The sequence below is a fragment of the Variovorax sp. RA8 genome (assembly GCF_901827175.1).
In the GTDB taxonomy this organism is placed as follows: domain Bacteria; phylum Pseudomonadota; class Gammaproteobacteria; order Burkholderiales; family Burkholderiaceae_C; genus Variovorax.
Genome location: NZ_LR594664.1, coordinates 1 through 56,751, shown reverse-complemented (window position 1 = coordinate 56,751; position 56,751 = coordinate 1). Strand labels below are relative to the sequence as shown.

The following is a 56,751-nucleotide window of genomic DNA, read 5'->3' as shown; positions in this document are numbered from 1 at the left end:
CTTTCCTTGTGATGGAGGAATGCGACTCGGCCGGCCACGTCTTTGTGGGCGAGCCGCAGCTGCGCAACCGCCTGGCCAAGACCGAACCGATGATCTCGTTGGAGACGCTGATCGAGTACGCCACCGATAGCGGTGACCTGCGCATCGAGGAAGACGAGCAAGGCAACCGCCGGATCTACCCGGCCAAACTCTACGAGGCCGAGGTCCGCCTGGCCGAAGATCTGCACGGCATGCTCGTGTCGGCCAAGCCCTTGCTGCGCCGGCGAACCTACGAGCAGTTCCGCACCAAGGCCATCGAGGTGAGCCAGCGCCTGCTGGGCTACGAGCTCGACGAGGACCAGATGAAGGCCCTCTACGGCATCGCGACCAGCGAATCACGCCTGCACGTCGTGACGGCAGGTCCAGGCTGCGGCAAGACCGCCATCATGGAGGTCTTCAGCGCCATGATGTCCCACAAGGACTGGGCGTTCGCCGCCCCGACCGGCAAGGCCGCCAAGGTCCTGTCGGCGCGCGTCGAGCGCAACGGCTACTCGGCTTCCACCCTGCACTCGCTGCTCAAGGGTAGCCCCGAAGGCGGCTTCATGGTCAACCGGAATAGCCCCCTCGGCTGCCAGATCCTCGTTGTCGACGAAGGCACGATGCCGACGCTGTCCCTCTTCGAGGCCGCCACCGCTGCTCTGCGGCCGGATGCGCACCTGATCATCCTGGGCGACCCCGGTGTCGACGGCTTGGCCGGCCAGCTGCCTTCCATCGGCGCGGGCCGCGTGCTCAGCGACATCATCCGCCTGCCTGGCGTGGACCACCACCACCTCACCGCTACGAAGCGCAACTCCGGCGCGATCCTGGAGACTGTGAACCAGATCCGCCAGTATTCGCTCGGGTGCGAGGACGGCCCCGGGGTCACCTTCTCCCACGGCCTGCCGCCGGCGGCTCGCTACTTCGAGACCGTGGCCGCCAAGTACGTCGAGCGTGCGCAGGCCAATGGCATCGAAAACGTGGTGCTGCTCATGTCGCGCCGCAGCGGCTCCGCCGACGAGCCCACCTGGTGCACTGACTACGCCAACGCCCGCCTGCGCGACCTGCTGAACCCGCACGCCGTCAAGATCCCCGGCACCGCCTCCCTGCACGTGAACGACCGGATCGTGATCCGCGACAACATGACGCTCGGCGAGGACGAGGACGGCAACGACATCCGCGTGGTCAACGGCGACACCGGGACGATCACACGCTTCCAGCCCCACAACGATCCGAAGCGCCGCGGCCCGCAGTACGTGGTCATCAAGCTCGACGACGGACGCTTCATCCAGTTCCCGGGCGACTCGCTCAAGGACCTGCAGCACAGCTACGCCGCGACGGTGCACATGGCACAAGGCAGCGAATACAAGGACGTGATGCTCGTCATGACCCCCGGACAAGCGTCCTTCATGAACGCGAACATGTTCCTGACGGGCGCGAGCCGCGCGCGAGAGGGCCTGTGGATCTACGGCGACGACGCTGAGCTGCGCCGGATCGCCGCCACGAAGCTGCCCGCCCGGAACACGACGCTGGTGGAGCGCGTCAACGAGAAGCTCGCCCAGACGCTCAGCAACATCGACGACGCCGGCGCGGAAGGGGATCGGCCCAAGGGCTGAGCAGACCATGGCCGCCCATGCCCAGATTGCAGTCCGGACGGCCTATGATCCGGCCGCCACGAACGGCTTCGCGGTCCTTGGCGCCAGCATCTCCGAGGGGCGCCTGGCCGCGCTCATCGCCCGCGACCGGTTCGTCGAAGTCGTCAACCAGGACGGAGTGCGGCTCCAGCTGAGCTTCGACCTAAACCGGGAGACGCTCGTGTGCGAGCGGTTGGCGCCCGATGCAGCACCCTTGGTCGACCGCGTGACCGGCATGAGTGTCTCGCTCGCTCGGTACCCCACCTTCGATATCACCTTCGCGCAGCAGGAGAGCGGTGCGAGCCGTGCCGCCTACGACGACCTGATCGGCCCCAACATCGCGGCGGTCATGGCGCGCGTGGGGTGGCGCTACGACGGGTCGATGCTGCGCGTGAACGCCATGTCGGTGACCGCACTCCCGGCAACCTTAGCCCCCCGGGTCGTGGCCTCCGGCTGGGCCGGCACGATCAGGTCGCGCGACGGGGCCCGCGGAATCAACGTCAGCTACGGGGTCGCGCAGAGTCATCGCGGCGCCGGGCTGAGCCGCCTGCTCGCCTACTGCGCGGTGGCGGAATGCATGGCCCACCAGGTGCTCGAGGGCGCGCCGCTCCCGACGTTCGTGAACATCCAGGCGCGCACGACGAACGCTGCGTCCCTGGCCGTCGCCCGCTCACTGGGTGTACCGGCATGCCTGGACGCGGGCTTCCTCGTGCCCCAGGGTGGCCGCCGGTTGGCGTACGTCGGCTTCCGAGAGCCCATTGAGCACTTCCTGGCCAGAGGCCTGGAGCACACCAGGGACCGCTTACCCGGATACGACCCCGGCTCGATGGCGGCCGCCCGCATCGGGATCGTTGCCGATGATGATGAGGACCTGGATCTACTGGGGTTGTTGGAAGCGTCAGCGCGCAGCGCGGACATGGAAGAGGACCAGGTGAGCAGGCCGGGTTGCTGAACTCGACGATGCGACTGCGTTCGCACCGTCCCCGACCGCACCCAGAGTTTCCTTCGCTATGCTCGTTAGCTCCGGCTGAAAGGCATCCATGTCACGAGTTCCTTTGAAGGTTGACCTGCCTACGGGCAAGCGCGCGCCCCGCGCCTACCTCTGTGTGTATCGCCAAGTCATCCCTTCTCGGGAGTCGCTCCTGGTCGACGCGATGATGTCGGCCGCCAAGCACGAGGACTTGTCTCATCTGCTCCCCCTCTACGAAACAGGATCGGCATACGACTGGGGTGACGACCCTTCGTTCTTCAGCGCCGAGTTCACTCAAGGGAGCGCGTCGCATGCGGGCTGGGGGATCTGCCGACCCAACGTTCGAGCAAGGCTCGGCAAGGACGATCTGGTAGTCTTTTTCTGCGCTCGACGCGCGGCTAGGGATGAGGTCACCGAGTACCTGTTCGTCGGCTACGGCACGATCGGGGAGAGGATAGATGACCGCCGGCGAATCTGGACCGAAAGTCGCCTCGCGTCCTATCGCAAACATCTCAACGTCCTCGTTCGCTTCGACGCAGCTGGGGCTATGGAGCGATACGAGCGTTTCGAGCCCGGCCACCCACACCCACTTGACTGGACGCGACGCGCAAAGAGCCCCTACCTGATCTTCAATCCCTCCCTCTCTCAGTTCAAGGCCGCGGAGCCGCTATTGGTTGCCGTAGCCGCTCCTGGTGAGAAGCGTGAGACATGGCTGCTTGATCGCAGGCCGAAGGCTCGGCGTCTGCACAAACTACTCTTCGAGGATCTGGGTCTTACTCGCGGCCTGCGCACTTCGGTCTCCGGTTTTTCCCATCCGCCGGTGAATCTGGGGCGCGAGATGGCAAGGAAGGGGACGACGGCAGACCAACTGCGAGAGCGGCTGGCCAGGTTCCTGTAGTTCACGGTGCCCTTAGCGCGGCGCCGTGAACGATTCCGCCGCCATCCCAGACAGCTACTCGATTGTGTTCGTTCTAGGCAGCGTTCACTGCATCCTTGAGCGCCTTGCCCGCGGTGAACTTCACTGCCTTGGTGGCTTTGATGGTGATGGCCTCGCCGGTCGACGGATTGCGACCCGCGCGCTCGGCGCGGTCGGAGATCGAGAAGTTGCCGAAGCCGAGCAGCTGCACGGTGTCGCCTTTGGTCAGCGCACTGGCCAGGTGCTCGAGCGTGGAATCGAGAGCGCGGCCGGCGACGGCCTTCGAGAGGTTGGTGTCGGCAGCGATGGCGGCGACGAGTTCGGCTTTGTTCATTGAGGCTCCTTTTTTTGAGGCGTGGAAAGTTGGCGCCGACGGGACGGCGCATCGATGCGCGGAAGCTGCTGACATGCTGTCTGTCCGGCCGGGCCCTCCATGTGGCCGATGGCCCTTGATGACACGCAATCGCGGGCCCAAAGTGACCTGTTTCTCGCATCTGCCCTAGCGCAAACACGATCCGCGTCAGTAGACTCGTGCGCAAGAAAGAATCCGCTTCATGCAAATGACCACCACCTCCATCGATTCCCTCCGCCAGCTGATCGCAACGCGCCTGGCCTCGATCGACGAAAGCTTCGCAACAGGCGAGGACGGCTCACCTCGCTACGCCGACGGCGAGTCCGATGACGCCCGCGTGCTCTTGCGCCAACACTCGATGCTGACCGACCTGCAGGAAGCAGCGGCGATCGGTGTGACCGAGCTGGACCTCGCCTTCGAGGGTGAGTTCGATCCGTTGGAGCACTCGCTCGTGCCCGAGGGCGAGACCGCCTTCGAGAAGCACAAGGCGCTGCACGAGATCGCCCTCGCCGGCATCGAGCCCATCATTGCCGCGGCGCGCGCTGCCGGCATCGCGATCCACGCGCCAGAACTTGAGCAAGAGCTCGTCGCGACCGAGGATGACACCGAACAGCGCCCCGAGGCACAGCACCGTGGCTGACATGAACGAGCGGCTTCGCTCGGCAGCGAGCGTGTTCGCCCAGCTGCGCACGCGGCGCGCCGGCCCGCGCATCGGCACCCTTTCCAACCGCCCGATCCATGATTTCATCGAAAGCGACGGCGCCCGATGGAACTTCGACGGAAAGAACTTCGCTGGTCGCGTGCTCGCTCCCACTGACATCGTCCACCACCAGGCGGTCTACACCCAGGTGACGGGCTGAGGGCGCCGGGATGCTGAGTAACGACGTGCCCGAGCGGCCACTGGCCACCGGGTTTGCGGGCACAGGCGCGGGAGGAGCAGGTGGCGGCAGCCGCAACATAGACGGGTCCGTGATCGACCAGATCAAGCAGCGACTCGACATCGTCGAGGTCGTGGGCCGCCACGTTGAACTCAAACGCGCCGGCGGGGCCCTCTTCAAGGGCCTTTGCCCCTTCCACACCGAGCGCTCGCCCTCGTTCACCGTCACTCCTTCCCGCCAGAGCTACCACTGCTTCGGCTGCGGCGCGCACGGCGATGCGGTCCAGTTCCTGATGGAAATGGAGGGCATGTCCTTCCGCGAGACGATCGAGGACCTGGCCCAGGCCGCCGGTGTCGCGATCCCCGCCCCGGACTCGCATGCGCCGGTGGTGCGCCGCCCGCCGGCCGATGTGAAGAAGGCGATGCACCTGGCGATGGACGTCGCGGCGAATCGCTACTCCAGCGAACTCGCCGAGGCGCTTGACCTGATCCGGGCCCGGCCCGACGCTACCGGCTTCCTGGCGGATGCCGCCCGCTACGTGCACGCGAAGCGCGGAATCCACAAGACCACCATCGACCGGTTTCGAATCGGGCTCGCGCCTGAGGGCTGGGACACGCTCAAGGAGCTGGACTGGCCGCGCGAGACGTTCGCGCCAGGCCAGCACGACGCGGCCACGACGCTCGCGGCGGTCGACCTGATCCGTGCGCGCGAGGAACGCGAGGGCGGTGCAGCCCCGGCCGCAGCCCTGGCACAAGCGATACCCGCCGCACCGGCTCGCAAGCCCTTCGGGTTCCCGAGCGCCACGCGCCCGGCCAGCCCCGCACCTGCTCCCATGTCCGGTACCGCAGCTCCGGCGGCACCCGTCTCCTACTACGACACCTTCCGCGCCCGACTGATCTTCCCGGTCAGGGACACCGCCGGCAAGATCGTCGCGTTCGGCGGGCGCAGGCTCATCGAGGAAAGCTCGGGCGCCAAGTACCTGAACAGCGCCGAGACGCCGATCTTCCACAAGAGCAACGTCCTGTACGGTCTGTTCGAGGCGCGAGAAGCGATTCGCAAGGTCAAGCGCGTGCACGTGGTCGAGGGCTACATGGACGTCGTAATGCTGGCGCAGTACGGCGTGGAGAACGCCGTCGCTTCCATGGGCACAGCCATGACGGAGAGCCAGCTGCAGACGCTCATGCGCTTCACCGAATCCGTGATCTTCGTTTTCGACGGCGACGCTGCTGGCCAGAAGGCCGCCCGCAAGGCAGCCGAGACGGTGCTGCCGCTCGTGCGCGCGACCCATGACATCCGCATCCTGACTCTTCCTGACGGCCAGGACCCGGACGACTACGTCCGCACCCATGGCCGTGACGCCTTCGACCAGCTCGTGGAGGCCTCGGCCAAGTCGCTCTCGTTCTTCCTGCGCGACCAGCTGCTCGAAGAGTGCGGCGGCGCGAGATCGCCTGAGCAGCGCGCCCGCTTCCAGCAGCGCTTCCAGCAGATCCTGAAGCTGATGACGGCCGACCAGACGCTGGCGAAGGAGTACTGGAAGATGTTCCAGCAGGCGCTCTCCAGTGGCGAGCCCCGCCCTGCGCAGCCTGGCGCCGCGGGCAACCAGTCGTACCAGTCCTTCGGCTACCGCCGGCCCGCCGTCACCACCCCGACCCGGGCGCCGGTGCTCACCGCTGCGGAAAGCTCGATCGTGGCCAAGCTTCGCGATGCCGCGCACGTGGCCCCCGAGGTGGCGTTCCAGGTTCGCGACGAGATCGTCGCGCTGCTCGACCTGGACGATCCCGCCGAGATGCGTCTGCAGAAGGAGCTGGACGGGCTGGATGTGGCCATGCCGCCGCAGCGCGCCGCCGAGGGCACGCCGGAATGGCTGCTGGCGCGCGACGCTCTCCTATCCCATGCGGAACTGCTCGAGATCCACCGCCGCCAGCAGGTGCGCGCCGAACTGCAGGCCCAGCGCGCGAGCGGTGAGATCTCGACGGCGGACTACATTCGGGAACTTCGCGAACTGGGGTGACGCAGCGTGGGCGAAAATCTCGGCAATGGAAAAGCCGAGCATCTCCCCACCCACCCCGCACAGGTTCTTTCACGCCTGTTGTTTCGGAAGGATGACCGCGAATCAGGAGATCCTCCCAGTTCCGGGCATGAACGGTTTATCTCGCTTTGGGGCGTACTATGCTCCCAAAGTTTTCTCTCTTCCGCGGGAGTCTCTCCAGGCAAACTACCGTCGCGAGTACGACCTGGAGCGAATTCGCCAAACAATGTTTCCACTAAGAGCCAGCAGGTTCTGCAGCTTCTTCGCGGCCAAAACAGTTGAGGACGCGATCCTCCATGTAAAGCGAATCAAGTCGCCGGATCTAGCGAGCACGATCAACGTGTTCGAGGTGTTCGCAGAAACCTTTCACGACTTGGATGTGATGTGGCTTGAACATCGCCGGAATACCAGAGGCATCCATGCGGCGGCGATACGAGGCCTATTGGGCGGGGCATGATTCCAACGATCCAGCCCTGAATCGCTCGCCGCTCCGCGAGATACTGATCCCACTTCCGACGCGCGTGGGCTCCCTCGTCAAGACGCTGCCACGGTCTGACCTCTAGCAGATTCGGCGAAGTAGGTCGGACACGCCGAGGCCCCTGAGGCGCCGCGGCGAATCCCCGCGACTATCCTCGCGGGGTATCCGCTTCAGGCTCGGGCGCCCTACCCGCCATCAGCACATCCCGCAAGGACGGCTTGATCTGCACCGGCGAGATCACTTGGCCCAGCGCCTTCTGCCAGGTCATGTCCGTGCCATGAAACTCCGCGGCCTCCGGAGCGTCGAGCAGCAGTTCGAGCGCGATGCGTTCCTGGTCGGTGAAGCGATGTGCGGTCGGGGTCATAGGGGTCACTTTACCGGAATAGGCGTGATCGTCGCGGGATTTCTGCTCAGGACGGACCGATTCCGCTTCGAGCTCGCTCATCTCGAACGCTTTCCACAGCGGCTTCAGGAATGCGGCGACCCTTTGCGCATCAAATCCCGGCCCGCCCGGCGCGCGCATGGCGGCCAGCGCCGAAGGTCTGGCCACGATCGACTCCTTCAGGTGCCGCAGGAAGCTGCTCGTGTCATGTCCGTCCTTTGATGTAGCAGCCTCACGCCAGGCCGCGATGCCATCGATCTGCCGCGGCGTGATCGCACCGCGCGCCAGCATCGTCAGCACAGCGAAGCCGTCGGCATAGCGCTCCGAAGATCGGGTCCGCTCGGCGCTCTTCGCGAGCAGCTCCCCCGACGGCGCGCCGACCATGAGCATGCGCTCGAAGCGCACGTCGAGCAGGTTGGACGCCACCCGTTCTGGTCGCACCTTCCCGTTGAGCGCGATATCTCGCAGCGCGGCAAGCCCTTCGCTGTACTGGGCGCAATGGGCCGCCTCGTGCGCGAGCACAAAGGCCGCAGCCGTGTCGCGATCGACACCGGCGATGCGCATCAGATCGCCGAACTCGGGGACCGCGCGATCCGGCACCAGGATCACGCAGCCCGCCTGGCCTGGCGTCTTGCTCGCGTAGGCCCAGGCGTGCGGGTGATCGATCTGCGGGGCGATGCTTTCGATGTAGGCGCCGGTTCGCTCCACGCCGCCATTCACCGGGGGAAGCAGGCCCGGATTCGCGCTGACGTAGGCGCCGACCCGGCCGCGCAGCTCGGTACCCGCCAGCGTCGCGCTATACGGGAAGGGGAACATGACCACCTGCGTGCTCCGCGTCGCGGTCGCGATCTCCTGGGCGCCGGCCCGCTGCATCGCCGCGGCCACCAAGGACTGCTGGGCGCCAGGTGCCGTCGCCTGGGCTCCCGGCACGAACGAGGGTGCTGGCTCAGGGGCAGCAGCCTGGACCGGCCCGAAGCTCATCGCGGCCGTGGCCATGATGGCGCCGAGCAGATGTGCGCGCCATTTACGGTCCGAACCGTGGATCTCGACGCGCTCCGGAGCGGCGAGAAGCAGTTCAAGGTCTTCGTACTTCATCCTGGGCGATCAGCGGGGGCGCGGAGCGCCGCCGCGCAGCGTTTCCATGTCCTCGTCGGTGTACCCACGCGGATCGCTGCGCTGCGGAATCGCGCTCGCCTCACCGGCCGGCCGGATACCAAACTGGGCAGCCAGGCTCACTCGCTCGGCAGACGCCTGACCCACACGCTCGGCGGGGCGGGTTGACTGGTTCGCGCGCTCGTAGTTCTGCTCAAGTTCCATCTCGCGGGCCTCGAATGCCTTCCAGACCGGCTTCAGGAAGCTGGCCACGGCCTGGGCGTTGTAGCCAGCGCCTTCGGCCGATCGCATGGCCTGCTGCGCCTTGGGGTCGCGCTGGACTTGGTCCTGCACCCACCTGACGAAGTTCGAGGTGTCGTGGCCGCCCGCGTTGACGCGCCAGGAGGCGATGCCATTCCACTGCTGGCCGTTGAGCGGCCGCTGGGCGTTCATCGCCAGTGCGGCGAAGGCGGCGGCATAGCGCTCCGACGAACGGATTGTCTTGTCGCCCGTCTCGGGACTGCTCAACCGCCCGAAGTCGCCAGACTTGATCGCCTTCTCGGTGTGCACGTCGACCAGGCCGGAAACCGAGATGCGCTGCCGAGCCGGCGCTAACCGCCCGCCCTGGGCTTCCAGTGCCGCGGCAATGGCCTCGCCCTGCTGCGCGCAGTGAGCGGCCTCGTGCAGCACTGCGAAATCCATCGCCTCCTTCGGCGAGAGACCTGTCATCTGCGACATCCTCTGCGCGAAATCTGTCTGGTTGGAGTGCACCACCACCAGGCAGCCCGAAGTGTTCGGCTGGGCGCCCATGTACATCATGGCGGTCGGTCCTTCGACCTTCGACTGCATCAGGCTGTCGCGCAGCAGACCCGAGCCAACGATGCCCGCCGGCGGAACAACCGCCACCGCGCGCTTGGCAACGTCGTCGAACTGGCTGTATGCATCGCCCGAGGAGATAACCACGGGGAACATCACAGGGCGCAGCCTCGAGGTCGCTGCGATAGCACCCACGTCGTTGCGCACCATCACTTCGGCCAGATCGGTCGTCGACTGGGGCACCTCGGTGCGTGCAAGACCGAGCGACTGCGCCAGCGAGGGCTTCGCCTGCGTGGAGGTGCGCGCAATTCGGCTCGGATCCACCGGACTGGTGTTGAACAGCGTTCGGTTGACCACCGTCCCTTGCGGCTGGGCCTGGCTCAACGAGGGCGTTCCCTGGACGAGATCCCGCGCGCCCTGCGTGACCGCGGCGACTCCCCCATTCATGACATTGCGCACCCCGGTTGCCACCGCGTTGGTCGCGACACTGGACGCCACGTTCGAGATCGTGCGCTCGAAGAAGCTCGGGTTGTCGGCATGCGCAGTTGGTGCGAAGCTCATCGCGGCCGTGGCCATGATGGCGCCGATCACCCCGTTCTTCCAGGCGGCGTCGGTGCCGTGCACCTCGATGACTTCGGGCTCAGCGAGCATCGCCTCGAGCTGGGCTCGCTCTGCGGCAGAAAAGCGGTTCTGTGTTGCCATCTCGGGATTTCTAGTTGGAGAAAACGGAGCGGCCGTGAGTGGCCGATGAAGGGGAAACAGGGGGAGCGGAGGCGGCAAGACGGGACTTCATCCCAGCGGCGAGCACTTCCTTGAGTCCCTCGCTGCTCTCGCGGCGCGCGGTGATCTCCGCCTTCTCGAAGGCGTTCCACTGGGGGCGCAGGAATGCGGCAATCGCCTGCGCGTCGAAGCCCGGCCCCGATGGAGCCTGCATCACAGCGAACGAGGAATGATCCCGGCGCACTTGATCGCGCACGAACGCGAGGAAGCTGGCCGTGTTGTGGGTGGGGGCGTCGGCCAGCCGCCAGGCGATCAGGCCCTCGATCTGCTGCCCGTTGATCCGGTTCTGGGCCATCAACGCCAGCATCGCGAAAGCGTCGGCGAAGCGCTCGGCGCTCAGCTTGTTCGAGCGGCCTGAGAGGAAGCCGCTCAGGAAGACCTCCGCTTCCTTGCCGCCGGCGATCGCCTCCTCGGCCGGCGCCCCGAGCATGCCCGAGGCGACCCGCTCGGGCAGCACGCGCCCGCTGTTCATCACGTCGTAAGCCGCCGTGACCGCCTCGGCCTGCTGCGCGCAGTGCGCGCTCTCGTGCATCACCGCGAAGTCGAGGGCGGCTTCGGTGCTCAGGCCAGTTGCCCGCGCGAGAGACGCGATGGCTGGCGCGTGCTGGTCGCTGATGAGGAAGGTGCAGCCAGTGCGGCCCTTCTCCTTCGCGACATAGCTCCACGACATGGGCGTGGCGGTTTTCGGAACGTCGGCCACCAGGTTGTTCTGCAGCCGGATGGGGCCGCCCAGCGCCGGCTCCATCACCCGGCCGCTGAAGACAAATTGAACGACCCTGTCGTGCACCTGGTCCTCGTCCATGCCCGCACGGAACGCAAAGGGGTAAACGGTCGGCTTCACGCTCACGGCAGTGGATGCGATCTCCTGCGCGCCGGCGCGGTGCAGAAGCTCCCGAGCGGCCGCGTCCGTGTTCGGAACGACCGCCTTCTTCGCGAAGAAGGAAACCGGTGGCGCGTCGATGTGGGACAGATGGGCGGTGTCCGTGTCCGCCCGAGCAAGGCCGAAGCTCATACCCGCGGTCGCCATGACTGCCGCGAGCACGCCCGCGCGCCAGTCACGATCCGAACCGTGGATCTCGACGCGCTCGGGTGCATCGAGCATGCCCTGCAACAAGGCACGCTCGCTCGCGCTGAGACATTTGGACGATAAGACTCGCATGTTTCAAATCATCCGGGCAGACTCGAATTCTTGCGGAAATGTTTTGGCGCAGAGCTATTTTTCACGGCGGCAAATCTCCGACGTTGGCGCGATAGCGCCACGGCCGCCGCAGCGCCATGGCGTTCGGATGCGCACTCCAGAAACGATTGCAGGCGTGTCCAAACAGCGCTGCGCCCGCCGTGAAACGCGGCGGCGCCGGACGCTCACAACGTGCCGTTCAACGCATCAACGCGTGATCGGAACTGGCACCATGTCGGCGATGGTTATGCGTCCCTTGACAATATCGCCCGGACCTGAGAAGAGCGCCACCACGACCGTGTTCACCCACTTGGTTCTGAATTTCGGGGCGACGAAGAGCAGCGTACGGGCCGGCGGAGACTGAAAAGTCAGCTCGAGCGCTGACGCCAGCCAGCGCGCACTCACCGGCGGCTCCATGCCCGGCTCCGCCTTGACGATCAGGCACGCGGCTTCGCCACGCTCCATCGTTGCGAAGTCGGTAATGACAAGGTTGTCTTTTGCGCGCGGCTTGTGCGACGGGTCCGGAAACCACGAGGCTTGGGGGCTGTTCATTCTTTGAGGTTCCTGGGGATCAGCGGCTCACGGCGCGTTTGTTCGCAGCGACGAGCTGGGGCATCATTTCCGAGCGGATGGCGGCCTGGGCGGCATTCGATTCGATGACGGATGCGACGATCTGGCGATCCAGTGCGAGGCTCTGGAGCCATGCGTTCATGGCCTGCATGCGCACGTTCTCGCGTGCAATGTCGGTGTCGGACATCGAGAGCAGACGAAGCTGCCACTCAGGATTCATGTAGCGGCGCTGGGTTTCGAGGGCGATCAGCTCGGCCATCGAAATGCCCTTGCTCGACCAGCTCGGCGCGTTCTTGTCCAGGTACTTCTGGACAAAGGCCGCGTCCTCGGACTTGAGCATCTGCTTGACCATCTCGATCAGCTCGGGCTTCGCCGCAAGCAGGTTGGCCTGGGCCTCCTGCGGGTACTTCGCCACGCTCATGCGCGCCGCGAAGGCGTTCTCCAGAGCCATGTACTGGCGACCCGCATCCGTCGCGCGCTGCGCCTTGGTGAGGTCCTGCAGCTGCACGGGCTGGTCGAGGTTACGCATGAGTGCGCGCAGCGCCGTGCCCTCAGCACCCGACATGTCGACCGTCAGGCGACGGGTGAACTTCGTGCCGTCCGGGCCGGTCTGGGGGCCGTCAAAGAGTGTCGAGGCACGGATGTCGGCATCCGGATAGCCGGCGGTGTTCGAGGCGGAGAACCCCGAGTCTGTGCAGGCCTCCGCGCGCAGGCCGCTGGACGCGAACGTCGAGCACGCCGCCTTGGCAGCCTTCGAGGCCTCGACCTCGGGCAGGCCGGCAGCCTTGCGCTTCTCGGCCACGTCGAGCACGTCGTTCATGCCTGAAGAGCCGCCGGGCGCCGGCTTCGGGCCCCCTCCCCCGCTGCCGCCGCCGGTTGCGGTCACACCTCCGCGGCTGGCTTCCGCGGTGCCGATCGTGCTCACGAGGACGTTGCAGGGATCGATGCCGCTGAAGCGTTGCTCGTCGCGAATCATGGCCTGTTCGGAGGCGGTGCGCTGGGCGGATTCCGCCACAACCTTTGCGGCCCCGCTGGAGGCCTTCGAGGTGGTCTCGGCCGCGCCCGAGATGGCGTTGGCCAGGCCCTTCTTCAGGTCCGCGATCTTGTCCGAGAGCGTTTCGGTCTGGTCGCGGAAGCCGTTCTCGATGGATTGGGTGATCTGCTGCGTCGCCTGCTGCACCGTCCCGATCAGCAGGCCGTCGGTAACGGGGATCTGGGCGTGGGACGCGCCAGCGATGGCGGACAGCGCCAGCATCGGCGCAAGGCGTCGATGAAGGATGGAACGAATTTTCATTTTGCCGATGGAGACCGGGTTCAAATGGATACTCAGCACTTGCCGCTGATCGAGCATGAGATCTGATCCCAGAGGGAGCCGGTCGCTGCGTTGGCGGCTTGGTTCACGCCGGTCTGAATTCCGCTCGTTGCGTTGCCCGTCGCCGCTCCGACAACGCCGCTTCCGATACTGCCCAACGTACCACCCCCAAGAGCGTCCCTGACGCCACCATTCACCCCCTGCAGGGCGTTGTTCACGCCGCTGTTGATGCCGCTCGTGACCTGCCTGGTTGCCTGATTGAGGGCGGAGCAGGCGGCGCCCGCAAGCTGGCTGGACGCCTGGTTGACGATCTGGTCCATGAACGACGAGCCCGACGTATTTGCCATGCTCGGGATCACGCGCGCAATGGCGCTCGTAACCGTGCTCTGGCAGTTCGCAGCCTGGTTGATCGCATTCGACAGGTTCGAATTGGCCGTGTTCTGGCGCTGGATTGCGCGATCCAGCGCAGCCCTGCTCGCCGAGGTGGCCTGACCGCAGTAGTCGGCTGCGGCCTGCGCAATGCTGAGGTTACCGAGTGCCAGGCACAGAGCCACGATCAGGCTCTTGCCCTTCGGGAATGCCTTCGATCGGCTCACCGGACTTGCGTTGGATGAATTGCTGCGCATAGTTTTCAACTTCGTGGAAGAGGCCCAGCGCCTGGCGCTGTGCGAATGTGAGGCGGTCCTCGCCACCCGGGACCAGCGTCTGGGATTGCAGGATGGCGGCGATCAGATCGGTGCAGCGACCGAGGCTGCCTTGCAGCCAGGCCGTGCGCAGGTCAAGCTTCAGGCCGGCATGGTTCTCGGTCGCCTGCAGGTGGTCGACGACCTCGGCGATGCACTGGGCCGCCCGCACCGGCGGAACGCCCAGCACGCTCAGGCGGCCGATGGAGGCCGTGACCGACACATAGAGACGAGCTTGGGCAGTCTCGACCGTGTCCGCGACCGCGTAGCCGTCGAAGCCCACTCGACCGGCGATCTCCTCGGCATCCTGGGCGATCGCGCCGAGCTGCGTGGCGAGCGACTCATTGAAGGCTTTGATCTTGTCGGCACTCATGCCGCCTTCCCAGGCCATGCAGATCGTGTTCGCCGCGGCGTCGGTGGCTTGCGCGCGCAGCCAGTCGGGGGCCGGGCCGTCGAGCACGCAGCGCTGGGCGAGCGACGTTCCGAGTTCGAGCGCCTGGCGGTGCAGATCGCGCAGTGTCTCGCTGCGCACGTGCTCCTCCGCCATGATCCCGGGCCGCGCAGCCACGGCGCCAAGCAGGCGCGTGAGGAGCTTGACCGTGGAGATGTGAACCTTGGTATTGGTCGCAGCGCGCTGCGAGGCGACCGCGCCGGAGAAGCCAGCCGCGGGCGCCGGCGCCGCCACGCGTGCAGGAGCCGCTGCGGGAGTGGGCGCAGAACCGGCGGGCGCACGGGCGAAGCCCGCAGGCCTGGGCGCGGCGGACGGGGCAGCAGCGGCATTGGCGCCAGCGGCAGGAGTGACAGGAGATGGCGCCTTGGCGGCCGACGGTGCGGCCACGGGCTTGGGACCACTCGCCTGCGCTGGTGCCCGGGCCGGCCCGCCAAACCCGAATCCAACAGCACGGAGCGCGGCCTGTGGGCCTGTGGTCGTCGCGGGAGCCGGTGCTTGCGTCGGAGCGACAGCTGCTGCCGGGGCTGGCGCCGCAGACGCCGCAGCGGCAGGAGCCGCTACAGGCTGTGCCGGCTCGTAGTCGTCCTCGCCGCCCGGATACTGGTCGACAGCGGCTTCGCTGACGGTCGCGACGGGCGCGCTCCTGACTTCCGGCTCAGCGGAAGCCACGCCGGAACCCCTCGTGTGAAGGCGACCCGTTTTGAGCTGGTGCTTGAGGAACTTGTTGCCGCCGAAACCGAGTGCGGGTACCGGCGCGGCCTTGGTGCTGTCGGTCGTGGTGGTCATGCGGCCATCGCGGTCTGGGGTTGCTGGGTTTCGGCGCGTGCAGCGAGCGCGGCCGTGTAGGCGTCGAGGGCATGGCGTTCCCGCTCGTAGCCGTCATCCTTGAAGCGCTGGAACACGGTCATCAGGTCGACGCGCTTGTCTTCATGCCAACCGAACAGGCGATCCGCAGCCTGCTGGAAAAGGAGGCCGCGCAGAACGCCAACGTCATCGCCCAGAGGACGCACCGTTACCGTGAACTCGAAGGCGCCGGCCGCCGGAAAAGACTGCGCGCCCACGAGTTCCATGTCGAAATCGCTTTCAATGCCGACGCTCAGTTCCCGAGCGATTCGGACGGCTTGCGCCACGACGGCGGGCATGAAGGAGAACTCCTTGCCCGCGAAGATCTCGCCGGGGATGTAGTCGATGCCGCCCGCCGTGAAGGTGACCTCGTTGGTGACGGCCAGGTTGATGAGAAGACGCTCGACAGTGATCATCAGCAGGCCATCGGACGGTAGGAGGGCTCTTCCTCGGGGCTGAAGTCCAGGTCGCCCTGGATCATGTTCATGAGGCTCATGGCCAGGCGCCCGGTCGTGACCGGTTCGTCGCCGCGAGCAACCTCTTCCTCGGTCTGGGGAAGCGCGACCTCGTTGTCGACAATGGTCGAGTTCTGGGTACGGATGCGATGGAGCGCGGCTTCGGGATCCATCAGGATCGCCTGCTGCACCGAGCGCCAGTCCAGGTCCGGCGCGCAGATGTTGCAGCACTCCTCGAAGGAAAGGATGCCCTTGTTGCTGGCCACCCAGTCGCGGCCGACCTCAAGCTCTTTCACGGTGAGGTTCCGATTAAGGAAGCGCTCGCCTCGCTGAACCTTCTGGAGCAGCACCATGTCCTCGATGCTCGAGCGGATGAGGCTGGCCGCCAGCTTGCGCTCGCCTTCGGTGGCGAAGTGATACAGCTCGATGTCATCGAGCACGACGGGGTTGTCCCAACCTTCACACGGCTTCATGAGTGGGCTCCTGCGCCTACAGCTTCTTTGGGGGAAAGGGGAAACGCAGGCGCGGGACCTGCGGCAACACGACGCGGGAGGGATCGCGCTTCAACTCGCGCAGCAGCCGCGCATAGCGCTGATCGAAAGCTTCACCATCGATCTGTGCCGAGACGCACGCAGCGGCCTTCGGCTCGCCGCGCACGATCGTGGCGTGAAACAGCGCCCGGAGATCGTCGGGCAGTTGCTCGACGCGTGCCAGGACGCGGCCCATCCGGCTCGTCGACGTATGGCTTGCAACGGCCCCGTGCATACCGGTCAGCCTCGCGGAGCGTTGCTGGTGTCGGTCTCGTGGGCAGCCTCGGGCGCTTGGCGCAGGACCGGAACCTGAGCACGCCATTCGGCGCCCGCCGCGAGGAGCTCGGCCCGCGCGGGTGCACCACCGTTCGAATACGCGGTGAGCACGCTCTTGACCTTCTCGACGGTGACACCGACGCCGGCCGAGATGCGGTCAAGGAGCTTGTTGAGCTGGGTTGCCCGTTCCGGCGATGGCGCGATGCCGTTCATGGTCATCGCCACGCCACCCAAAAGTGCAGTCATCTGATGTTCCCTTGCTTGATGCGAGAAGTTGAGGTTCATTAAAAGTGGCTCTCCGTTTAAATTGTGTCGTAATACTTTCACGAACTATCCAATTTTCGTCGGAGTCACCTTCGGACGCTATCTGTTGGCAAAACGCCACGCGAAGCGAACGCCTCGGCTAGCAACCTTTTCACCATTTCCGATATCTTTTGTTTTAGGAGGTCCGAATTGGCGCGGCCTTCTGCGACGTCTGCGAGCGCAAGCTCCCAGAGCGCGGTCATCGACACGCTCTTGAGCGAGTCCGGCAGCTGGCTCAGCAGGTGGGTCCCGAAGTCGGTGATGTGCAGCTGGTGCTTCTTGCCCTTCTTGACCCGGCGCAGCAGGTCCCGGTCAAGGTGATTTGTGATGATCGTGCCGCGCGTGCGCGACGTGCCGATCCCCTGCACCCGCTTGAGCATCTCGCGCTCGCGGTCGGTGCGCCCGAACTTGTGGGCCGACAGCATGTCGTCCATGAGCTCGTCTTCCGTGTACGGGCTCGGCGGGCTCGTGCGCTTGGCCTCGATCTTCGCGCTCACGGCGTAGAGCACGGCGCCGGTCCGGTAGCCGGCGAACTTGTCGGTTGGGTCACTCATCCGCGAATCCTTTGCACTTCACCGCGGACATCGCCGTCGCCGCCGGCACCCGCTTCCGCCTCGCCGCCGGACTCGCTGTCCGCCTCGACTTCCTTCCAGCCCTTGCGGATCTCCTGCTTTTGGCTAGCACGGAACTCGTCCTGGCCAAACCGGCCGATGAGCGAGTGCTGCTTGTAGACGTAGTCCGGGTAGAACTGGGCCATGAACCGCTTGGCGATCGTGCGGAAGACGGCCAGCTCGTTGCGGCTCGCGCCGCTGTTTGGAAGCCCCATCGGGACGATCGCGAAGTGCTCGTCGAGCTTGGCGTCGTTGAAGGCGGCGCCCTTGATCTCCATGTGCGCGCCCTGGGCCTGGCCGGGAAAGAGCTTCGCCAGCTGGGCCATCACCTTGCGCGCGTCCGCGTGCATCGATTCAGGCAGGAAGCGGCAGTCAGTACCAACGTACGAGATCGCCTTCGATTTGTAGAGGTTCTGGGCCGCGTCGGTCACCTCATCCAGCGTCATACCGTGCTGGCGCGCAGCCTCGGCCTGCAGCGCCCCGAGGGAGAACGGAAGCGGCGGCTTCTCGCTGTGTTCTTTCGCAGTTGCCTGCACGCAGGTGCCCTTCAGGCCACCGGTGATGGCCCGCACGATCTGCTTGGCGACCTGCTCGTCGATGATCCGGCCTTCGAGGTCGAAACCGGGCGTGCCGGCAGCTTCCTCGCGCTTGTGCCAGCGCATGACCGTGCCGTCGCGCAGCGTAATCACCGGGATGAAGTAGTCGGTCGGCTTGAAGTTCTCGATGGCTCGGCGCCGGGCGTCCACCATCTCCAGGACCGGCGTCTGCACGCGGCCCACGCCCACGTTCGACTTGCGCAGCAGCGCCTGGTAGGCCATCGAGGGGTTCAGCCCCCAGACCCAGTCCAGATACTGGCGCACGCGGGCTGCCTCGCCGCGGTTGGCCCATTTCGGATCGCCGTTGCGGTCGAAAGGCTTCTTGAGGGTCTCGGCGATGTCCTCGGCCCGGTTGGACACGAGTTCGACGCGGAAGACGTTCGGGCCGGCCGGGTCGATGCCAAAGTGTTCGAGCAGCTCGTCCACGATAAGCTGGCCTTCGCGATCGGTGTCGCCGGCGTTCATGACCTTGATGCCACGACGCAGGAACTTCTTGGCCACCAGATACGGGCCGAACGGCTTTCCAGCGCCGGCCGACTTCCCCTTGGCACCCTTGGCGCCCTTACTCTCGTCGGTGCGCGGGTGGGTGATCAGCTTCGGAGGGAGGACGGGAAGGAAGTCTTTGTACCGATCGAAGACGCGCTCCTCTTCGAGCTTGGCCATCTCAGGCGTCAGGTATTCGGAGACCCGCGCAGTGGTGAGCAGGTGCCCGGCGAGAGGCAGCACCACATGGCCGTTGCTGATGACGAAGTACCCGTCCCGAGAGGCGGCTCCCTCGTTCGTGCAGGACACGCCATAGGCGAGCTTCATCCCCGCGACCAAATCCTTGGCCGCCGAAGGCTTTTCGGCTATCCATACGACCTGTTCACCTGCCATTGTGCGAATACATCTCTAGCGTGTCCGTTATGTTTGCGGTAATACTAGCGCACGAACTTGAAGACGCGATGGAGTATCGCGGTTTTGGTGTTGGTTTCGCGCCTAGCTTCCGGCGCCCGGCCCCCGCGAGTGCCTCGCTTCTTGGACGGTATGCTGCGACGATTGCTTTACTCGCATTTGGAGGACCGGATGGTTTCCAGCAATCGCAATGCGCTGAGCGACTACGCCCCCGGCGTCGTCGGGATGCCGTCCATGTTTGACTGGCGATTCAGGCGCCTGGCCGCGATCGAAGGCGAGGCCGCCCCCGTCGACCCATGGAGGCGAGTCAGCGAGGATGCGTTCTCCATCAGCTCCAAGACGCTGCTGAGCCGCGCCGCACGCGCGCGGCCTGCCAGGCCCGGGGCAACAGTGTCAGAGTTCACCGACTGGGTGTACTCCCTCTACCGGCGCGACATCGACTTGGCATCCCAGCAGAAAGGCAAGGAAGCTGAGATCGGCATCGACTTGATACGTCGCATCACGAGCAAGTCCGACTTTCGCACCCTGCCGGGTACCAGGTGGCGGCTTCTGCACTGTGGCATCGGCGAGCCTCAGAGTGAATCGGGGCACCCCGTGTTCACGATTCCCGCCTTGTCCATTGACCGCGCCCCGTTGCGGGGCTGTCCAGACCTCGTCTTCCGAGACGACGAAAGCGACGTTGTCGCGCTCCTCGAAATCAAGTTCACCTTGCGGCTCGTCCCGCGCAATCTGTGGCCTAACGTCTGGGCGCAGTTGTGGGCTTACTCCAAGATCCCCCAGTTCGCCGCTTCCCGAGCCATCACGGCTGTAGGGGAAGTGTGGGGCGACAACTTGGGGTCGTGGAGACGAAGCAACTTGGCGTCTGCCTTCTATCTGAGACACTGCGTCCGCAGGGACCCGAGGGCCCCAGCTTACGATCGCTTCTTCCGCGAACTTTTTCAGCTCTACGGTGGGGAAATCGGCGAGTAAAGCCGCCAGTCGATGCCACCTCGGCTGATCAGGTGGTGCCCGGCGCAGGCGCTTACTGCTTGATCACGATCCGACGCTTGCTCGTGATGATCTCGCCGATCCGCGGATCGATGCTTATGAGCTTCTCCCCGCTCGGGAAGGTATCCCCGACGGCGACCCGTCGCCCGCTCTTGAAGGTCACTCCGCTGGCTTGCACTTCGGCCAGGCCGGCTTCGTCCTTCGTCACCCGCTCGGTCGGCCCGTTGGTGCCAGCGGCCGGAACAGGCGTGGCCACCTGAGTCGCTGCCTCGCGAGCCTTCTGAGCTTCTGCGGCAGCCTTGGCGCGTGCCGATGCCGCCTGTGCTTCGGCCTGCTCGCGCTCCTTTCGTTGCTGAGCTTCCTGCGCTGCCTTGGCAGCCTTCTGCTCTCGCTCCAGCCTGGCCTGCCGCTCCGCCTTAGCCTTGCGCTCAGCTTCATCGGCGGCCGCGGCTGCCTTCCGAGCCTCGGCGGCCTTTCGTTCGGCTTCCTCGGCCCGGGCAGCGTTCGCTGCGAGGGCCACGTCCTCGGCTGAGGCGGCAGCGGCTTGCACCTTGGCCACCGGTGTCGAGGCCACGGCCTGCGCCATCACCGGGGTCGGCTCGGGCTTTGCCACCTCGTTCGCCACCTGGCTTGCCATCTGCTTTGCCTCCGGCGCCGACGCTTGCCGGGGCGGCTCCTCCAGGGAGACGAGCGCGTCTACGTCGAAACCGGGTGACACCGTCCTTGTCAGGATCTCGACCTGGTGCAGACGCGACGCATCATCCTTGGCGGTCTGGAGTTGCTTCCAGAGCGGCACGCCCGCGGCAACCGCGCCGGTCGTCGCGCCGACGAGGAATGCAGAGGCGAGCCAGGCCCAGGCTGTGAACCGCACGCGGTTGACCACGCTCATCGTCATGGGAGGACTCGCCGCCATCAGCCCGCCCCGGTACCCAGCATCGACTTGATGACGCTGGAGTTCAGCTTTGCGCCCATCGGGATGTTGAACAGAGGAGCACGAATAACCGCATGGATGTCAGCGCCGTCGCCGATCTGCAGGTCCTCGCTCGCGATGAGCAGCGCGCTGTCTTTGGCCGCCTTGGCCGGATCGCCCACCTTGCCGGCGACAGCGATGCGCTCGGCCGACAGCCGCCCACTGAAGTGAGCCCCCGGCGCGATGATGACGGTACCCTTCGCGCACTCGAGCGTGCCGCGGAATTTCCCATAGATGACTACGCCGCAGTCCAGTTTCAGGTTCCCGTCGAACACGGCCGTCGGGGGAATCACCATGCCGATCGCGTGTTCCTCGATGGACAGGCGAAGGGTCGAGACTGCTTGCTCGGCGTCCGGGTGCGCAGACGCATGGGCGCTGAGTGGTGCTGGATTCATGATGGCCTAGTGATTTAGTTCGTGTCTTCGCGCACGAGAACGCTCGCGGAAGAGGTCCGGTAGATCCGGCGTGCCGGGTCGGTCTGGAGAAGAAGTTCGCCGTTGGGCAAGGCTTTACCGAGCTGCACGCGCAAGGGCCGGCCGGCAGCATCCTTCAGGGCGATGGTGACGCCATCGACGTCGACCTGAACCACCTTCCACGCCGGAAGCGTCGCAGTCAGGCGCTGCTGGGCAGCGGACGACCCGAGGTGGATCTGCAGGAGCGAGCCGAAGGCGAACGCAGCAATCGTGCAGGCCACCGCAAGGACCACCACCGTGCGCATACGAATCCGCGAAGCGATGGAGTTCGCGTTGAGAGCCGCGGTGTCGGCAGATTCGGGGCCGAAACGAATCCACGGGACGCCCTTAGCGGAGATCACAGGCCCGGCGAAGCCCGGCAACTCGATCACGTCCGCGCGAAGCAACGCCCGCGTCCAGTCGACCGAGGTCACGGCCTGTCCGCGCGAAGGCAGGTTCGCGCATTCGGCGCGGGCAACCCCTGTGGCTGAGGGGCGACCCTCAGGTTTTTGCGTCTTCAAATGCTATTCCCCAGAATCGATGCGCACAAGTTCTGATTGCAGCGATCGCGACTCGTTTTCGCGTTTGTGGCATGCTATTTTTGCGGAGATAATAGCACCGCCTCAACGTTTCCAGCAACGTCCTCCAGCATGAGTTCCCGGAAGAAGCGCACCCGCGCGCCCCGCCCGTCCTTGCCCACGTCGTCCGACCAGGCCGAGCTCGCCGCTCTACTTCGGCCAGCCGAACCGGCCGTTCCAACCGGCCCGGGCGGGCCTACGCTCGAAGCCGAGCCCGCTCCCGCAACGTTCTCGATCGACGAGATCTCGACGGCGGTGCACTACTGGGGCGACAACGCACAAGACAAGAGCGCTGCAAAGGTGAGTGGAGGCTTCGGTCCCATTGCCTGCCTTGTGATCGAGGCGCTTACCCTCATGAGCGTGAACCGAGAGCGCACGGTCGCCTGCAAGCCGAGTTCCAAGCTCGCTCAGGTCGTGAACGAAGCGCTCCAGGCGCGTCCATCCCTCCAACCCACTGAGCACCCGGCCGATGCTGTCGCCTAATCCGTACGTGCACCCCGAAGGCACGGCTCCCTCGGGGTTGCCAGCGGCGCTGACCCGGCGCGCAGCGCTTCGTGGGCTGGGCGGCCTCGGCCTCGGCTCGATCCTCCTGTTACAAGACCCCGGCGTCGCACACGCCCAGGCAAGCGCCGCGGCGGCGGGCGCCCTCCCTTCAGCGGCTCAACGCGACGAGTTCTGGACGCGCGATCGCACGGTCTGGGTCAGGCGCACTTCCACGGGCGAGGTCATCAAGAGCACCTACTGGCGCAACGGCCAGCTTGTCCAGAGCGAATATGAGCGCCTGTGCTGGTTTGCGCGGGACACGACGCTCGAACGCCTCATCCGGGAGGACAGCCCCCACATTCGCAGAGCGCTCGATTCGGGACGGTTCACCAGGGAGCAGATTTCCCAGTGGACCATGATGAATCCGATCATCTTCGACGTGCACTACGCGATCACGAGTTGGCTCGGCTGGTTCAACATGGCCAGGCCGATCGACTGGACAAGCGCCTTCAGGCACCCCATCACCAACTCCATCACTGAGGGCTCGGCGCGCGACAGCTGGCACATGCGTGGCGGGGCGGTCGATGCGCGCATCCCGGGCGTCCCGATCGAGCAGTTCGGCCGCTTCGCCCAGTGGCTCGGCGCCGGCGGCGTCGGGGTGTACGTCGGGAAGTCGTTCACCCACACGGATTCGGGTCGCGTCCGCGCGTGGCGGGCGTAAGGTGGCACCCGTCTTTGTTTTCGGCAGCAACACTCACGGGCGCCACGGCAAGGGCGCGGCTCTCTTCGCACGTCAGCAGCGCGGCGCGATCTACGGGCAAGGTGAAGGCCTCCAGGGCAATTCGTACGCGATCCCCACGAAAGGCCAGCGGCAGGATCGCGTGCTCTTTACCCTTCCGCTGGAGCAGATCCGCGCGGGCGTCGACCGCTTCCTCGCATTCGCCGCAAGCCGGCCCGAGCTCCAGTTCGAGGTGACGCCCATCGGATGCGGGCATGCCGGCTACCGGCCCGCGGAAATCGCGCCGATGTTCGAGAACGCGCCAGCGAACTGCCAGCTGCCAGACGAGTTCCTGGCTTATATCCCTGGCCTGGCTGGACGCGTCAACGTTCCCGCCATTCGTTTTCCGAGCCGCGCGGGCAGAAAAGGAGGGAATGTCGCTAGTGGAGGGGTTCAGGCGCCTAATGCCGATGAGCGTCGCGCTGGCTCAGCAGGACACGCATTCACACAGGAGCGGTAGCTCTCGACGCAACGATTGTTCCGAAAGATCGGCTCCATCGACGGGCCGCTCAGGCACGCGTCCGAGTCGACGCGACACTGCAATGCGCAAGCTGGCGACTTGCCGGCCGTGCTTACCTCCGACAAGCTCCTACAGCCAACAAGCAGGAGGAGTAGCGCCAGGGCCAGAACGGGCAAGCTTCTTGAGTTCATAGGCGGGGAGTATGCCAAGGAGGAAGGCACCCGCCGGGAATCTGGGGACGCCCTCCTAGAAGAGCTCCAAGCGAGCTCCATTCGCACGCAAAACATTCCCCGAGAACGTCGAATTCCAGCCTAGCATTGCCTCGTAGCTCCCAGCTCGCGTGCGGGATGCCCTGACCAATGCGAGGCCCCATGACCCAAGCCGAATCTCCTGATATCGCCATCGTCCGTTTGGGCGAAGGCGATTCCGCCCAGTTCGCCATCGGCGCCCTGCCCCGCGCCGGGCGCCTCCCCTTCAGCAAGGTGGAGGTGCACGCCACGCACCTGACCGTCACCGGCCAGGACGGCACCACCGAGGAACTGGGCTCCGATGCCGAGCCGCTCGCCCCGGCGGTGATCCAGCAGCTCCTGTCAGACGAGGGCCTGGTCTTCGCCGAGCTGGACGAGGATTCCGGCGAGCCCGTGGCCACCGAGCGGATGAAGGGGTGAGGCCGCGTGACTGAAGGAGAACTGAAGAACGGCACGCCGGCACCAGTCGCAGAGGTCGAGGTCCGCGGCAAGGGCGCGAAGCTGTTCAAGGCCGCGGCCCTGTTCGCTTCCGGCGTCGCGGCGACGGCTGCCATGATGGGCCCTGGCGCCCAGAAGATCGCCGACGTGATCGGGGACATGCAGGCGCGCGGCCACAAGGCGAAGCAGGTCGCCCCCGCGGCGAAGACGCCCAGCACCACGCAGCCCGCCCAGACCCCCACCATCCACGTCGCGCCGGCCATGCACGAGACCGACCAGGCCCGCGTGCAGATTCTGAGCCGACCCGTCCCTTCAGACACGCGAGCAGCGGCCGAGATTGCCCTCGCAGTGCCCCTGCCAAAGGACCCGAAGGTCGAGATGCCATCGGCCGAGCAGACCGCCGTGCTGGCCTATGGTCAGTTCGCCCCGATCGCGGCCCGCGTCTTCAACAACGCCACGAAGCAGAATGAGACACACTGGACGTTGCATCCATGGGATGTGGCGCGCCTGGCTGACCAGGCCTCGGCCGAGCTCTACAAGGAACGGCGCATCCGCGTCGAGCCCCGCCTCATCGCCGGCGCCTACTACACAGAGAGCCGCGGCGTCGCGCAGATCGGCTTCGATCGCAAGGGCGTCGCGCTGCTCAACAAGGGCGAGTCGATCGACGAAGTCTTCAAAAGTGGCGCCAAGGCCAGCTACGGCCTCTTCCAAATCGATCAGCAGCACGCCGGCGCGAAAGACCTCGACCCGGTGCGCGGTGCCAAGAAGGCAGCTGAGTTCCTCGCCGAAGGCCAGGCGAACATGAAGCGCTACCCGCACCTGGGCATGGTCGCTGTCTCCGCCACCTACAACGTTAGCAGCAACCTGCGGGAGAAGATCTTCACCGGCGCGCCGCTTGATGAGCAGGAGACCAGGTCATACGAGGCCGTGCAGAACCATGCAGCCAGCATGTCCTATGGTGCCGCGCTCTATGACGTCGCGCACCGTACCCATCAGCAGCACCAGGCGCAGGCCCAGAAGCTCGGGCAACCTATCGCCGTGGCAGCCAACACCGTGCAGCGTGCGGATCCGCTGGCGAGCGAGCGCGTCGACGCCGTGATGGCGCTGACGCGTCGCCATTTCCAGGAGTCGATTGACCAGTCGATAGCACCCGAACGAATGGCGCATACCGCCTCGGTCCCGTCGGCGCTCGTGGCTACGGTCAGCGCGCCGACACCCGCACCGGCTGCGAAGGTAGCAGCGCCAGCTCCCGTGGCGGCCTCAGCGCGCGCGCGAGCCAGCACCACGGCTCATGCCCCGGCAGCCGCCCCGGCTCCGGCAAAGGCCGCTGCCGCCAAGCCGTCGCTGCGGCAGGCCGTGAACCTGGCCGCCGCGGCGCGCCATGGCAAGCCATCTCAAATTGCACCGGTTCGCCGGTCCGCCGAGGCGGCGGCACCTCGGGCCGCCTCGACATCCGAGATGGACCGCTTCATCCTCGCAGGCAGTGCCCGCGAGACACGGGGCGTATCGCCGGTACACGCGCAGCCTCACGCACCGGCACAGGCGATCGTGGTCCCGTCACCCGAACGAACGCGAGCTGCGCTCGATGGCTCGATGAGCGAATGGAAGAGCACCGCATCGTCTGTGCTGGGCCGCGTCGCCGCCTTCCACGAGCAGCGCACGCGCGAGATGGCGGGGCAGCGCGAGGCCCCGTAGCCGTCCCCTTTGTTGCGCGGATTGTTTCGCTGCACAACAAAGACCGCAACATTGACGTCTCTCGGCCGGGCGTGAAAAACTCCTCACTCGAAACGCTCGGGAACAAGGCGCCCGGCCAAAGCCTCCCCCGGAGTGACAAACGCTGTTGTCGCCTCAGGTGCACACCGGTACGATTCCGCCCGCTCACGATCAACAGCAAGAGGCCACCATGCGTTTCATACTCATCGCCGCCGTGGCGGTCTTTGCCGCCGGCTGCGCCCAACCTGTGTGGGTCAAGCCAGGCGCGTCGCAAAGCGATTTTGCGACCGACCGATACACCTGCATGCAGGACTCACAGCAGCGCGTCGGGGGCGCAGTCGTCAACCAATTTGGGGGAAGTGCGACGAACACTGTCGTCACCAACGGCAATCTCTTCCGCTCGTGCATGAATGCAAAGGGCTGGTACCTGACCCAGCCGAGCACTCAGCAGCAGAGCCCCAATGCGGGCCCCCTTCCGTCCTCGGGGCCTGCTGCCCCGAACCCACTTGCCGAGGTTGACCGGGAGGCTTCGCGGCAAGCCGAGGCTTCATGCGCCGACCCAGCTCTGCAGGTGCTTTGGGCAAAGAGCCCGTGCAAGGTTTCGGGCATCACCCTCGAGCACTTGGCCGACACGACTTACGCCACAGAGCCGCAGCGGGCCGCGCTCCTGCTGTCGCGCCAGAAGTACAACGAACGAGTGGCCACAGCGGCACGCGCATACCGATCTATGGGCGGCGCGCGAGGCGCCGCATTCGCGCAACTTCTTGAGGACAACGCGGCGAGACTTGAGAAGGCTTCGCTCGCTGTCTACAGTGGAAAGATGACATGGGGTGAACTCAACCAAGCGCGCAAAGACGCCGCAAAGCAGTTCCGTGAAGAGCAGGCGAAGCTCGTCGCCGCTCGCTGAAGCTACCCCGAAACCCGCACCAGCTTGAACTGCGGCGACTGCTCGCCGCGCACGGCGGTCTGGATGGCGGCCACCTTGCCGGGCACCACCGCATTCAACACTTCCTTGTCGATGCGCATCTTGCGCACCGTGCCATCGAAGTAGAGGGAGTCCAGGCCCAGCAGGCATTTCGTGCCGCAATTCGCGAGGAAGTCTTCGGAGAAGTGGGTGGGGCTCTGGCTCGCCGCGATCAGCGCCACGCCAAATTTGCGGGCCTCCTTCGCGAGTCGATCGAGGATGTTGGTGTCCTTGTCGGCGAAGAATTGGTGAGCCTCGTCCACGACAATCACGTCGCGCAGCTCGGCAGCGCCCTTCACGATCCCGCGCTCGCGTGCGTTCTCGAAGATCTCGGTGAGCCGGGTCCAAACGAACATCTTCTGCTCGGTGCTGGACAGCGCGGTTAGGTTGTAGCGCCAAACCGGCGCGGCGTCATCGAAAGGCGGTTCGGCGCTGCGATAGATGCCGCTGGCCACGATGGTCTCGAGTCGATTCACGATCGAGCGCATGGTGTCCATGGTGTCGTAACGGATCAGCGCATCGAGCTCCTTGCCGGTGGCGATGCCCGCGACGTACTCGCTGAAGGACTCGATCACGCCGTCGACACCGCGCTCCACCTCTTGCCGGGCCTCTTCGACATCCTCTCCGTTGCCCAGGCCTGCAGCGAACTTCCTGGCCTTAGCCTGCCAGGCGACCACGCGCTTGTTGTGCTCTTCGAGCAGGCGGGTCGACTTCGTTCCACCTCCAGCCGTCAGAGTCCGCAGTCGGGTCTTGGCGAAGGCGGCCGCGTCCGCCAGAGATGGGTAGTGCTTGCCGAAGCGCTTGCGCGGATATCGCTCCAGCGGGCCCTCGTGGCGATCGGTCCACCAGCACTTGGCCTCGCGATCGAACTGGAGCGTCAGGCCGGCCGCGCGGGCCGCGTCCTTCGCGCCGTCCTTCGCCTCGAAGGGAATGTCCAGGTAGATGCGTCCGTCGCCCGGTGGCGCAGCGCCCTGCTCTTCGTGCCAAGTCGATGCGTCGTCAGCCCGGAAGCCTTGCATGGCGTAAAGGTCCTGCAGCAGGTTGCGCAGCGAGGCCACCTGGCGGTCGCCCATCGGCGTGCGGCTGGAGTCGTTCACCATTTCGATGAACGCCTGGATGCGCTTTCTCACGCCACCGTAGTGCGGGTTGGCCGAAAGCTTGAGCGGGTTGATGCCGTAGGGGGTCGACTCGGAGAAGATGACGGTCGAGCAGTCGTCGAGCTCGAGGTCGCCATGCACATCCATCAGGTGCACGCGGACGCTGCGCTGCGCGCGGGTGATCTGGCGAACAATGCGCCGAAGCGTGAAGGTCTTGCCGCTGCCGGACTTTCCGGCGAGCAGCATGTGCCCGTTGACCGCATCCGCCTCGGACCACGCCACAGGCACCTGCTGGCCGCGCTGGAGCTGCGTATCGTCGAAGCCGAAGATGATGCGCATGACCGCAGGCGAGGCTGCGGCGTGCACGGCCTGGACCGGCCGAACCGCGGAAGTCCGCGGCGCGAACCCGGCATCGGGGACCGCCGAGATCGCGGAGATCGCCACTGGGTCGCCGCCTCAGAACTTCGAGATGGGGCCGGCGCCGTGCTCGGGCGCCGAGTGGTCGCTTCGGGCCGCATCGAGCATTGCAGCCAAGCGGCCGCGCGTCTGGGCTACCGACAGGCCTTGATTGGGGTCCGAGAGCAGAAGTCGGGAGGCCACGCCCTCGTCGCTTGCAAAGAACTCCGGGCGGTCATCGATCACGACGATCTCGTCCAATGTCAACTCGGCCACGTGGGCCTCACGACGCGATTCGTTGACCCACTCCAGCGACTGCCGGATGAACTCAGGCGCGGGCGCGCTCAGGTCCACGAAGTAGCCCGGCGGCTGCAGGACGCGATCGCCGAGCTCGCCCAGCAGGTGCGCCAGCGTCACCTGGTCGAACTTCCTGCGCCAGGTCGAATGCACGAGGATGGCCACATCCGGCCGCTCGGCCAACACATCGACCAGGTGGTCCAGCCACACGAGGCGGCCCTGGGCCTTCATTTGGACGGCAAGCAGCGGGCCGCTGGTCGGGCCGTTCGCAACGTGGATCGCGTCGGATGCCCGGTGGAGAACGCCGTCGAAATCCAGACAGAGAATCGTTTGGCAGTAGGACTGGAGCGGCGGCATGATCATCAACTAATTCGTTCGCAGAATTGCATCTATACGGACGGATTATCCCGAAGCCAGCCCGCATCAAACAGAATGTTTGAGCCTCTCGCGATTTCGGGACGACACCTTTGTTGCGGTCATTGTTGCGCCGCGAAACAATAGTCGCAACAATCGCACGCAAACGGGTAGTGTTTTCGTAGCATAGGTCTACCACGGACTAGCCACGCAAGCACCATGCACATCGATCTGAAGCACATCACCGATCCGTACAAGCGCGATCTGGCGTACCACATCGGTCTGGCAGGCGCCAACGGCGGCATCACCATCGGAGAGCTGATGGAGCGGTGCGCCTCGATCCAGGACCTTGACGTTGGCCTTGAGCGCACGGCCGTTTGGCGTCGCCTGAAGCAGCTTGGCCAGGAAGGCCTCGTGCAGCTGATTGACGCCGGCAGCCGCCGCTCTGCCTTCTATATCCCCACAGATGCCCTGCGGCGAGCCGCTCTGCACATGCATCTGTCCACCGATGCCAAGTCCAGGCCTCATGTCGCCTACGACCACGGCATGCTGGAGAGCTACGTCCCCAATGAGACCCAGTATCTCCGGCCATGGGAACTGGAGAGCCTGCACGCGGCATGCGCGCCCGGCACGCTGAAGCGCGGGGAGCGGCAGGACCGGGACATGCGCCGCTTCATGACCGACCTCTCCTATGCATCCAGTCGCCTGGAAGGGGTCGACTACGGTCACCTGGCCACCAAGAGCTTCTTCGAGGACGACACGCCCATCAGCAACATGGCCCCCGTCGACCGTAAGGTGCTCATGAACCACTTCCAGGCCGCCAAGTTCATCGTCGAAGGCATCCACCAGCCGACCCAGGAAGGAGACGTGGGGATCAACGAGTACGACATCCGCAGCATCCACGCGATCCTCTCGAGCGGCCTACTGAACAACCCGATGCACCAGGGCGCGCTGCGCAACACGGCGGTCAAGATCGGGTCGAGCAGCTACATCCCACCGGTGATCCCCGACGAGATCAAGCGCCTGTTCGGCCAAGTCGTCGGCAAGGCCGCCGAGATCAAGGACCCGTACGAGCAGTCCTTGTTCCTGTTGGTGCACTTGCCCTATCTGCAGCCGTTCCACGATTGCAACAAGCGCGTCGCGCGCCTTTGCACCAGCATCCCGCTCCTGCGCAGCGGGATCCTGCCGATCAGCTGGCTGGACGTGAACAAGGAGGAGATGGAGGTCGGCCTAGCCGCCGTCTACGAGCAGCGCGACCCGCGGATCCTCACCGAGGTCTATGTGCAGGCATGCCAACGCTCCTTCGAGAGCTTCTCGATCACCCAGGCGGCGCGCGACCCGGACGAGATCGACCTGCGCTATGACGGGCAGCTGCGTCAGGTTGTTCGCTCTGTCGTGCTGGAGCACCGCCCGATCACCGTCCCATCGTCCGTGGAGCAGCCCGATGAATCGGCGTTCTTCGATCGGGTGACGGAGATCCTGGAGGCCTGTGTCTCGAACCCCTTCGTCGGGGCCGCATACGGCCTGCGCAAGCCGGACATGGACCGGTTCGTCGCGGCGCGAGAGGCTCAAGACGCCGCCTCGGACCGACTGGCAGCCTAGATCGGTGCTTTCGCCGGTACCCCCGGCTTATCAGCAGGTCGGTCGCGCCGCATCGTCCACCTGCTCGCCGGCGAACGGCATCTCCTCGATCTCGCCGGCGACCAGGCGCTTGTAGAAAATGCCTGCGTAGGACATGGCGCCCACGCACTTGTTGACCTCTTCCACCGGGAAGCGCCCGGTGACCACGACCAGGTTGTCGGCCCATTCGCCGCAGCCGGCGTCGCGCAGCTTCTTGCTGGTGTTCGCGTACCAAGCGGCGACCCGGTCAGGCTGGCCATGCTTTTGCAACGTGCCCTCGGCCGTGTCGATGGCGATGGAGATCTGATCCAGTGGCGGCCCCACGGGCTCCAGATCGGCGCTGAAGGGCCGCTTGGCGTGCAGCACGTACTGGCCGCAGTTGAGGCGGTACTCCATGCTCAACCTCGCGGTGCCTGGCGCTCGTCCTGCGCAGCAGCGATGGCGGCCTCGACGGCCTGGAATGCAGCCTCGGGCCCGACGCGCGCGACAAGGTACTGAATCTGCGTGTCGACCCCTTCGTTGTTCACGTCCGAGGCTTCCATCGAGATCAGGTCGATGTCCTCCTGGCGCGCCTGCGTCGGGACCGACAGTTCGGCAGCGGAATGCACCGCCTCGTCCAATGCCTCCGGCTGAAGCTCTGCCTCCTTCATCCTCGCGGTGAGGAAGCCCGAGATCTCGTCGTTGCTCACGTAGGTCCAGCACTCGACGTAGGCGCCCTGAGGCGGCAGGTCCGGGTCGTCCTGGGAGATGTTCACCTTCGCGTTCCCGTCCACCTCGAGCTCGCCTTCTCGCTGGCCAGCGATGGCGTACTCACGAAACACGCTGCGCTCGACCACAGGGTCGGGCCTCTTGAGCGAGGTGTACCCGACGGCGGCCACCTTGTTCAGCGTGAACGCCTTGATGTCCTCGTAGTAGCTGGAATGCGGCTCCTCGCCGGCGCCCAGGCGGCGCGAGAAGTTCGCCTGGAACTCGTTGGCCCACCGCGCATACTGCTCGTAAGGCACACGCGAGTCGCCCTCGGGAACCAGCTGCTCGCGCGCGATGGTTTCGGCGATGTCGATCAGCGGCTCGACCAGCACTGCGGGAATGGTGTCCTTCGGGGATGCAGCCGCAACGCCCTTCGCGAACGCCTTTTGCACCACGGCGCGCCATTCGGCGACGGAAGGGGCGGAGCCGGAAAGGGCCGACAGGAGTTCGTCGCACTCAGCGGGAGACAATTCGATTGCTTGGATGGTCATGGTTGGATCGTCTGAAGGGGTTAGGTGGTGATACCGCCGCAGAAAGCCGCGGCGGCTGGGTTCAAGCTGCCGCGCGCTCGGCGCTCGGCTCGTCGTTGGCGGCGGGCGCCTCAGCCGCCCGCTCGTCGGCCGGCACGTCCTGCTCGGGCTGCTGCTCGGCCTGGGGCGCCACCGGAGCGCGCTCCGCCGCGGCGGAGATCTGCTGGCGAACCTGGGCGCGGCGCTGCGCGGTCTCTTCGCGGATCTGGGCGAAGTACTCGCGCCCGACTTCCTTGGCCAAGGCGCGCTGCTGCATGCCCTTGGCGTAGATCTCAAGGCCGGTGCCGTGCACCAGGAGGCTCAGCGCGCGATCGAGTTGCTCGGGCTTGGTCGGGTCGAAGCCGAGCTTCACCGCGACGTAGCCTTGCGGGATACCCGTAGCGGAGCCCGCGGTGGCCTGGTCGCCATCTGCCACAAGTCCGTTCAGGCCGGCTGCCGCGCGCCCGGTACCGAGGCGGCCGTTGCGCGACAGCACACCCAGGGTGACGTTCTGCGGGTCGCGCGCTGCGGTCGCGCGCTCCCCCAGGGCTTCCTTGCGCATCTTCACCTGCTCGCCGCGCATCAGGCGCAGCGCGCGGCGGGCGTCCTTGGACTTGGTGAGCAGCAGAATCCCCTTGTCGTTGATCATGATCCCGTAGGGCTTGTTCGACGACAGGAATTCGGTCTCCAACTGCAGGCCGTTGGCCCCCTGCGCCTCCACCAGCTTCTTGATGAACGGCTTGATCTGGGCGCCCCAGACGCGCATCGGCATGAACTGCGCGCCCACGTGGCTCATGATGGCGGGCAGGAGCACGCCGCGCTGGCGCATGCCTTTGTCATCCGTGTAGATGATCGAGCGGCCAACGCGCGACTTCACCGACCAGTCGTAAGCCATGTACATGTTGCCCCCCAGCACGTAGCCGGAGCGGCGGTGCTGGCCGACTGGCGCCAGGTCGAACTCGTCCCGGGTCCAGTTGATCCGCGGGACAGCTTCTCCGAGCACGTTCGCGAAGCGCCAGCTCCGCCCGATGCCAGGCTGAACGTTCACGGGTCGCAAGCGAGAGTAGGTGTTGGTCATCACCGTGCCTGCCACTTCGCCCTTCTTCACGTCGCCACGAACATCCGACAGCAGTGCCCGCAGCGAGTATTCAACGGGGCGCTCCTCGCCCGGGAACACGACTGCAATCTTCCACTTGTGCGGCAGGATCAGCTCGCGCACCTCGGTCGGGAGCTTCATGTTCACGATCACGCCGGTCTTAGCGGGCAGGACAACGGCGCCGTTTCCATCGACCTTCGCGTCTTCCTGGAAGATCGCGCCCGGCACCAGGCCCTCGACGTGAATCTTCAGCCAGTCGGCGCGAAGGTGGGCGCGCTGTGCGGGCTGGTTGGTGAGGACCGCCTCGTTCGTATCGGTGAACCCAGCCGCCACGGCCGCCATCTTGACGATGGCCTGCATGCCCGCGTTCAGCTTTTCCAGGACCTCCGGCTTCCACGACGCCTGGCCGTTCTCGTCGAGCACGAAGTGGCCACCTTCGGCCGCGAGCATCTCGCTGCTGACGGTCGCCGCCGCAACGCACGCCGTCCACGACATCGGCTTGAGGTCGACGTTGTAGGAGATCTTCTTGATGTAGACCGGGCGATCGAAGGCCGACAGCAGATCGTCCTGTTCGGCAGCGCTCTCCCCCGGCTGCGCGCCGGCGGCCAGGGCACTCACCGCCACCGTCGGGGCGGAGGTGTCGGCGGCAGGCGCTTCCGGAGCCTGCTCGGTCGGCTCAACAGTCACTCCCGCAGCCCCGAGCGATTCGTCGCGATTCGTGAGGGTCTCGTTGATCAGAGCTTCCACCATGTTTTCGCGCTCGCCCGAGGTGTCGCCGAAGAAGACGCCCGAGAACTCCTCCTTGGCGCGCCAATCGAACTCGCGGGTCTTTAGCGGGTTCGTTCCCAGCAGCTCATGGCGGTTGAAGGTCTCGTCGAAGCGGTTGAACAGCTGCTCGTACACCTGGCGCTGCTCGGCCACCTTCAGCAGCGGCAGCCGCATCAGGAACATGTTGACCGCGGCGACGCCCGTGATCTCCAGGAAGTTCTCCGGCAGCGCAAGCTTCTTGGCCACGAGCGGCTCGTCCTGCACGTAGCTGCGAACAGCCTCCAGGCCAATCGAGTTGAAGAGGTCGGGCACGTCCTTGATGAGCATCGCGTTCTCGCGGCTCGAACGCACGTTCGCGCTCATCTTCTCGAGCTTGCGGTTCTGCATCATCACGTAGCGCAGCTCGCCATAGATTCCGGTCGTGCAAGTCTCCACCAGCGGGAAGGTGACCTGGTCGTAGCGGTTCACGCGGCCGATCAGCTGGATGCGGTCGGTCACGTTCTCCGGAATCTGGTGCTCCAGCAGCACGCGGCGCGAGCGGTCCAGGAATTGCGGCGATGCGTGCATCGACGCGCCGGTAGCGGCCGAACGGTTGATCAGGAGCGCCTGGATCTCGCCGTTGTTGAAGGCCCGCTTGACGGCGTTGACCGCACGCTTGCTGCGCAGGCGCGGGGTGACCTTCCACATGGCACCGCCGTCCGCGCCGGCGGTGGCGGGCACCGCAGCGTCCGCGGCCTGACCGTTTGCGGGAGCGGCGGCCGGGCTGGCAATGCGCTCCAGGGAAAACGAGCGGCCCGTGATCTCGCTCACGGTGATGCCCGCATCGCGCAGCTTCTGTTCGATCACGTCGAAGGCCGACACCGGGATCTCGGGGATCGCATTGATGAGGCGCTCCAGCTCGGCAACGCCGTCGCGGAAGTGCTGGCGATCAGCGTCCGTCATGTTGGGCAGGTCGAGGATCGAGACCGTGCGGCGGCTCGAAATAACCTTCTTGCCCCGCGCGCCAGCTTCGCCAGGCGCGGCGTCGGCGGGCACTGCGGCGGCGAGGGCTTCGTCCAGATTGACCGCGTCCTCTTCGGCTGCGGCCCGCTCGCCCTCGGTCTGGCGCTGCAGAGAGCGCAGGATCCGGGCCTCGCGCTGGGCGGCGGCCATCTCGGCCGTCAGGGCCGGTCGTGTGCCCTCCTCGCCTTCCTCGCCTTCCGCATTCAGCTCCGCAGCGGCGCGGGCGGCAGCGTCGGCCAAGGCCGGCGCTTCTTCTTCCTCCGGCTCGTCGGGAACATCCTCCTCGGTGATCTCGCGCTGTACGACAGTGGTCAGACGGGGCATCAGCACGGCGCGCACGGCGTCGCGGATGGTCGGCATCTTGATCGCCGAGGGCAGGCCGCCGGCAGTAGGCGGTGCATCGCCCTCACCCTGCCCCTGCGAATCGGCCATCAGCATCCGCGTGAGCGCCTCGTTCGTCGCTTCCGAGACGATGACGGGCTTCATGCCGGCGCGGATGTGCTCGATGGCGCGGTCAGCGACCTGGTCGGCGTTGAGCGCACCCTGCACGGCCTTCATGACCTGGTAGAGCACCGAGCCCGTGCCGAAGCTCGAGCTCATGATGTTGGCGCGGGCGACCGGGGTCTCGGCGGCGGCGTTGGTCTGGTCGACCATCGCGGCGCGGGCCTCCTTCGCCTTGCGCAGCACGCTCACCGCCTCACGGTTGCCCCGCATGAAGATCTGCGACATGTCGCCGGCCAGGTAGGTGGCAGCGCCCAGCGCCTCGGCCACAGCATCGCTCACGCGTTCGTTGTGGGCGCGGCGCTCCTCGACCGTGTAGACGCTCACGTCCAGCTTGGAGAGGTCGTGCTCGCGTCGGATGAGCGCGCCCTCGGACGCCAGCATCGAGCTGAGCACCTCCGAGAACGACTCGCCACCCTTTTTGATCGCGGCAGCCAGGGACGCCACGTTCACGCTGTCCGGCAGCGCGCGCTGGTAGATGTGCAGGTTGTCCTCGGTCTTGCTCCAGGTCGCCGAGGCGTACTGCACGCCCTTGGCGAGCCGGGCCATCTCGGAGATATGGCTGGCAATCTGGCTGTCGGATCCCGCGGCCACATGGGCCTCGTCGAAGATGATGAGCGCGTTGCCCAGCTGGTTCTTCACCCACTGGGCCTTCTCACTCTCCGCGCCGGCGATCTGCGAGTAGGTCAGGAAGCAGGTGTTCAGGCCCTCGTCTTCCAGCTTCGTGCCGGATTCGACCATGGCCTTCGTGCGCGCGGCTGCGAAGCCCTGGGCCAGCACCACCGGCGGCTCGCCTGGGCCGGGCTCCCAGGAGATCTCGCCGTCAGTGTTCATGATCATCGGCCGGACACGGTCCCACTCGCCGATCGCCTTCAGGTCCCGCGCCATGTCGGAGAACAGGTTCGCCTTGTCGGTGACGAAGAAGACTTTCTGATTGCGGCGCAGCGCCCAGGCCATCATCGAGGCCAGCTGCCGGCCCTTGCCGATTCCGGTCTCGTCGGCCAAGATGCTGGCGTAGCCCTCCAGCTGTCGAACGATCATCATCGCGATGCCGTCCACCTGCTCGGGCGAAAGGCGCTTGCCCAGCGCGGTCTCGCCCCAGCCCAGCTCGCGCGTCACCAGGTCGTCGACCTGGCCGTAGAGCGACTCGATGCGGGTCATGGTCGCCTGCAGCGGCGCCTGCATGTTCGAGGGCACCATCGTGCGGGCCTCGCCCATGCGGGAGAAGGCGATGTACGGGCGCTGCACGCGGCCTTCGAGGGCGGCGCGCTCGACATCCACACCCTGTGCCTGGGCGTCCAGCACCTCGGCACGGGCCATGGCCTCGTCGACTGTCGTCTTCAGATCGTCCCACGAGGAGATGACCGGCAGGCTGGTGATGGGGGTCGGCAGCTCCACGCGGCGGTTGACCACCGACAGGATGCGCAGACCCGGGTTGTTCTCGGGCACGCCCGCCTTGCGCGACAGGATCGGTGCGGTCTCGAAGGCGCTCTGGATCTGGTAGCGCTCGTTGACCATCTGAAGGAAGTTGCGCGAGGCGACAGACAGTTCGCCCGGCACCGCGTCAGCGGCCAGGACGATCACGGCGCGGCCACCTTCCTTGAGCGAGCGCAGCGCGTTGATCGCGAGCACGTAGTCCGTGCGGCGGCCGTCGACACCCAGGACCGGGTCCGCGTTGATGAACATCGCGTCGGCGCCGACTTCACGGCCGGGCGAGAACTCGCCGTCCTGCCATTCGGTGCTGGCGCGCAGGTTCACGACGCTGGAGAGCGCCGACATGTCCTTGGTGCCGCGGTAGGCGCGAACGTTGGTGCCTTCGGGCAGGAACGCGAAGCTCGCACCGTCGAAGGCGTTCGGCACCACGACCGTCATGCCTTCGGTGTCGCCCAGCAGGCGCTGGCTGGCCACCGAGACCGGGGTGGGCATCGTGCCGGTCCCGCGTAGGCGGCCGCGGAACGGGGGAAGCAGGTCCGTCAGGCGTGCCGACTCGCCGTAGGCGTCCTGCGCCACCTCGAATCCGTCCCGCAGGTAGCGCAGCAGCGCCGTCTCGATCGCGGCGTGCACCTCGTCGTGCTGCTCGGTCGTGAACGCCACGGGCTCGCCGGCGCTGACCGTGCCGTGCAGGGCCTGCATGAAGCGGTCCATGTCCTCGGTGTGCTGCACTTCGCCCAGCACCATCGAGCGCACGAAGCCATCGGCGCACTGCACCAGCGAAAGCGTGCGGAACTCGTCCGTCGCGCCCTTGGGCAGGCGCAGGAAGACGTGCGGCTGGCTCGATTCCGATTCGTCCACACGCAGCTCGGCGCCCTGGCCCGTCACCTTGATGACGTAGCGAGAGCCGGCGGCTTCGAAAACGCGCTCGCCGTCGGAGTTGCGTCCCAGGAGCACCGCGTTGTTGATGTCGATCGCCGCGGCGCGCTCTTCCTTGCTGGCCGGCCGCTCATCGGGCTTGCGCGCGGTCTGCAGGTTGAGCATGTAGCTCTCGGGCGCCATCTCGCGCACGGCCGCGTTCGGGAACACGGGTCGGAAGTCCGAGGGCTTCGGCCGCTCGCCGGCCTTCACGCGGCGCACGAGGTACTTGCGCGCGCCGCCCGGATGGAAGCCCAGTTGTTGAATTGCCTTGTTCCAGGCGGGATTGAGGTAGGACAGGCCCGTGACGAACAGGTGCAGGTGGGGATCGCCGCCCACCTCGATCGTTGCAATCTTCAGACGTGCACCAGACGCATCGTTCAGGTCAATCCACTTTGGCATCGCGCCCTACTCTCAGAAAAAGGTGCGCACCCACTGGGCTACCCGGGAATCGGGGCCCACGGGTGCGACTGGTTCAGGGATCGAACAGGAGAAAGTTGGATTCGTTCGGAATCCGAAGGACGCTGGCGGTCCCTTCATGCCGCCAGCTTCCTTCCGGCGTTTCAGCCGCGGGGGGCAGCAGCAGCGGCGGCTTCGTTCAGGTCGATGCCGTCGTTTTGCTGGTCGTGGACATCGGGAGCCTGGGTGGACGTGTGCGCGTGCGAATCCTTGTCCTTGTAGAAGCTCTCCAGGCCGGCGGCGGTCCACACGGCGATGTTGTTGATCTCTTCCCAGTCGAGTTGATCCTTGCCTTGGAAGCGCACGACCTTCGCCTTGGGCAGGCCTGCCGGCTTGCCTTCGGCGTCCACCATGATCTGGCCGTCTTCACCGGCGTAGATCGGCGCGAACTTCATGTTGTTCGGCGCGCCTTCGGGCTTCACGCTGATGAACGAGCGATCGCGGTCGAACGGCTCGCCGTTGCCGATGCGGTCACCGGCGCGGACGTGGCTCACGTAGATGTCGACCGGGCCGTCGCCATGCGAGAGGGCGTTGGCAGCCAGCAGGCCGATCACGGTGCGGCCCAGGTTCTGGTCCAGGCGGATCTTCACGCTCTCGCCGTCGGTCAGGCGCACGGTGGCGATCGGGTACTCGACAGCGGGCTGGCCGACCGGCTCGTACTTGTCGGTGCCGACTTTCACGCTCACGACGCTGCCGGACAGCTGGCGGGCGAGCTCGTGCTTGCCTTCGGCGTTCTTGTAGAGGAAGCCGGGCACCTTCGCCTCCGGGTTCTTCGCGATCTCGGCGTCCGACATGTGCTTGTTGGTGCGCTCGACCAGCGAGATGAAGATCAGGGATTGGCGGTTGGTGTTTGCCTTGACGATAGCCATTTGTTCAGCTCCTAGAAAATGAGAACAAAGATGAGACCGCACACGTTTTTGATGTTCGCGAGGCTTGTGCGGCCTCATCTTTGGCCACGCGAACACGTTTGGGGATGGAGCGCGCCTTATCCGCGCGGCGCCTCCGCCATCGGCTCTTCCGCGAATTGGTCCGCGGCTTGCTCGTCAGCGTCAGCCTGGGCCGGCGCAACGAGCGGGAAGTGGGTGTCGATGTAGCGCTCCATCTCTTCCTTGATGGGCTTGTCGATCTTGAAGACGTGCTGCTCGGCCATGTACGCGTCCATGTCGATGCCGAAGGAGTCGGCGTGCTCGGCGAGCTTGTCGGCGTCGATCTTGTCGGCCTTGAATTGCTTCAGGTCCACGCCGAGCGACTTCAGGTGGCGCGCCATGGCGGCCGAGTCGTAGCCGTCCTTCTTGGTGACCATCGCCAGCTGCTCGGGCTTGAGGTCAGCCTGGAGCTTCTCCGTGTCGATCTTCAGGTTCGCGGTGAGCGCGCCGGCGCCGGGCATCACGATCTTGCAGCCGTCCAGCTTGCGGCCTTCAAGGCCCGCGAGCAGTTCGGCGCGCAGCTCGGAGGCGCGCGCATCGGCGGCCTTGGACAGGGCAGAGACGTTCGCCAGGCGCTCGGCCAGCTCGACGTGCTTGGCAACGTAGCCCTCGGCATCCGCCAGGACCGGAGTGCGCACGTACGGCGGCACCTGCTTGGTCATGACGCAGTTCCAGGCCCAGTTGCCGGCCTCGCGCACCAGGTGCTTGAGCTCGTCGTTCACCTCGACAACGTCGTCCTTCAGGCGCCAGCCGGCCCAGTCGAACTGGCTCAGCATCAGGCCATGGATCTCGACGCCGTTCTCCTCGCAGAGGATTGCGCCCTGTGCGAGCTGGCAGCCGTACTGGAAGTGGATCTCGTCGCTCTCTTCGATCTTGCTCGGCGCCTTGTAGTCGATGAGCCAGCGCGACATCGGTCGCTCGGCGGCCATCGGGCGGGTCACTGCCAGAACCTTCGAGGGCAGCATCGCCACTTCGTCGGGGCTGTAGCGCATCCACGGCAGCGAGCCTTGAGCGCTTTTCAGGATCTCGAATGCTTGCAGGTCGCGGTGGGCGCCATACTTCTTGTAGAACTTGCGCGAGTGGGGTTCCTCGTTCTCGTGGCCACGAGTCATGTGCTCGTTGGTCTCGTCGGGGACCTTGCGCATCAGCTTGCCCAGCACGATGTCATGGGCGCTAGCCATGTGGTCGGCACGCACGCCGTGCTGGTTGCGCACCAGCACGCCAATTTCAGAGCCGCCGAAGCCGTTCAGGCGGATGGCGTGCCAGATGGCCTGTTCGCCGTGGAGGTCTACCACGCGGCCGATCCACTGACGGGCGTCGGAGAGTTCGATCAGATCGCGCTGCGGCAGCGCATCCACGAGCGACCACACCTTCTTGGTGATCTCGGCCTTTTCGTCAGCGGTCAGCTGGCGGTCCAGTTCTTCCATCTCGGTTTGCTTCCTCAGTCGGCTCGCATTCTGGCGACCACTTCGCATTCAGCGCTTTGGTCGGTTTTGATGTTTGTAAGCATAGCTTGGCGCGGGCTTTTTTCTTTTTTTGTTTTGTGTTTTGTTTTTGATGCAGCGGCGCAACGGGTCGGAGTACAAACTAAGTAAACATTTCTGCGTTGCCCGGCTCCGGAGGGGTCCGAGACGCTGCGGGAGGTACTTGCTCGGACGAGGCTTACGGCGCCCCATTTGGACCGCGCCGTTTACTAGATGCGGCGCGCTCCACGGGATGAAAGTCACGATTCGATGCTCTGGCTCTGCGGGTAAACCCTGCGCACTTTCCCGTTTCCACCTACCATCGGGCGCTCTCTTATTCGCCCTTCCCCGTGCCCGTTCCCCTCGTCAGCGCCTTGACGCCACTCGCCGTCCCGCGCACGATCCCCCGCCGCCTGATTTCAGAGGCTCCAGGCGCCGCCAACAAAACAGAGCGTCCCGCGATCGCAACCGTCCAAGCGCCAAGGCAGCGGACCGTCACCGTCGACCCGGCGGCCGAGTCAGCTGCGCGGCAGGAATTCATTCGGCAAAGTCTGATGAATCGCTACATCGACGAGTCCAGGGGTCGCATCACGCTCGGCGCGATCATCTGCATGGCGATGGCTGGCATCGCCATCGGCTCCGATGTCCCAGCTTGGCAGGCCATGGCCTGGCTGGTGGTGGCCCTTGCTGGAAACCTTATTCGCTATCTGGCCGAGAACAAGTACGCCTGCACGTTGCGCAAGGCCCCGGCGATCGAGCAGTTCGACTACATCAGGCGGATCGCTCCGATCTATCTCATCCTGGCCTTCGTGTGGGGTTGCTCCACCCTGCTCTTTTTCGGGCGAATGAGTTCTCTGCAGCAGTTCGCCTCATGGTCTCTGCTTGCGGCAATGCTGTACGCCCCCATGGCACGGCTGTCTTTGATCCCGTGCCTGTTCCGGCGCTACGTCGGTGGAATGGTTGCTTCGTCGCTGCTGTGCATTACCTGGATGGTCTGGGGCGGCGGATCACAGGGCGCACTTCTATGGGTCGTTCCAGTCGCGCTCGGACAGCTGCTGCTGGCGTTTCGGATCGCAGGCGACAACCATCAGACCCAGGCCGACCACTACGGCTGCGTCTTCGACCTGGCGGCGCAGAAGCGGGCCGCCGATGACGCGGTGAAGGCCAAGAACCGGTTCCTCGCGGCTGCCGCCCATGACATGCGCCAGCCGGTGATCGCGCTGTCGCTCTATGCCGAGTACCTCGAGTCCTACCCGGATAGCCACGTCGAGGTCGGCCCGAAGATCACACAAGCAACGGCAGCGGTCAACAACCTGTTCAACTCGCTATTCGACCTTGCGCACTTCGACACCGGGGAGGTCAAGCTGACCATCGAGCCGGTGCGCATCGCCGAGGTGATAGACGGCCTGGCCCATGTGGTGGGGCCCGTCGCCAAGGCCTCAGGGATCGAGCTGCGCGTGCGCGTGAACGACGCGCTCTTGCAGACCGACTCGACAAGGCTGCGGCGGATGATCGCAAACGTCCTGTCCAACGCAGTCAGGTACAGCAAGCCGGGCGCCAAGATCCTGCTCGCCGCGCGCGTGCGCCAGGACAAGTTGCGCGTGGAAGTCTGGGACCAGGGGGTCGGAATCGCTGCGGACAAGCTCCCCAAGGTCTTCTCGGAGTTCTATCGGGTCGACACTTCGACGGCCCTGGCACCTGAGGGGATGGGAATCGGCCTGTCGCTGGTTGCCCGCCTGGCCGAGGCGCTCAACACGAAGATCACCATCGCCTCTGTCGAGGGCCGCGGCACGCGCGTCACGATGGAGATCGGGGATGTCGATCCCGACCCGGAGAAGCGCCGGATCGACTTGGCCTTGGGCTGAATACGCTCATCCGGCCGTGGATTGTCTCGTTGTTTCGCCGCGCAACAATGAACGCAACAATGGCGCCGCCCGAGGTCGCCCGCCAGGACCGCCCCATCCAGTAGAACTATGAAGAAGACCCCTTTGCTCGCCTTCCCCACCTCGTCCTCGTCCAAGCCCCAGCCGATTGATCCGGACCTGCTCATGCCCACGACCAAGTACGTGGGACTGCTGCCAGGCGCGAAGCCGCTCGTCTTCAAGAGGGACATCGACAACGATCACTTCAATGCGATCTGCCCCGATTCGCATACATCCTCATTCGAGTACCAGGGCATCACTGTCACGTTCGAGCAGTACAACGAGATCTGCACGTCGAACAGCAACGACACCGCCTGCGTGACGCCAGACGGCGCGGCATGGTTGCTCGAGCTGTACGCCAAGGGCCTTATCCCGATGAGCCGCAAGTCTCCGGGAACACCACCGGAGGAGGCGATCGCGTACAGCCACAGCCACGACGAGTTGGTGCGCCGGAGTGAGCAGAATCGCGCGGAGGCTCGCGCGCGGGCCGAGGCCTACGCCGCCAAACTCGCCAATCCAAACGCGATCCCGGAGAGCGAGTTCACCTACACGCTTCTGAACGACCTGTCGTTTCGCGCCAGGCCCGAAGGCGGGCCCTGCGAATTCGATGCTGGCGGCCTGCGGATCACCAAGCACGTGACCACGCTGCGCAGCAACAGCGGCAAGGACCACGACTCCAGCGTGAGCTTCCAGTGGCGCTCCAACGGCGAGCTGCACACGATCGACAAAGAAAGCCGCTATGCGGGAAACCGGCGCAACGACCCCGAGCGCAACTGGGGACTGCCTCCGTCGGGCTACTGAGCGGCGCGCAGCCAAACCACTTTGTTGCGCCGATTGTTGCGCCCAGCAACAATGATCGCAACAATCCCGGCCCCGCCCTGCCCTAGAAAAAGGCCCCCGACTCGCTCTGAGCCGGAGGCCGAAAGCGCTCTTCCGGCCGTGAGCCGGTTCGCGTCGAGGGGAGACACTTGCAGGGTTTGCGGCGGGCTACTTCTTGCCTCGCTCGCGGAAATCGATGTCGCTCAACTGCTGGTCGAATGTGAAGCGCTGCCGGTAGAAGCGCGGCCTGGCGACGACGCCGCCCGAGCGCATCTTGCTGCGCAGACGCCGCAATGCCCAGACGAGCGTCCGGTTCTTGTACGAGGCGTAGGCGAAGACCGCACACACGCCGAAGGCGATCGCGAGCGTCCACCACGAGAAATGGAAGAGCGCCAGCACCATCGGCGCGCCGGCCTGAGGAGGCAGAGGCGTGCCGGGGATGCGATAGGACTTGCCAGTGCGCGGCCAGTAGCTGCTGCTCACGCGGGCTCCTCCACTTCTGCTTCAGGGGCGGCTTCGGTCGCGGCCACCTGCGTTGCAGCCGGCAGCGAGGTGACCACCGGGCCCGCGTTCGGGTTGAAGCCACGGTGCGCGCAGTAGTCGCTCGCCTCGGCCCGCGTCATGGACGACACCTCGACGAAGCTCTCGTAGCTGATCAGGCCCTCGGCGAGCGCCGCGAAGGCCTTGGACTCGAAGTCGTTGCCCCGCTCCGACACAAGCTTGCGCACGGCCAGGCCCCATTGATGGGATGGCAGGTCTTCCACGCTGCGCTTCACCTCTCGGTCGAAGACGCACCAGGAACGGAAGGCGATCACCTTCCCGTCGAGCCGGCGCGCGAGCTTCTGCGCGATCACCAGGCGGGTCTGCTCGATGAATTCGTTCGCCACGCGGGCATGCTCCACCGGAGGGAAAAGCTGCAGCGTCCGGGAGAGCGCGCGATCTGGCGTCTCAGTGTGCATCGTCGCGTACGCAGCGTGTCCCGTAGCGCCCAACTCGAAGCCGGCGCGAGCGCTGTCCATGTCACGGATTTCGCCCATCTGGATCACCTGCCCCTTCCGGCGCATCGCGTTCGGGCCGACCATGTCCATCGAGCGCAGCTGCGCTCCCATGCCCACTTCGGTCTGCGTCGGCTCTGGCATGAAGCCCTGGGCGTAGCCCTTGAGGAGGTACTCGACCGGCTGCTCATAGGTGAGGATGTGCACCGGATCGTGCCGGCGCTCCTCGAGGCGATACCGGTGCGCGGCCGCCAGCAGCGTCGACTTGCCCGAGCCGGTGGTCCCGACGATCAGCACCATGCCGTAGCGCGGGAACAGGTTGTCCATCAACTCCTGCTCCAGGCCGAGCTGCGCGCACGTCGGGATCTGCTGCGGCATGGCCCGCAGCGTGATGTTGACGCCCGAGGGTGTGTTCCCCACCGAGCAGCCCGTGGCGTTCAGACGGAATGAAAGAACCTTATCCCGCGAGACGACTGCGTCCACGCGCGAGTCGATCGCGTTGGCCGCGCCGATTTCGGTCTGGCCGCTCTCGTTGAAGAGGAGCGAAAGGATCGTGTTCACCTCGGAGTCGTCCAGGCGGCGATCCGTCACCGGATGCCACATGCGGTTCACCTCAGCCCAGACGAAGTCAGTCGAGGAGAACTTGATGTCGGACACGCCCAGGTCGTAGACGTTAGCCAGGAATTCGTTGAGGTCCTGACGCCGGATGTTGCCGATCGGCAAATGGAAGCGCGGGACCGCCTTTTCTGCTGCGTCGAGCACGGCTCGCTATTCCAGTGGCTTCCAGCGGCTCGAATCCTCGAAGCCAGCCTGGCGGGTGATACGGAACATTGTGTTGCCCACCGAGATCGTGTTCGGGCTCTCGTGGTCGACCATGGTCTGCGCGCTGGCGACGACCGGGATGGTGACCATGCCCCGCTTCCACAGATCGTAGAAGAGGCGCATGCCGAAGTAGGTCTTCTCCAGGTTGGCCACGTTCAGGTCGAAGATCTGCTGCGCCTGCGCACGCCCGGTGGCCACCGCCTGGGCCACTTCCTTCTTCCAGAACGCCTGCTCGGTACCGTCGCGCGGCAGCAGGCTTTTGACCGATGACATGTCGGCCGAGTCCTCGGTCGGCAAGCCCAGCAGCAGCCAGTCGCGCCACGTCGGAGCGATGGCCACGAAGCGCGCGGGCTCCTCGATCTTGTAGATGGCACCGGAGACACGCATGGTGGTCGCCTCCAGCGAGATCGCGTCGCGGCTTTCCAAGATGACGGGAGGCAGAACGCCCGGCCCCATCATCAGGCCGCCGAAGTCGAAGCGCTTGTCGAGCTCGTGGGCGCGCTTGGCAACCTCTGCCGCGATCTCACGCGAGCGCTGCAGCAAGCCCAGGCGCGTGCCCAGGCCGAATGCGGTTTCGCGCAGCGCCGTCTCGCGCACCATGCTCAGGCGGCTCTCCGACTCGGTCGCGCCCTGCGCGTTCATGAGAGATTCGATCGAGAGCGTCTGGGTTTGTGCCGCGGCCGCCTGCCCGCCGGCGAGCGCCATCACGACGAAGGCCAGCCGCGAGGCCTTGAAGAAGGGGGTCCTGTTCATGGGGCGCTGGGCAATCAGAAGGCGCGGTAGCGAATCTCGACGCCCGAGGGCAGCAGCACCAGGTCAGCGCGCTGGCCGAGCTGGTAGCCGATGTCACGCATCACCTCGTCGACGGGCACGCCGAGGGCATGCACCTGGACGTAGAGCGGAAGACGCGGAGTCGGGCCCGTGACGGACAGCTTCTGGCCGGTCACGGGTTCGAGGTTCTTCAGCAGATCGTTCGCGTCACCGCGCCAGGTCACCCAGAGCTTGCCGTCCGCCATGCGAGGCGCGGGTGCCTTGGCGTCAGCACTGCCCGTGAAGGCCGCCTGTTCTGCGGATTTCTGGAAGAGCCGGTCGAGCTGCACAGCCACCGGATCGCTCGAAGGAGGAGGCGCCGGCGGCGCGGCACAGCCGACAAGTGCAAGGAGCGCTGCGGCGACTGCACCAGCGCCGAGGGTCCGGGGAAAGTGTGTCATATCGGTACGAAGTTGAATGGCCGATGCCTTTAGTTCGTGCCGATACTATCTCACGGCGTAATACAGGGCAAGGTAACGCGCGCTTTTCGCATGCAATTCCGATGTGCCGCTGTTGATCTTTCGAGACGCTAGGCCGCCATTCGCGGCGCTCTTTGCTCGATGTCGACTTCCTGCGGGCCGCGCGCCCGAGACTCCCGCATCTTGGCCAACTCGCCAGTGCGAAGTGCCTCGAAGATGGACTCGGTCGTGACAGCCTTCTCGCCCGAGACGCGCTCGGCCAGCCAGCGGCCGCAGTCCTTGAGCACTGACCAGACCTCCTGAAACAGCCCCTTGGGCGCCGGTTCGGTGATCTCCATCTCGCCGCTGCTCCAGAGCGCGAACGCGTGCGCGGCGCACTCTTCGGGATGCGAGCACTGGCGCGCCGCGTCGAGCTCGCCCAGCTGGATCAAGGTCTGCTGCGTGCGGCGTGCGAGCGGCTTGTGCGAGGCGAACTCGCGCTGCATGGCCACGCGCTCCTCGACGGTCAGCATGTGCTCGGTCGCGAAGTGCCAGGCCTCGTGCCGGGCGGCTCGGTCCAGGTTCTGGGCGTGCAGGTTGAGCAGGATGCCGTTGTTGATGTACTTGCCGGCGACCTGGCGGTGTGTGGCGATGTCGTAGAGCTGGTCCATCAGCTTGACGTGCCGGGCCGTGCCCATCATGAGCTCGCACTCCGCAAGGACGCGATTCACCTCGGCCTGGCCGTTGCGCGCGCCTTTCCAGACGGGGGACATACTGTAGAGCGGCATAGGTCCTCGCAGGACTTCCTTCATCTCGGGGGTCATCGGGAACTGCGGCACGTCGTACGTGGTGCCGTTCAGGGTCACCTGCCCCATCGTGACCTTGGCGCCCATGGGCTTGAGCAGCTTGTCGGCCAGCTTGGGAAGGATGTTCTTGTAGAAGTCGTCCAGACTCGCGCTGCCGCCGGCGCGGCCGCCGTTGCGCATCGACTGGGTGATCCAGGCGAACTGGTTGACCGCGGGGATCGCCGCGGCACGCTGTATGAGGCGGCGAAGGATCAGCCCCGACCATTCCTCGGTGTTGGTGACGAACGGTGCAGCGGGGGTGCTCCCGGACCAGCCGGCCTTTCGGCCTTCCTCGGCAGCGGCGATCATCTCCGGGTCTTTGGGGTCGTACTTCACGCCGCGCAGCTCGACCGTCGCCTTGGACCGGATCGCAGACTCAAGGAACTGCCGGTCGCCGTAGCTAGCGCCGTCCCCCAGGCGGGTCATCAGCAGGCTGATAACGGCCTCCCGCGCGGCCCTTCGGCTGGCCTTGCCGCCGGCTTGCGCCCAGTCGCTCTGGATCTCCTCGACGAAAAAGAGGCTGCCGCGCTCGGTAATACGCGCGTGCGCCATGATGTTCTTGTCGACGGTACCGTCGAGGGCGTCTCTGAAGTGCGGGGTCTCGTAGTCCCAGGCTTTCGGGAGCAGATCCCGCAGCGCCTTCATCTGGGCTTGCATCCGGCCCGGCAGTTCCGGATCGTCCATGAGCGACTCCAGGCTGAAGGCCAGGTCCGCGGCGTCGTACTGCATCGCTTCGAGGCGGTATTCCAGCTCGCTCAGTTCGTCCTGGACGTTGTCGCGTTGGGAGTTCAGCACGTAGAGCAGCTCTTTGTAGTCGCCGCCCGGGTGCCGCCATGCGGCGTACCGGGGGCTCTTGAGCTCCAGCTCCTTCACCGTGGGCAGCCCAGACAACACCAGGCCGGCGACCTGCTCCTTGGTGAGGGACTTCTCGATGGACGTCTCCAGGCTCTCCAGGATCTTGCTGTCCTCCAGCTCGGAGCGCTTGACGCCCTTGGTCTGCAAAGCCCGGATCATGGACGCCCATTGCTTAGGCGGCGCCTTGCCCTGGTTGCCGTTGATCAGGAGCTGGTGCAGTTTCGAGAAGAAGCCCGCCCCACCCGACACTGCGGCGGTCTCGAGCGTATGACGAGCGTTCAGATAGCAGTAGCGGTCGCCTTTGGAATTGATCATTCGTAGAAGCAGTTTGTTGCGGGAGAAAGTTCGAAGCAGTATAGGTTGCGGCTTCGCAACATCGGCGGAAGTTTCCTCATGGCATTGTGCACAGCCATGCGGGGCGCCTTTGAGGAGGGCTGGTCGAGCGCTCGCCTATTTCTCGCACAGCGCCGCTGGTCGACGGCTGTCGCAGTTCTCTACCAGCGCCTTCGGAACTGGCGCCGGCCGCTGGTAGAAGTCTGGCATAGGGCTCAACCAGCGGGCGTCGGGCGCCTTCGGTCGCCGGCGTCCTGTTGGTAGAAGTCTGGCCTAGCCCTCTACCACCACCGCTGGGCCCTGCTCGTGCGCCTCCTCCCGTCGCTGCACTTGGTCGATCTCTATGCCAGACCTGGTCGAAGTCTGATCTGCCGGCCATAGGACTCGCACGATCTCTTCGTCCGTCGCCCTCCTCTGGTAGAGCATTCGCCCAGTCCTGGAGCCGCCCTGAACCAGCCTTGAGATGGTCTAGAACTGGTTTAGCGCTCGCGCAGGGTTGGTACGGTGTTCTACCGGCAGGCTTTCGTCTGCCTTGACTAATGGCTGTATCGTGTGACATTCTTATTCGCGGTGAAGTATTTCCACGAAACAAGGATCTTTTATGAGCAGTGAATCTGGCGCGCCTATCGTGGCAGCTATCGACCTCGGCTACGGCCTGACGAAGTTCACGCGGCGCAATGCCGACACCGGAGCAATCGAGTACGACCTCTTCCCCTCGGTCGCTTTCGGCGTCGATCGCCGTCGCTACGAGCTCGAGGAGCGCCGCAGTGAGAACGTGAAGGTCGTGTCGTACAACGGCGAATCGTTCGTGGTCGGGCCCGACGTCATGAGCCGGGCCGCCTCCAGCTCGGACTTCGGGCGTCATCTGGACGACAAGTACTACGAGAGCGCGCCTTATCACGCCCTAATGCGCGGCGCCCTCGCCTATATGGAAGAGGACCGCATCGACGTGCTGGTCCTGGGCCTGCCGGTTAGCCATTTCCGCGATCCGGGCAAGCCCGCGGCCCTCAAGAAGGCCTACACCGGCAAGATCAGCCTGGACGGCGAGCGCAGCGTGTTGATCGACAAGGTCATCGTGCGCCCGCAGCCGATGGGCGGCTTCTACAGCCTGGATCGGCAGATCGACGGCATCAACACCACGATCGCGCGCTTCCCGCAGTCGGGCCTGAAGCCCCTGGCGGACTGGGACCAACTGGTCGACACGATGACTGTGGTCACGGTCGATCCGGGCGAGTACACGCTGGACTGGCTGCTGGTGAACCGCGGCAAGCCGAACACCGACGTCTCAGGCGCCGCCGGCGATGCGGGGCGCCATCGGGTCATGACCTCGGTGAAGGAACACCTGGAGGCCAAGCTTGGCCGCGCCATTGCCCCGACGAACCTGAATCGCCTGAACAACTCGCTTCGCACGGGCGCCGTCTTCAAGCTGGACGGGCGTGCGATCGACATGAAGGACCCCGAGATTCTGGCGGCCGCCCGCCGCGCTGTGCGCGATCCAGTGAGCATCATGATGAACGGCATCAAGGGCGCATGGGACATCATCGACATGGTCGTGTTGGTCGGCGGACACCCATCGCACTACGGCGAAGAGATCGCCGAGCGCATGCCCGACATGCCGATCTATGTGCCCAAGCACTCGGTCTTCAGCAACGTCGAAGGTCTGCAGCTGATCGGCGAGGGCATCGCCCAGGCCGAGGCTCGCGCCGAAGCCGAGGCGCTTTGAAGTTGACCATGACTCGCCGAATTGAGATTCGCGTGGGGGTCACCCACGCTGTGAGCCCGGCCAAGTACGGCCGGGAAGGTGCCGGCCGATGAGCCAGAGCGATGACATCCTGGACTTCCGCGTGCGGGTCCACCGCGACGAAAGCCCCATGCTTTTTCGCGCAATCGCCGCCCTTGAGTCAGCGCCTGGCATGCGCAAGCGAAACCTCTTCGTGCGCCAGCTCATGGAGATGGGCTTGATGGTGATGGAGGAGCGGATGCGAAACCAGAACGGTCTCGCAACCCGGATTTCCCGCGGACTGGCCGACGAGGTGAGTGCCTCGGCAGGGATGATGGTGCGCGCTTCCGGGCTGCCTGCGGCGACGCAACTGACCCCTGAATCGACGACCGCGGCTGAAATTGTTGGTGCCGCTCCGGCTACTCCGGCGCCGGTCAACACCGCCCAGGCCACGGTCGCAGCGAGCGCGACTTCGTCTCCGGTCGAGACCGCGCCGCCGGCGGTCGCTCCCGCCCCCGCCCCAGTGCCGCAGCCGGTCACGGTCGCCGCTCCGGTGGCCGCGTACAGCCCGCCTGCGGACGACGATCGCCCTCCTCCGCGAGTTGGCGGCGCGCGGGCGGTGCGGATGCTCGACGGTGAGTCGTTCCGGTGACCGCTGGGATTGCACCCCGCGAGCGACTGCTATTAAGGCCCTTACTAGCAGTCGCCTGGCAAATTCGCCCATTTTTTTGGCGCTCAACTGCTAATAAGGCCTTTATTACCAGTTATCTGGCATGTTTTGCGGTCTTTGAGGCATGCCGGGAACTGCTAATAAGGTCCTTACTAGCAGTTAGCGGCGCCACGGCCTGCGCGGCGGGTTTCCCTGCTCCCAGCCGCCCTCGCAACGCCTTACGCCATGCGACTGCTAGTAAGGCTCTTATTAGCAGTGAGGCGCATGTGGAAGCGGCGGCCATTTCCGAAGGCACGCAACTGCTAGTAAGGCCTTTACTAGCGGTTGCTCGTCCGACTTGTTAACAAGAACTCTCACTCTTATCAGCCATTTGGGGGAAATCCGGGGAGAACACCCCTTTTGGAGCCTTGGCCCGCAGCGAGCGAAGCAGCCCCAGGAACTCGCCCTGAAGAGGTCCTCAAGCCCCAAAAGCCTTGATCCACCCCAGACCCAGAACCCAACCAGAACCGCGACCCGGCAAGCCCAGCTCCACCCGCCTGGCGCCGGGACCGAGACCCAAGATGAGCTTCAACCCTGACCTGAATCCCGACTCCGGCCCGAACAGCGTTCGCAGAGAACCCGAAGACCCGACCGCTCACGACCCTTTCGCGAACACCCATCCGTCGGGATCCGGCTATTCAATGAACTCGGCGCCGGACGATTCCGCTCCCGCACAACGCCTCAGCAATTGGTACGCGAGCGCGGTGCAGCCGGTCAGCGCGAAAACCGCCGCGAGCTACCGGCGGACCTTCGATACGCTGATTTCCCGCACCGCGTCTCTGCTCGACCTCTCACCCGATTCCGTTGCGATCGCCGATCTCATCGAGCAGCTCCGCTCCGACCCGACCCTCAAGGTCGACAGCAAACGGACCTACCGGGCCGCCATCGCCTGGGCGCTACGGCAGCCGGACATTGAGTTCTCGCAGCCGGCGCGAGAGAAAGGCCTGGAACTCATCGCGGCCTTCAATCCCCGCGAAGGCGCCAAACAGGAGATCGTCAGGAACAGCCGCGTTTCGGCTCGCACAATTCCGGAGGAGGATCTCGGTCCACTCTTGAACGCACTCCTCGGCGCACGTGTGACCAAGCAGGCCTGGGCCACCAAGACCACGTCCTGGCTGAATGCCGGGATTGCGACTGGCGCGCGCCCGGGCGAATGGGAGTTCGCCTACTGGTTCAATCGCGATCGACGGATCCTGCGGCTGCCCAATGCGAAGCTCAAAAAGCAGGCCCCCTTCCGGTGGCAGCACATTCCCGAGCGGCTCCTCAACCGGGCTGACGCCGACCTGGCCTCCATGGCCGACGCCGATCCGGAGAACATTTCGCTTGTCGTCGCGGCCGCCAAACGCCACTCCGATCTGCTCGCGCGCAATCTGGCCTTTTTCGACCAGGCCGAGGCTGGAACCGATGCTGGCAATGCCGAGGCCATCGACACGCTCCGCCGACTGCGCGCCTGGGAACTGCACAACGCCGGACTCGCCTGGCGCGACATCGAAGTGCCTGGGCGCTGGGTCGGCGCCGTCGACGCCCACCTGACGAACCTGGCGAACTACCTATCCGGCCCACCGGACCGGTTCGGCTCCCCCACTTTCAAGCGCTACTACGACGGCTGCCGAACCGCACTGCGAACCGCCTGCCTCTCCGCCTTCCAAGATGGGCGCCTTTATTCGCTCTACGACACCAGGTCGACCGCTGCGGCCAACATGCAGGCCACTATCGGGGCCGAGGCGGCGGCCACCGTCATGGGCCACTACATGAAACGGAAGCGGACGATCAAGGCGAACTACGCGGGGCCGGACAGGGCGTACCGAGGGGCTGGGCGCTTCGCCCCGGGCCTGGCCGATACCCAGAACCAGCGCGACCAGGCGGCAGATCGCACTGCGCCGCGAGGCCCCTCGGATTCGGGCGGGGCCGGTGACACGCCGGATGCGACCAGCCACGGGCCGCTACTCGGGGAGTGATGATTGTTGCGGTCATTGTTGCGCTGCGCAACAAATAGGGCAACAAAGGCCGGGCGCCCACGCCTTGCGCCATTGGGCCGGGAGGAAAAGCGGACGCCGCGACCACCTTCACGCCATCGCACCCCCTGCTGAGCCCAACCCTCACGAACGGAAATCCCGGCTTCCGCAACGATCCCGGCCGACGCCGCTATCAGGCGCTGTCATTGCCAGGCCGTTGATGAGTCGGCGGCTGAGAACCGACAGGAAGCGAGTGAGTCGAGAGTTGTGCATGCCCTCCTCCGAACCGACATCTCTCCTCCTCCCTTCGCGCTCAAGGTCCGCAGCAGACGATGTTTCACGGAAATCTTAGGGCCCAGATTTTCTTGAGTCCCGACAAGGAGTTACGTCGTATTTGATTTCGCCGTGAGCAGAATGTTTCACGGAAACTGCGGGCTGCCCGTGTGAATTGGCTCGAACAGTTCATAATTCAGTTACCAATAACCAAACCCAGTCGGAACTTCCGTGAGCGGCACACCATCCCCTCCAACGCCACCTCAGACCGCGTCGCCTCGGGGAGCGTCGCTCGCGCTGCTTGCGCTTGAATCCGGAGCAGGATGGCCGCCCTTCTGCTCCCTGGCAGAACTCGCACGCATGCTGACAATGATGCACGGGAACCAGGCCCCAACCGAGTCGTCACTCAAGAAGTGGAGCGCGGCCGGAGAGTTCGACAGGTGCGTTGCTACCGACCAATCAGCCGCGGCCAGCCCGGAGCCTCGCGCGTTCACCCGCGAGGACTTGCTTCGGCGAGGAAAGCGCGCCGGACGCCCGGGCCTGCGGCTGGACACCCGAGCGGCGATCGCCCGGGTCTATGAGTTATGGCCACACCTGACGGACACCGGCTCCCAAGCTGTCCTCGACTTGGCGGTTGCCCGTGTGGCCGAAGGCCTCCAGTCACGACTCGCCCAGATCGCACCTGCCGCGCGAGCGCCCTCCCCTGCCCCCGACCCGGGCCAGCGCGCCAGTTCAAGTGAGGGGTGGCGACCTGGTCCCCACCCCCCATCGGGCGGATCTGCAGCGACCAGCGACCCGGCCTTCCAGGCGCTAGAGAAGAAGGTGGCCGACATGCACAGGGATCTACTCGAGTTGAAGCGCGAACTCGTCCAGTTCACGGCCCTGAGGAACAACCTCATTACGCGCCTCGACGACGCCGTGGCCCGCGCGCAGGAAGCGATCGCCGCAGTTGGCGGCCGAGCTGCCCCAGGGCCGGACCCGCTGGTAGAGGCCAGGCGCGACCGGGATATGGGCGTGGTGAAGTCGATGCTCGGCGAGATCCTGGCTTCGGTGGGTAAGAAGTAGATAGGGACCCGCGCAACGGGTGGCTCGGATTTCGGGTGGCGACCTGGTCCCCACCCCTGGGGAACGCTCTGAAACCAGCCATTGGCCCTGGACCAAGAGGTGGCGCCCTTTAAGTGGCGACCTGGTCCCCACCGCTCGAAGCACCCTCCTGGCCAAAAAAAAAAGTGGCCGAAGCCACCCTCTTTTCGTTGCCCAGCAACCTCTACTGTTCGGCAACAACCTTTTCGATCGCCGCCATGATCGCCTCGACCTTTTCATCGGCAAGTCCTGGATCCAGCGTGAAGATGGTTCGTCCGACCGCGTCACGACGCCATGATCCGAAAGCCCCGGCCGCCGTGGTTAGTTTCCGCGGCCCCGTGGCCTCCACCCCCACGCCAAGGAGCGCGGCTATCACCGCGCTCGGCCGGAGCGTGCCCGTTCGCTGCCGCAGCTTCTCTGCACGCCGGAGTACCGCCTTGGAGTTCTCGTCCAACGCGGCCTGCAACAACTCTGCGTGAGCCGGCTTGATTTCCAGGGGGGAGTCGAAAGCCTCTACGATCGCCGGCGGAAGACGTGCGACCTGCAGGCACTTGGCAATCCACCGGCGACTCACTCCGACCGCCTCCGCCAGCTGCCGCTCGGATCTGAAGAAGCCCTCTTCCAACGCCGCGATATAGGACATGCCGGACTCGTACGCCGAGAGGTCCGTTCGGTCGCGATTCTCCCGCTCCATCGCGAGGAAGTGGGCCTGCGCGCTCAGTGGCTTGTCCCAGATTACCGCGAGGACGGGAATCCCCAGCTCAAGGCAGGCTTGATGGCGCCGATGGCCAAACACCAGCTCGTAGCCGCCTTCTGCCTTCGGAAAGACCAGGATCGGCTGAACGTTGCCCTCGGAATGCTGGATGCTCTGCTTCAGGCGTTCAAAGTCTGGGGTCTCGAACGAACGCAGATGCCGGTTCGCAAAGCGCGACCGACTGATGGTGGAAGGGTCCAACGCGGTGGTGGCCATCGAGCCGTCCCACCTGCTGAGCTTCTCTCGCAGCTGTGCGAGTTCCGATTGAAGGTCGACGATCTGCCCGCTTGCCTGCATCAAGCGGCCCGGCGCCGTCCTCGCCGGGCCAGATGGCGCTGGCACTTCCGGCTGTGAGTGGAGCGATTTCTCTGCCATCTTCTCCTCGACCAGCCGAGTCGTGTCGAAGATTCTCTTGTTAAAACTTGCCATCGCTCACTCCTTCAGACCGCTGGGGTGGCGACCTGGTCCCCACCCCCCACGACCTGCTGTTTTCTGGCCGCTCCGACCAGCAATCTGTTGCGCCAGGTCTGGACGATCGATGCCTCGATCAGCTCGACGAATCGGTCGTAGGCGTCGAGGGCTCGCTTGTAGGTGCGGGCATTCATGTCGTTGCGCCCCACGTCGTAGATGGTCCCGAACTGGGCAGCCGAACTCTTCGTGGCGGAGGTCTTCGGGATCTCGATGGGGAGGAGGTACTCGCCATAGACCGACTGAACCCACCGGCGGACTGGGCCCGTCACGGCGTCGACGTTGTCGGGCTCGACCTGGGTGAGCAGCACGTGAATGAAGTCGTAGAACTTCGGGTCTGGCCCGCGCTTCTCGAGATCCGATCCTAGGTCTGAGAACAGAGCCCAAAACTGGGAGAGGCTCGCGTAGTCCAGGGCGGATGGCGGGATCGGGACGATCAGGCCGTCCGCGGCGAAGAGGGCGTTCAAGGTGACGTAGCTCAGGCTCGGCGGCGTGTCGATGATGATCACGTCGTACAGATCACGCAGCGGCTCTAGCCCCTCATTGACAACGTTCCAGAACTTGGCGGTCCGGTCAGCGGTGACCAAGCTCGGCAGCATGAACTCGGCGTCGAAGAGGAGGGGGGCCGCTGCGATCAGGTCCAGCCCATCCCAGTAGGTGTCGCGTACGGCGTAGCGCAGGTCATCAAACTGGAGCTGTCTCTTCGCGGGCTCTTCCCCTCTGTTGCTGATCAGCTCGAGGATCGTCATGTCCGAGTCGATGTCCGCCCCAGGAAGCAAGCCGAACAACGTGCTCATCGAGCCTTGCGGGTCGCAATCGACGGCCAGCACCTTGTGCCCGCGCAACGCCAAGCCCTGGGCAAGGACTGTGGCGGTCGTCGTCTTGTTCGATCCCCCCTTGAAGTTGCTGCTGGCAAGAGTCAGCGCCTTCTGGCCAGCCGGACGCATCCGATCGGCGCGAAAAGAACGGGTCCAGACTCGCGACTCAGGCACGGTGAATTCGCGCAGTCCTCCAGTTGCGGTCACGCGGCCCACCGGCAGATCCCCGCGGGTGACCCTGTAGGCCAGCTTCGCCTTATCTATCCCGCAAAGTGCGGCCAGGCGGGTGGAGGAAATCATGGGGGCGCTTTTCTCGGCGCCCGGTGCCAGCAGGGTCCCACGCAGCTCGTGCATCATGTCTCCGGCACGCTGGGAAAGTCTGGCGATCTGCCCCATGCTGATCCGGGCCAGTGGGGCGAGGGCAGGGGTGGGGACCAGGTCGCCACCCCCATCGGTTTGCGCTTCAGTTGCCAC

General features: G+C 65.5%; 53 protein-coding genes (1 of these 53 only partly in view). 22 read left to right on the top strand and 31 right to left on the bottom strand.

Annotated features, from left to right (window positions below; all coding sequences use genetic code 11):
• From E5P3_RS33305 to E5P3_RS33295, 3 genes are all read left to right on the top strand, one after another.
• Positions 1–1,631: the 3' portion of an ATP-dependent DNA helicase gene (locus tag E5P3_RS33305; RefSeq protein ID WP_162590351.1), read on the top strand. The gene continues 973 nt to the left of window position 1, outside the view; the window shows 1,631 of its 2,604 coding nt (coding positions 974–2,604); the start codon falls outside the window, past its left edge; it ends in the stop codon at positions 1,629–1,631.
• A gap of 7 nt (positions 1,632–1,638) precedes the next feature.
• Positions 1,639–2,601: a hypothetical protein gene (locus E5P3_RS33300; RefSeq protein WP_162590350.1), complete on the top strand. Its 963-nt coding sequence runs from the start codon at positions 1,639–1,641 to the stop codon at positions 2,599–2,601.
• Between the two features lie 103 nt (positions 2,602–2,704).
• Positions 2,705–3,517: a hypothetical protein gene (locus tag E5P3_RS33295; protein ID WP_162590349.1), complete on the top strand. Its 813-nt coding sequence runs from the start codon at positions 2,705–2,707 to the stop codon at positions 3,515–3,517.
• Between the two features lie 73 nt (positions 3,518–3,590).
• On the opposite strand, the gene E5P3_RS33290 is transcribed toward E5P3_RS33295, so the two are convergent.
• On the bottom strand, positions 3,591–3,869 hold the full coding sequence (locus tag E5P3_RS33290; protein ID WP_162590348.1) for an HU family DNA-binding protein: 279 nt from the start codon (positions 3,867–3,869) through the stop codon (positions 3,591–3,593).
• 220 nt (positions 3,870–4,089) lie between these two features.
• Here E5P3_RS33290 and E5P3_RS33285 point away from each other — a divergent pair, with 220 nt between their 5' ends.
• The 4 genes from E5P3_RS33285 to E5P3_RS33270 all read left to right on the top strand — a co-directional run bounded on the left by E5P3_RS33285 (position 4,090) and on the right by E5P3_RS33270 (position 7,251).
• Positions 4,090–4,527, top strand: a complete 438-nt coding sequence (locus E5P3_RS33285) for a hypothetical protein (RefSeq protein ID WP_162590347.1) — start codon at positions 4,090–4,092, stop codon at positions 4,525–4,527.
• 1 nt (position 4,528) lies between these two features.
• A complete protein-coding gene (locus tag E5P3_RS33280) occupies positions 4,529–4,747 on the top strand; it encodes a hypothetical protein (RefSeq protein WP_162590346.1) in 219 nt (72 codons plus the stop codon).
• 10 nt (positions 4,748–4,757) lie between these two features.
• Positions 4,758–6,776 (top strand): DNA primase, encoded by a 2,019-nt coding sequence (locus E5P3_RS33275; RefSeq protein WP_162590345.1) that lies wholly within the window; start codon positions 4,758–4,760, stop codon positions 6,774–6,776.
• Between the two features lie 91 nt (positions 6,777–6,867).
• Positions 6,868–7,251 (top strand): hypothetical protein, encoded by a 384-nt coding sequence (locus E5P3_RS33270; RefSeq protein WP_162590344.1) that lies wholly within the window; start codon positions 6,868–6,870, stop codon positions 7,249–7,251.
• Positions 7,252–7,420: 169 nt separating this feature from the next.
• Here E5P3_RS33270 and E5P3_RS33265 read toward each other — a convergent pair whose 3' ends face one another.
• From E5P3_RS33265 to E5P3_RS33240, 6 genes are all read right to left on the bottom strand, one after another.
• Complete coding sequence (locus tag E5P3_RS33265; protein ID WP_162590343.1) at positions 7,421–8,749, bottom strand: hypothetical protein; 1,329 nt, start codon at positions 8,747–8,749, stop codon at positions 7,421–7,423.
• Positions 8,750–8,758: 9 nt separating this feature from the next.
• Positions 8,759–10,342 carry a hypothetical protein gene (locus E5P3_RS33260; protein WP_162590342.1) on the bottom strand — a complete coding sequence of 528 codons (1,584 nt, stop codon included), beginning with the start codon at positions 10,340–10,342 and terminating at the stop codon, positions 8,759–8,761.
• Positions 10,275–11,501: a hypothetical protein gene (locus E5P3_RS33255; RefSeq protein WP_162590341.1), complete on the bottom strand. Its 1,227-nt coding sequence runs from the start codon at positions 11,499–11,501 to the stop codon at positions 10,275–10,277. Before E5P3_RS33255 ends, E5P3_RS33260 begins: the two co-directional genes overlap by 68 nt.
• Positions 11,502–11,726: 225 nt before the next feature.
• Positions 11,727–12,071, bottom strand: a complete 345-nt coding sequence (locus tag E5P3_RS33250; RefSeq protein WP_162590340.1) for a hypothetical protein — start codon at positions 12,069–12,071, stop codon at positions 11,727–11,729.
• A gap of 19 nt (positions 12,072–12,090) precedes the next feature.
• A complete protein-coding gene (locus E5P3_RS33245; protein ID WP_162590339.1) occupies positions 12,091–13,383 on the bottom strand; it encodes a hypothetical protein in 1,293 nt (430 codons plus the stop codon).
• A gap of 32 nt (positions 13,384–13,415) precedes the next feature.
• Complete coding sequence (locus E5P3_RS33240; RefSeq protein ID WP_162590338.1) at positions 13,416–13,721, bottom strand: hypothetical protein; 306 nt, start codon at positions 13,719–13,721, stop codon at positions 13,416–13,418.
• On the opposite strand from E5P3_RS33240, the gene E5P3_RS33235 reads away from it, so the two are divergent.
• Positions 13,720–13,893 (top strand): hypothetical protein, encoded by a 174-nt coding sequence (locus E5P3_RS33235; protein WP_162590337.1) that lies wholly within the window; start codon positions 13,720–13,722, stop codon positions 13,891–13,893. The two genes, E5P3_RS33240 and E5P3_RS33235, sit on opposite strands and share 2 nt — an antisense overlap.
• Before the next feature lie 36 nt (positions 13,894–13,929).
• Here the strand turns inward: E5P3_RS33235 and E5P3_RS33230 are convergent, their stop codons facing one another.
• From E5P3_RS33230 to E5P3_RS33200, 7 genes are all read right to left on the bottom strand, one after another.
• A complete protein-coding gene (locus E5P3_RS33230) occupies positions 13,930–15,321 on the bottom strand; it encodes a hypothetical protein (protein WP_162590336.1) in 1,392 nt (463 codons plus the stop codon).
• Positions 15,318–15,794, bottom strand: a complete 477-nt coding sequence (locus E5P3_RS33225; protein ID WP_162590335.1) for a hypothetical protein — start codon at positions 15,792–15,794, stop codon at positions 15,318–15,320. Before E5P3_RS33225 ends, E5P3_RS33230 begins: the two co-directional genes overlap by 4 nt.
• A complete protein-coding gene (locus E5P3_RS33220; RefSeq protein ID WP_162590334.1) occupies positions 15,794–16,306 on the bottom strand; it encodes a hypothetical protein in 513 nt (170 codons plus the stop codon). The genes E5P3_RS33225 and E5P3_RS33220 overlap by 1 nt, the downstream gene beginning before the upstream one ends.
• A 16-nt stretch (positions 16,307–16,322) precedes the next feature.
• Entirely contained in the window at positions 16,323–16,559 is a 237-nt protein-coding gene (locus E5P3_RS33215) for a hypothetical protein (RefSeq protein ID WP_162590333.1), read from the bottom strand.
• Positions 16,560–16,603: 44 nt separating this feature from the next.
• Positions 16,604–16,924 (bottom strand): hypothetical protein, encoded by a 321-nt coding sequence (locus tag E5P3_RS33210; RefSeq protein ID WP_162590332.1) that lies wholly within the window; start codon positions 16,922–16,924, stop codon positions 16,604–16,606.
• Positions 16,925–16,989: 65 nt separating this feature from the next.
• Positions 16,990–17,496 carry a DNA topoisomerase gene (locus E5P3_RS36275; RefSeq protein WP_162590331.1) on the bottom strand — a complete coding sequence of 169 codons (507 nt, stop codon included), beginning with the start codon at positions 17,494–17,496 and terminating at the stop codon, positions 16,990–16,992.
• Positions 17,493–19,025, bottom strand: coding sequence for a DNA topoisomerase (locus tag E5P3_RS33200; RefSeq protein WP_162590330.1), 1,533 nt, complete (start codon positions 19,023–19,025; stop codon positions 17,493–17,495). The genes E5P3_RS36275 and E5P3_RS33200 overlap by 4 nt, the downstream gene beginning before the upstream one ends.
• A gap of 189 nt (positions 19,026–19,214) precedes the next feature.
• Between E5P3_RS33200 and E5P3_RS33195 the strand changes: the two genes are divergently transcribed.
• Positions 19,215–20,012, top strand: a complete 798-nt coding sequence (locus E5P3_RS33195) for a hypothetical protein (protein WP_162590329.1) — start codon at positions 19,215–19,217, stop codon at positions 20,010–20,012.
• Positions 20,013–20,064: 52 nt separating this feature from the next.
• On the opposite strand, the gene E5P3_RS33190 is transcribed toward E5P3_RS33195, so the two are convergent.
• The 3 genes from E5P3_RS33190 to E5P3_RS33180 form a co-directional block, all read right to left on the bottom strand.
• Complete coding sequence (locus tag E5P3_RS33190) at positions 20,065–20,925, bottom strand: hypothetical protein (RefSeq protein WP_162590328.1); 861 nt, start codon at positions 20,923–20,925, stop codon at positions 20,065–20,067.
• 17 nt (positions 20,926–20,942) lie between these two features.
• Positions 20,943–21,296: a bactofilin family protein gene (locus tag E5P3_RS33185; RefSeq protein WP_162590327.1), complete on the bottom strand. Its 354-nt coding sequence runs from the start codon at positions 21,294–21,296 to the stop codon at positions 20,943–20,945.
• Positions 21,297–21,409: 113 nt separating this feature from the next.
• Positions 21,410–21,886, bottom strand: a complete 477-nt coding sequence (locus tag E5P3_RS33180) for a hypothetical protein (RefSeq protein ID WP_162590326.1) — start codon at positions 21,884–21,886, stop codon at positions 21,410–21,412.
• Positions 21,887–22,102: 216 nt separating this feature from the next.
• On the opposite strand from E5P3_RS33180, the gene E5P3_RS33175 reads away from it, so the two are divergent.
• The 6 genes from E5P3_RS33175 to E5P3_RS33150 all read left to right on the top strand — a co-directional run bounded on the left by E5P3_RS33175 (position 22,103) and on the right by E5P3_RS33150 (position 27,057).
• On the top strand, positions 22,103–22,513 hold the full coding sequence (locus E5P3_RS33175; RefSeq protein ID WP_162590325.1) for a hypothetical protein: 411 nt from the start codon (positions 22,103–22,105) through the stop codon (positions 22,511–22,513).
• Positions 22,500–23,234, top strand: a complete 735-nt coding sequence (locus E5P3_RS33170) for a YcbK family protein (RefSeq protein WP_162590324.1) — start codon at positions 22,500–22,502, stop codon at positions 23,232–23,234. The genes E5P3_RS33175 and E5P3_RS33170 overlap by 14 nt, the downstream gene beginning before the upstream one ends.
• A 1-nt stretch (position 23,235) precedes the next feature.
• The gene (locus E5P3_RS33165; protein WP_332107419.1) at positions 23,236–23,751 is read left to right on the top strand and encodes an A1S_2505 family phage non-structural protein; all 516 of its coding nucleotides are present in this window, start codon (positions 23,236–23,238) and stop codon (positions 23,749–23,751) included.
• Positions 23,752–24,122: 371 nt separating this feature from the next.
• Positions 24,123–24,419 carry a hypothetical protein gene (locus E5P3_RS33160; RefSeq protein ID WP_162590323.1) on the top strand — a complete coding sequence of 99 codons (297 nt, stop codon included), beginning with the start codon at positions 24,123–24,125 and terminating at the stop codon, positions 24,417–24,419.
• 6 nt (positions 24,420–24,425) lie between these two features.
• On the top strand, positions 24,426–26,132 hold the full coding sequence (locus E5P3_RS33155; RefSeq protein ID WP_162590322.1) for a hypothetical protein: 1,707 nt from the start codon (positions 24,426–24,428) through the stop codon (positions 26,130–26,132).
• Positions 26,133–26,340: 208 nt separating this feature from the next.
• Positions 26,341–27,057, top strand: a complete 717-nt coding sequence (locus E5P3_RS33150) for a hypothetical protein (RefSeq protein ID WP_162590321.1) — start codon at positions 26,341–26,343, stop codon at positions 27,055–27,057.
• A 2-nt stretch (positions 27,058–27,059) separates the two neighbouring features.
• On the opposite strand, the gene E5P3_RS33145 is transcribed toward E5P3_RS33150, so the two are convergent.
• Both E5P3_RS33145 and E5P3_RS33140 read right to left on the bottom strand, forming a co-directional pair.
• Positions 27,060–28,655, bottom strand: coding sequence for a helicase HerA domain-containing protein (locus E5P3_RS33145; RefSeq protein ID WP_162590320.1), 1,596 nt, complete (start codon positions 28,653–28,655; stop codon positions 27,060–27,062).
• 12 nt (positions 28,656–28,667) lie between these two features.
• Positions 28,668–29,267 carry an HAD domain-containing protein gene (locus E5P3_RS33140; protein WP_162590319.1) on the bottom strand — a complete coding sequence of 200 codons (600 nt, stop codon included), beginning with the start codon at positions 29,265–29,267 and terminating at the stop codon, positions 28,668–28,670.
• A gap of 210 nt (positions 29,268–29,477) precedes the next feature.
• Between E5P3_RS33140 and E5P3_RS33135 the strand changes: the two genes are divergently transcribed.
• On the top strand, positions 29,478–30,860 hold the full coding sequence (locus E5P3_RS33135) for a Fic family protein (protein ID WP_162590318.1): 1,383 nt from the start codon (positions 29,478–29,480) through the stop codon (positions 30,858–30,860).
• Between the two features lie 30 nt (positions 30,861–30,890).
• Here the strand turns inward: E5P3_RS33135 and E5P3_RS33130 are convergent, their stop codons facing one another.
• From E5P3_RS33130 to E5P3_RS33110, 5 genes are all read right to left on the bottom strand, one after another.
• Complete coding sequence (locus tag E5P3_RS33130; protein WP_162590317.1) at positions 30,891–31,274, bottom strand: hypothetical protein; 384 nt, start codon at positions 31,272–31,274, stop codon at positions 30,891–30,893.
• 2 nt (positions 31,275–31,276) lie between these two features.
• Positions 31,277–32,116, bottom strand: a complete 840-nt coding sequence (locus E5P3_RS33125; RefSeq protein WP_162590316.1) for a hypothetical protein — start codon at positions 32,114–32,116, stop codon at positions 31,277–31,279.
• Positions 32,117–32,177: 61 nt separating this feature from the next.
• Entirely contained in the window at positions 32,178–38,252 is a 6,075-nt protein-coding gene (locus tag E5P3_RS33120) for a strawberry notch C-terminal domain-containing protein (protein ID WP_162590315.1), read from the bottom strand.
• A 161-nt stretch (positions 38,253–38,413) separates the two neighbouring features.
• Entirely contained in the window at positions 38,414–39,178 is a 765-nt protein-coding gene (locus tag E5P3_RS33115) for a hypothetical protein (protein WP_162590314.1), read from the bottom strand.
• A gap of 116 nt (positions 39,179–39,294) precedes the next feature.
• A complete protein-coding gene (locus tag E5P3_RS33110) occupies positions 39,295–40,662 on the bottom strand; it encodes a YqaJ viral recombinase family protein (RefSeq protein WP_162590313.1) in 1,368 nt (455 codons plus the stop codon).
• Between the two features lie 410 nt (positions 40,663–41,072).
• Here E5P3_RS33110 and E5P3_RS33105 point away from each other — a divergent pair, with 410 nt between their 5' ends.
• Positions 41,073–42,563: a sensor histidine kinase gene (locus E5P3_RS33105; RefSeq protein WP_162590312.1), complete on the top strand. Its 1,491-nt coding sequence runs from the start codon at positions 41,073–41,075 to the stop codon at positions 42,561–42,563.
• Positions 42,564–42,671: 108 nt separating this feature from the next.
• A complete protein-coding gene (locus tag E5P3_RS33100; protein ID WP_162590311.1) occupies positions 42,672–43,421 on the top strand; it encodes a hypothetical protein in 750 nt (249 codons plus the stop codon).
• A 186-nt stretch (positions 43,422–43,607) separates the two neighbouring features.
• Here the strand turns inward: E5P3_RS33100 and icmT are convergent, their stop codons facing one another.
• The 5 genes from icmT to E5P3_RS33075 all read right to left on the bottom strand — a co-directional run bounded on the left by icmT (position 43,608) and on the right by E5P3_RS33075 (position 48,479).
• On the bottom strand, positions 43,608–43,922 hold the full coding sequence (icmT, locus tag E5P3_RS33095; RefSeq protein ID WP_162590310.1) for an IcmT/TraK family protein: 315 nt from the start codon (positions 43,920–43,922) through the stop codon (positions 43,608–43,610).
• Entirely contained in the window at positions 43,919–45,196 is a 1,278-nt protein-coding gene (locus E5P3_RS33090; RefSeq protein ID WP_162590309.1) for an ATPase, T2SS/T4P/T4SS family, read from the bottom strand. Before E5P3_RS33090 ends, icmT begins: the two co-directional genes overlap by 4 nt.
• Before the next feature lie 6 nt (positions 45,197–45,202).
• The gene (locus E5P3_RS33085) at positions 45,203–46,009 is read right to left on the bottom strand and encodes a type IV secretory system conjugative DNA transfer family protein (protein ID WP_162590308.1); all 807 of its coding nucleotides are present in this window, start codon (positions 46,007–46,009) and stop codon (positions 45,203–45,205) included.
• 14 nt (positions 46,010–46,023) lie between these two features.
• A complete protein-coding gene (locus E5P3_RS33080) occupies positions 46,024–46,362 on the bottom strand; it encodes a DotD/TraH family lipoprotein (RefSeq protein ID WP_162590307.1) in 339 nt (112 codons plus the stop codon).
• A gap of 233 nt (positions 46,363–46,595) precedes the next feature.
• Entirely contained in the window at positions 46,596–48,479 is a 1,884-nt protein-coding gene (locus E5P3_RS33075) for a hypothetical protein (protein ID WP_162590306.1), read from the bottom strand.
• A gap of 619 nt (positions 48,480–49,098) precedes the next feature.
• On the opposite strand from E5P3_RS33075, the gene E5P3_RS33070 reads away from it, so the two are divergent.
• From E5P3_RS33070 to E5P3_RS33055, 4 genes are all read left to right on the top strand, one after another.
• On the top strand, positions 49,099–50,220 hold the full coding sequence (locus tag E5P3_RS33070; RefSeq protein WP_162590305.1) for a hypothetical protein: 1,122 nt from the start codon (positions 49,099–49,101) through the stop codon (positions 50,218–50,220).
• Positions 50,221–50,308: 88 nt separating this feature from the next.
• Positions 50,309–50,869 (top strand): hypothetical protein, encoded by a 561-nt coding sequence (locus E5P3_RS33065; protein ID WP_162590304.1) that lies wholly within the window; start codon positions 50,309–50,311, stop codon positions 50,867–50,869.
• 578 nt (positions 50,870–51,447) lie between these two features.
• Positions 51,448–52,884, top strand: a complete 1,437-nt coding sequence (locus E5P3_RS33060) for a hypothetical protein (RefSeq protein ID WP_162590303.1) — start codon at positions 51,448–51,450, stop codon at positions 52,882–52,884.
• 1,101 nt (positions 52,885–53,985) lie between these two features.
• A complete protein-coding gene (locus E5P3_RS33055) occupies positions 53,986–54,219 on the top strand; it encodes a hypothetical protein (RefSeq protein WP_162590302.1) in 234 nt (77 codons plus the stop codon).
• 202 nt (positions 54,220–54,421) lie between these two features.
• On the opposite strand, the gene E5P3_RS33050 is transcribed toward E5P3_RS33055, so the two are convergent.
• Positions 54,422–55,420 carry a ParB/RepB/Spo0J family partition protein gene (locus tag E5P3_RS33050; protein ID WP_162590301.1) on the bottom strand — a complete coding sequence of 333 codons (999 nt, stop codon included), beginning with the start codon at positions 55,418–55,420 and terminating at the stop codon, positions 54,422–54,424.
• A gap of 11 nt (positions 55,421–55,431) precedes the next feature.
• Positions 55,432–56,751 (bottom strand): AAA family ATPase (locus E5P3_RS33045; RefSeq protein ID WP_332107417.1); only part of this gene is annotated, 1,320 nt, incomplete at its 5' end.

Excerpts from the sequence above, each read along its gene's own strand:
- E5P3_RS33175 (WP_162590325.1), top strand. The coding sequence starts at position 22,103 with ATGAGTTCCCGGAAGAAGCGCACCCGCGCGCCCCGCCCGTCCTTGCCC.
- E5P3_RS33170 (WP_162590324.1), top strand. The coding sequence starts at position 22,500 with ATGCTGTCGCCTAATCCGTACGTGCACCCCGAAGGCACGGCTCCCTCG.
- E5P3_RS33215 (WP_162590333.1), bottom strand. The coding sequence starts at position 16,559 with ATGGGCCGCGTCCTGGCACGCGTCGAGCAACTGCCCGACGATCTCCGG.
- E5P3_RS33075 (WP_162590306.1), bottom strand. The coding sequence starts at position 48,479 with ATGATCAATTCCAAAGGCGACCGCTACTGCTATCTGAACGCTCGTCAT.
- E5P3_RS33085 (WP_162590308.1), bottom strand. The coding sequence starts at position 46,009 with ATGAACAGGACCCCCTTCTTCAAGGCCTCGCGGCTGGCCTTCGTCGTG.
- E5P3_RS33225 (WP_162590335.1), bottom strand. The coding sequence starts at position 15,794 with ATGATCACTGTCGAGCGTCTTCTCATCAACCTGGCCGTCACCAACGAG.
- E5P3_RS33135 (WP_162590318.1), top strand. The coding sequence starts at position 29,478 with ATGCACATCGATCTGAAGCACATCACCGATCCGTACAAGCGCGATCTG.
- E5P3_RS33065 (WP_162590304.1), top strand. The coding sequence starts at position 50,309 with ATGAGCCAGAGCGATGACATCCTGGACTTCCGCGTGCGGGTCCACCGC.
- E5P3_RS33100 (WP_162590311.1), top strand. The coding sequence starts at position 42,672 with ATGAAGAAGACCCCTTTGCTCGCCTTCCCCACCTCGTCCTCGTCCAAG.
- E5P3_RS33125 (WP_162590316.1), bottom strand. The coding sequence starts at position 32,116 with ATGACCATCCAAGCAATCGAATTGTCTCCCGCTGAGTGCGACGAACTC.
- E5P3_RS33245 (WP_162590339.1), bottom strand. The coding sequence starts at position 13,383 with ATGAAAATTCGTTCCATCCTTCATCGACGCCTTGCGCCGATGCTGGCG.
- E5P3_RS33160 (WP_162590323.1), top strand. The coding sequence starts at position 24,123 with ATGACCCAAGCCGAATCTCCTGATATCGCCATCGTCCGTTTGGGCGAA.
- E5P3_RS33240 (WP_162590338.1), bottom strand. The coding sequence starts at position 13,721 with ATGGACCAGATCGTCAACCAGGCGTCCAGCCAGCTTGCGGGCGCCGCC.
- E5P3_RS33060 (WP_162590303.1), top strand. The coding sequence starts at position 51,448 with ATGAGCTTCAACCCTGACCTGAATCCCGACTCCGGCCCGAACAGCGTT.
- E5P3_RS33115 (WP_162590314.1), bottom strand. The coding sequence starts at position 39,178 with ATGGCTATCGTCAAGGCAAACACCAACCGCCAATCCCTGATCTTCATC.
- E5P3_RS33230 (WP_162590336.1), bottom strand. The coding sequence starts at position 15,321 with ATGACCACCACGACCGACAGCACCAAGGCCGCGCCGGTACCCGCACTC.
- E5P3_RS33235 (WP_162590337.1), top strand. The coding sequence starts at position 13,720 with ATGAACGACGAGCCCGACGTATTTGCCATGCTCGGGATCACGCGCGCA.
- E5P3_RS33055 (WP_162590302.1), top strand. The coding sequence starts at position 53,986 with ATGCACAGGGATCTACTCGAGTTGAAGCGCGAACTCGTCCAGTTCACG.
- E5P3_RS33250 (WP_162590340.1), bottom strand. The coding sequence starts at position 12,071 with ATGAACAGCCCCCAAGCCTCGTGGTTTCCGGACCCGTCGCACAAGCCG.
- E5P3_RS33220 (WP_162590334.1), bottom strand. The coding sequence starts at position 16,306 with ATGAAGCCGTGTGAAGGTTGGGACAACCCCGTCGTGCTCGATGACATC.
- E5P3_RS33120 (WP_162590315.1), bottom strand. The coding sequence starts at position 38,252 with ATGCCAAAGTGGATTGACCTGAACGATGCGTCTGGTGCACGTCTGAAG.
- E5P3_RS33280 (WP_162590346.1), top strand. The coding sequence starts at position 4,529 with ATGAACGAGCGGCTTCGCTCGGCAGCGAGCGTGTTCGCCCAGCTGCGC.
- E5P3_RS36275 (WP_162590331.1), bottom strand. The coding sequence starts at position 17,496 with ATGAGTGACCCAACCGACAAGTTCGCCGGCTACCGGACCGGCGCCGTG.
- E5P3_RS33285 (WP_162590347.1), top strand. The coding sequence starts at position 4,090 with ATGCAAATGACCACCACCTCCATCGATTCCCTCCGCCAGCTGATCGCA.
- E5P3_RS33210 (WP_162590332.1), bottom strand. The coding sequence starts at position 16,924 with ATGAACCTCAACTTCTCGCATCAAGCAAGGGAACATCAGATGACTGCA.
- E5P3_RS33300 (WP_162590350.1), top strand. The coding sequence starts at position 1,639 with ATGGCCGCCCATGCCCAGATTGCAGTCCGGACGGCCTATGATCCGGCC.
- E5P3_RS33140 (WP_162590319.1), bottom strand. The coding sequence starts at position 29,267 with ATGATCATGCCGCCGCTCCAGTCCTACTGCCAAACGATTCTCTGTCTG.
- E5P3_RS33185 (WP_162590327.1), bottom strand. The coding sequence starts at position 21,296 with ATGGTGATTCCCCCGACGGCCGTGTTCGACGGGAACCTGAAACTGGAC.
- E5P3_RS33050 (WP_162590301.1), bottom strand. The coding sequence starts at position 55,420 with ATGGCAAGTTTTAACAAGAGAATCTTCGACACGACTCGGCTGGTCGAG.
- E5P3_RS33150 (WP_162590321.1), top strand. The coding sequence starts at position 26,341 with ATGCGTTTCATACTCATCGCCGCCGTGGCGGTCTTTGCCGCCGGCTGC.
- E5P3_RS33275 (WP_162590345.1), top strand. The coding sequence starts at position 4,758 with ATGCTGAGTAACGACGTGCCCGAGCGGCCACTGGCCACCGGGTTTGCG.
- E5P3_RS33130 (WP_162590317.1), bottom strand. The coding sequence starts at position 31,274 with ATGGAGTACCGCCTCAACTGCGGCCAGTACGTGCTGCACGCCAAGCGG.
- E5P3_RS33270 (WP_162590344.1), top strand. The coding sequence starts at position 6,868 with ATGACCGCGAATCAGGAGATCCTCCCAGTTCCGGGCATGAACGGTTTA.
- E5P3_RS33265 (WP_162590343.1), bottom strand. The coding sequence starts at position 8,749 with ATGAAGTACGAAGACCTTGAACTGCTTCTCGCCGCTCCGGAGCGCGTC.
- E5P3_RS33070 (WP_162590305.1), top strand. The coding sequence starts at position 49,099 with ATGAGCAGTGAATCTGGCGCGCCTATCGTGGCAGCTATCGACCTCGGC.
- E5P3_RS33110 (WP_162590313.1), bottom strand. The coding sequence starts at position 40,662 with ATGGAAGAACTGGACCGCCAGCTGACCGCTGACGAAAAGGCCGAGATC.
- E5P3_RS33195 (WP_162590329.1), top strand. The coding sequence starts at position 19,215 with ATGGTTTCCAGCAATCGCAATGCGCTGAGCGACTACGCCCCCGGCGTC.
- E5P3_RS33200 (WP_162590330.1), bottom strand. The coding sequence starts at position 19,025 with ATGGCAGGTGAACAGGTCGTATGGATAGCCGAAAAGCCTTCGGCGGCC.
- E5P3_RS33290 (WP_162590348.1), bottom strand. The coding sequence starts at position 3,869 with ATGAACAAAGCCGAACTCGTCGCCGCCATCGCTGCCGACACCAACCTC.
- E5P3_RS33255 (WP_162590341.1), bottom strand. The coding sequence starts at position 11,501 with ATGCGAGTCTTATCGTCCAAATGTCTCAGCGCGAGCGAGCGTGCCTTG.
- E5P3_RS33190 (WP_162590328.1), bottom strand. The coding sequence starts at position 20,925 with ATGACGATGAGCGTGGTCAACCGCGTGCGGTTCACAGCCTGGGCCTGG.